General features: G+C 40.3%; 62 protein-coding genes (2 of these 62 running past the window's edge). 58 read left to right on the top strand and 4 right to left on the bottom strand.

Annotated features, from left to right (window positions below; translation table 11 throughout):
* From ACQKIC_RS14790 to fni, 10 genes are all read left to right on the top strand, one after another.
* Positions 1-558, top strand: the 3' portion of a protein-coding gene (locus tag ACQKIC_RS14790) for an asparaginase (RefSeq protein WP_402869211.1). Its footprint begins 408 nt before the window's first position; only the last 558 of its 966 coding nucleotides appear in the window; its start codon lies off the left edge, out of view; it ends in the stop codon at positions 556-558.
* 85 nt (positions 559-643) lie between these two features.
* Positions 644-1,330, top strand: a complete 687-nt coding sequence (prsW, locus tag ACQKIC_RS14785; protein ID WP_402986105.1) for a glutamic-type intramembrane protease PrsW — start codon at positions 644-646, stop codon at positions 1,328-1,330.
* Between the two features lie 121 nt (positions 1,331-1,451).
* The gene (gene sleB / locus ACQKIC_RS14780) at positions 1,452-2,306 is read left to right on the top strand and encodes a spore cortex-lytic enzyme (RefSeq protein ID WP_427591735.1); all 855 of its coding nucleotides are present in this window, start codon (positions 1,452-1,454) and stop codon (positions 2,304-2,306) included.
* Positions 2,307-2,320: 14 nt separating this feature from the next.
* Complete coding sequence (gene ypeB, locus ACQKIC_RS14775) at positions 2,321-3,676, top strand: germination protein YpeB (RefSeq protein WP_427591736.1); 1,356 nt, start codon at positions 2,321-2,323, stop codon at positions 3,674-3,676.
* A gap of 187 nt (positions 3,677-3,863) precedes the next feature.
* Positions 3,864-4,523 carry a flagellar brake protein gene (locus ACQKIC_RS14770; RefSeq protein WP_427591737.1) on the top strand — a complete coding sequence of 220 codons (660 nt, stop codon included), beginning with the start codon at positions 3,864-3,866 and terminating at the stop codon, positions 4,521-4,523.
* Positions 4,524-4,591: 68 nt separating this feature from the next.
* Positions 4,592-4,777 carry a YpfB family protein gene (locus tag ACQKIC_RS14765; RefSeq protein WP_402869200.1) on the top strand — a complete coding sequence of 62 codons (186 nt, stop codon included), beginning with the start codon at positions 4,592-4,594 and terminating at the stop codon, positions 4,775-4,777.
* Between the two features lie 193 nt (positions 4,778-4,970).
* Entirely contained in the window at positions 4,971-5,645 is a 675-nt protein-coding gene (gene cmk / locus ACQKIC_RS14760; RefSeq protein ID WP_402869198.1) for a (d)CMP kinase, read from the top strand.
* A 2-nt stretch (positions 5,646-5,647) separates the two neighbouring features.
* Complete coding sequence (locus ACQKIC_RS14755) at positions 5,648-6,229, top strand: lysophospholipid acyltransferase family protein (RefSeq protein ID WP_402869196.1); 582 nt, start codon at positions 5,648-5,650, stop codon at positions 6,227-6,229.
* A gap of 208 nt (positions 6,230-6,437) precedes the next feature.
* Positions 6,438-7,574, top strand: coding sequence for a 30S ribosomal protein S1 (gene rpsA, locus ACQKIC_RS14750; protein ID WP_402956678.1), 1,137 nt, complete (start codon positions 6,438-6,440; stop codon positions 7,572-7,574).
* Positions 7,575-7,594: 20 nt separating this feature from the next.
* Positions 7,595-8,641: a type 2 isopentenyl-diphosphate Delta-isomerase gene (gene fni, locus ACQKIC_RS14745; RefSeq protein WP_427591738.1), complete on the top strand. Its 1,047-nt coding sequence runs from the start codon at positions 7,595-7,597 to the stop codon at positions 8,639-8,641.
* 59 nt (positions 8,642-8,700) lie between these two features.
* Here fni and ACQKIC_RS14740 read toward each other — a convergent pair whose 3' ends face one another.
* On the bottom strand, positions 8,701-8,832 hold the full coding sequence (locus tag ACQKIC_RS14740) for a YpzI family protein (RefSeq protein WP_402869190.1): 132 nt from the start codon (positions 8,830-8,832) through the stop codon (positions 8,701-8,703).
* 115 nt (positions 8,833-8,947) lie between these two features.
* Here ACQKIC_RS14740 and ACQKIC_RS14735 point away from each other — a divergent pair, with 115 nt between their 5' ends.
* From ACQKIC_RS14735 to ACQKIC_RS14595, 29 genes are all read left to right on the top strand, one after another.
* Complete coding sequence (locus ACQKIC_RS14735) at positions 8,948-9,568, top strand: YphA family membrane protein (protein ID WP_427591739.1); 621 nt, start codon at positions 8,948-8,950, stop codon at positions 9,566-9,568.
* A 500-nt stretch (positions 9,569-10,068) separates the two neighbouring features.
* On the top strand, positions 10,069-11,379 hold the full coding sequence (gene der, locus ACQKIC_RS14730) for a ribosome biogenesis GTPase Der (RefSeq protein ID WP_402986090.1): 1,311 nt from the start codon (positions 10,069-10,071) through the stop codon (positions 11,377-11,379).
* A 16-nt stretch (positions 11,380-11,395) separates the two neighbouring features.
* Entirely contained in the window at positions 11,396-12,448 is a 1,053-nt protein-coding gene (locus ACQKIC_RS14725; RefSeq protein WP_402956684.1) for an NAD(P)H-dependent glycerol-3-phosphate dehydrogenase, read from the top strand.
* Between the two features lie 556 nt (positions 12,449-13,004).
* The gene (locus ACQKIC_RS14720; RefSeq protein WP_402869182.1) at positions 13,005-13,202 is read left to right on the top strand and encodes a DUF2768 domain-containing protein; all 198 of its coding nucleotides are present in this window, start codon (positions 13,005-13,007) and stop codon (positions 13,200-13,202) included.
* Between the two features lie 16 nt (positions 13,203-13,218).
* Complete coding sequence (locus ACQKIC_RS14715; RefSeq protein WP_402869181.1) at positions 13,219-13,941, top strand: hypothetical protein; 723 nt, start codon at positions 13,219-13,221, stop codon at positions 13,939-13,941.
* Positions 13,942-14,169: 228 nt separating this feature from the next.
* Positions 14,170-15,648 carry a stage IV sporulation protein A gene (gene spoIVA / locus ACQKIC_RS14710; RefSeq protein ID WP_402869179.1) on the top strand — a complete coding sequence of 493 codons (1,479 nt, stop codon included), beginning with the start codon at positions 14,170-14,172 and terminating at the stop codon, positions 15,646-15,648.
* Positions 15,649-16,149: 501 nt separating this feature from the next.
* On the top strand, positions 16,150-16,422 hold the full coding sequence (locus ACQKIC_RS14705) for an HU family DNA-binding protein (protein WP_318683240.1): 273 nt from the start codon (positions 16,150-16,152) through the stop codon (positions 16,420-16,422).
* Positions 16,423-16,708: 286 nt separating this feature from the next.
* Entirely contained in the window at positions 16,709-17,275 is a 567-nt protein-coding gene (gene folE / locus ACQKIC_RS14700; RefSeq protein WP_402869176.1) for a GTP cyclohydrolase I FolE, read from the top strand.
* Positions 17,276-17,296: 21 nt separating this feature from the next.
* Entirely contained in the window at positions 17,297-17,542 is a 246-nt protein-coding gene (gene mtrB, locus ACQKIC_RS14695; protein ID WP_402986084.1) for a trp RNA-binding attenuation protein MtrB, read from the top strand.
* 238 nt (positions 17,543-17,780) lie between these two features.
* Positions 17,781-18,605 (top strand): heptaprenyl diphosphate synthase component 1, encoded by an 825-nt coding sequence (locus ACQKIC_RS14690; RefSeq protein WP_402986081.1) that lies wholly within the window; start codon positions 17,781-17,783, stop codon positions 18,603-18,605.
* Between the two features lie 3 nt (positions 18,606-18,608).
* Entirely contained in the window at positions 18,609-19,325 is a 717-nt protein-coding gene (locus ACQKIC_RS14685) for a demethylmenaquinone methyltransferase (protein ID WP_402869172.1), read from the top strand.
* A 28-nt stretch (positions 19,326-19,353) separates the two neighbouring features.
* Positions 19,354-20,316: a heptaprenyl diphosphate synthase component II gene (gene hepT, locus ACQKIC_RS14680; protein ID WP_402956690.1), complete on the top strand. Its 963-nt coding sequence runs from the start codon at positions 19,354-19,356 to the stop codon at positions 20,314-20,316.
* Positions 20,317-20,412: 96 nt separating this feature from the next.
* Complete coding sequence (gene ndk / locus ACQKIC_RS14675) at positions 20,413-20,859, top strand: nucleoside-diphosphate kinase (RefSeq protein ID WP_402869169.1); 447 nt, start codon at positions 20,413-20,415, stop codon at positions 20,857-20,859.
* A gap of 182 nt (positions 20,860-21,041) precedes the next feature.
* Positions 21,042-21,815, top strand: coding sequence for a CheR family methyltransferase (locus tag ACQKIC_RS14670; RefSeq protein WP_427591740.1), 774 nt, complete (start codon positions 21,042-21,044; stop codon positions 21,813-21,815).
* Positions 21,816-22,102: 287 nt separating this feature from the next.
* On the top strand, positions 22,103-23,275 hold the full coding sequence (aroC, locus tag ACQKIC_RS14665) for a chorismate synthase (RefSeq protein WP_402869166.1): 1,173 nt from the start codon (positions 22,103-22,105) through the stop codon (positions 23,273-23,275).
* 2 nt (positions 23,276-23,277) lie between these two features.
* On the top strand, positions 23,278-24,357 hold the full coding sequence (gene aroB / locus ACQKIC_RS14660) for a 3-dehydroquinate synthase (protein WP_427591741.1): 1,080 nt from the start codon (positions 23,278-23,280) through the stop codon (positions 24,355-24,357).
* Positions 24,358-24,379: 22 nt separating this feature from the next.
* Entirely contained in the window at positions 24,380-24,772 is a 393-nt protein-coding gene (gene aroH / locus ACQKIC_RS14655; protein ID WP_402869162.1) for a chorismate mutase, read from the top strand.
* 49 nt (positions 24,773-24,821) lie between these two features.
* Positions 24,822-25,934 carry a histidinol-phosphate transaminase gene (gene hisC / locus ACQKIC_RS14650; protein WP_427591742.1) on the top strand — a complete coding sequence of 371 codons (1,113 nt, stop codon included), beginning with the start codon at positions 24,822-24,824 and terminating at the stop codon, positions 25,932-25,934.
* 42 nt (positions 25,935-25,976) lie between these two features.
* Entirely contained in the window at positions 25,977-27,080 is a 1,104-nt protein-coding gene (locus tag ACQKIC_RS14645; protein WP_427591743.1) for a prephenate dehydrogenase, read from the top strand.
* A 26-nt stretch (positions 27,081-27,106) separates the two neighbouring features.
* On the top strand, positions 27,107-28,393 hold the full coding sequence (gene aroA, locus ACQKIC_RS14640) for a 3-phosphoshikimate 1-carboxyvinyltransferase (RefSeq protein WP_427591744.1): 1,287 nt from the start codon (positions 27,107-27,109) through the stop codon (positions 28,391-28,393).
* Positions 28,394-28,765: 372 nt separating this feature from the next.
* Complete coding sequence (locus ACQKIC_RS14635; RefSeq protein ID WP_427591745.1) at positions 28,766-30,034, top strand: tetratricopeptide repeat protein; 1,269 nt, start codon at positions 28,766-28,768, stop codon at positions 30,032-30,034.
* Between the two features lie 29 nt (positions 30,035-30,063).
* Positions 30,064-30,615 (top strand): ReoY family proteolytic degradation factor, encoded by a 552-nt coding sequence (locus tag ACQKIC_RS14630; RefSeq protein ID WP_402869153.1) that lies wholly within the window; start codon positions 30,064-30,066, stop codon positions 30,613-30,615.
* A gap of 169 nt (positions 30,616-30,784) precedes the next feature.
* Positions 30,785-31,237 (top strand): YpiF family protein, encoded by a 453-nt coding sequence (locus ACQKIC_RS14625; RefSeq protein ID WP_402869151.1) that lies wholly within the window; start codon positions 30,785-30,787, stop codon positions 31,235-31,237.
* A gap of 169 nt (positions 31,238-31,406) precedes the next feature.
* Positions 31,407-31,913 carry a ubiquinol-cytochrome c reductase iron-sulfur subunit gene (locus ACQKIC_RS14620; protein WP_402869149.1) on the top strand — a complete coding sequence of 169 codons (507 nt, stop codon included), beginning with the start codon at positions 31,407-31,409 and terminating at the stop codon, positions 31,911-31,913.
* A 3-nt stretch (positions 31,914-31,916) separates the two neighbouring features.
* A complete protein-coding gene (qcrB, locus tag ACQKIC_RS14615) occupies positions 31,917-32,591 on the top strand; it encodes a menaquinol-cytochrome c reductase cytochrome b subunit (RefSeq protein ID WP_034307974.1) in 675 nt (224 codons plus the stop codon).
* Positions 32,592-32,645: 54 nt separating this feature from the next.
* Positions 32,646-33,413, top strand: a complete 768-nt coding sequence (locus ACQKIC_RS14610) for a menaquinol-cytochrome c reductase cytochrome b/c subunit (protein ID WP_402869148.1) — start codon at positions 32,646-32,648, stop codon at positions 33,411-33,413.
* Between the two features lie 155 nt (positions 33,414-33,568).
* The gene (locus ACQKIC_RS14605) at positions 33,569-34,165 is read left to right on the top strand and encodes a DUF1405 domain-containing protein (protein WP_427591746.1); all 597 of its coding nucleotides are present in this window, start codon (positions 33,569-33,571) and stop codon (positions 34,163-34,165) included.
* A gap of 114 nt (positions 34,166-34,279) precedes the next feature.
* Positions 34,280-35,065, top strand: a complete 786-nt coding sequence (gene ypjB / locus ACQKIC_RS14600) for a sporulation protein YpjB (RefSeq protein ID WP_427591747.1) — start codon at positions 34,280-34,282, stop codon at positions 35,063-35,065.
* A gap of 86 nt (positions 35,066-35,151) precedes the next feature.
* Positions 35,152-35,826: a zinc metallopeptidase gene (locus ACQKIC_RS14595; protein ID WP_402956706.1), complete on the top strand. Its 675-nt coding sequence runs from the start codon at positions 35,152-35,154 to the stop codon at positions 35,824-35,826.
* Positions 35,827-35,919: 93 nt separating this feature from the next.
* On the opposite strand, the gene ACQKIC_RS14590 is transcribed toward ACQKIC_RS14595, so the two are convergent.
* Positions 35,920-36,792, bottom strand: coding sequence for a YitT family protein (locus ACQKIC_RS14590; RefSeq protein ID WP_402869141.1), 873 nt, complete (start codon positions 36,790-36,792; stop codon positions 35,920-35,922).
* Positions 36,793-36,962: 170 nt separating this feature from the next.
* On the opposite strand from ACQKIC_RS14590, the gene ACQKIC_RS14585 reads away from it, so the two are divergent.
* The 18 genes from ACQKIC_RS14585 to ACQKIC_RS14500 all read left to right on the top strand — a co-directional run bounded on the left by ACQKIC_RS14585 (position 36,963) and on the right by ACQKIC_RS14500 (position 53,543).
* On the top strand, positions 36,963-37,316 hold the full coding sequence (locus ACQKIC_RS14585) for a nucleotide pyrophosphohydrolase (RefSeq protein WP_402956708.1): 354 nt from the start codon (positions 36,963-36,965) through the stop codon (positions 37,314-37,316).
* On the top strand, positions 37,309-38,109 hold the full coding sequence (dapB, locus tag ACQKIC_RS14580; protein ID WP_402869139.1) for a 4-hydroxy-tetrahydrodipicolinate reductase: 801 nt from the start codon (positions 37,309-37,311) through the stop codon (positions 38,107-38,109). Before ACQKIC_RS14585 ends, dapB begins: the two co-directional genes overlap by 8 nt.
* A gap of 18 nt (positions 38,110-38,127) precedes the next feature.
* Complete coding sequence (locus ACQKIC_RS14575; RefSeq protein WP_402869137.1) at positions 38,128-38,553, top strand: methylglyoxal synthase; 426 nt, start codon at positions 38,128-38,130, stop codon at positions 38,551-38,553.
* The gene (bshB1, locus tag ACQKIC_RS14570) at positions 38,537-39,250 is read left to right on the top strand and encodes a bacillithiol biosynthesis deacetylase BshB1 (protein ID WP_407407133.1); all 714 of its coding nucleotides are present in this window, start codon (positions 38,537-38,539) and stop codon (positions 39,248-39,250) included. The genes ACQKIC_RS14575 and bshB1 overlap by 17 nt, the downstream gene beginning before the upstream one ends.
* Before the next feature lie 4 nt (positions 39,251-39,254).
* On the top strand, positions 39,255-40,394 hold the full coding sequence (bshA, locus tag ACQKIC_RS14565) for an N-acetyl-alpha-D-glucosaminyl L-malate synthase BshA (protein WP_402956712.1): 1,140 nt from the start codon (positions 39,255-39,257) through the stop codon (positions 40,392-40,394).
* A gap of 16 nt (positions 40,395-40,410) precedes the next feature.
* Entirely contained in the window at positions 40,411-41,604 is a 1,194-nt protein-coding gene (locus ACQKIC_RS14560; RefSeq protein WP_427591748.1) for a CCA tRNA nucleotidyltransferase, read from the top strand.
* Entirely contained in the window at positions 41,589-42,569 is a 981-nt protein-coding gene (locus tag ACQKIC_RS14555; RefSeq protein ID WP_427591749.1) for a biotin--[acetyl-CoA-carboxylase] ligase, read from the top strand. Before ACQKIC_RS14560 ends, ACQKIC_RS14555 begins: the two co-directional genes overlap by 16 nt.
* A 359-nt stretch (positions 42,570-42,928) precedes the next feature.
* Positions 42,929-43,759 carry a 3-methyl-2-oxobutanoate hydroxymethyltransferase gene (panB, locus tag ACQKIC_RS14550; protein WP_427591789.1) on the top strand — a complete coding sequence of 277 codons (831 nt, stop codon included), beginning with the start codon at positions 42,929-42,931 and terminating at the stop codon, positions 43,757-43,759.
* Positions 43,756-44,601 (top strand): pantoate--beta-alanine ligase, encoded by an 846-nt coding sequence (gene panC, locus ACQKIC_RS14545; RefSeq protein WP_427591750.1) that lies wholly within the window; start codon positions 43,756-43,758, stop codon positions 44,599-44,601. The genes panB and panC overlap by 4 nt, the downstream gene beginning before the upstream one ends.
* A gap of 29 nt (positions 44,602-44,630) precedes the next feature.
* Positions 44,631-45,014, top strand: a complete 384-nt coding sequence (panD, locus tag ACQKIC_RS14540) for an aspartate 1-decarboxylase (RefSeq protein WP_402869126.1) — start codon at positions 44,631-44,633, stop codon at positions 45,012-45,014.
* Positions 45,015-45,194: 180 nt separating this feature from the next.
* A complete protein-coding gene (gene dinG / locus ACQKIC_RS14535; protein ID WP_427591751.1) occupies positions 45,195-47,975 on the top strand; it encodes an ATP-dependent DNA helicase DinG in 2,781 nt (926 codons plus the stop codon).
* 158 nt (positions 47,976-48,133) lie between these two features.
* On the top strand, positions 48,134-48,304 hold the full coding sequence (locus tag ACQKIC_RS14530) for a YpmA family protein (protein WP_214772022.1): 171 nt from the start codon (positions 48,134-48,136) through the stop codon (positions 48,302-48,304).
* A gap of 17 nt (positions 48,305-48,321) precedes the next feature.
* Positions 48,322-48,798 (top strand): DUF5590 domain-containing protein, encoded by a 477-nt coding sequence (locus ACQKIC_RS14525; protein WP_402869121.1) that lies wholly within the window; start codon positions 48,322-48,324, stop codon positions 48,796-48,798.
* Positions 48,799-48,817: 19 nt separating this feature from the next.
* The gene (locus tag ACQKIC_RS14520) at positions 48,818-50,002 is read left to right on the top strand and encodes a pyridoxal phosphate-dependent aminotransferase (protein ID WP_402869119.1); all 1,185 of its coding nucleotides are present in this window, start codon (positions 48,818-48,820) and stop codon (positions 50,000-50,002) included.
* Between the two features lie 210 nt (positions 50,003-50,212).
* Entirely contained in the window at positions 50,213-51,505 is a 1,293-nt protein-coding gene (gene asnS / locus ACQKIC_RS14515; RefSeq protein ID WP_402956726.1) for an asparagine--tRNA ligase, read from the top strand.
* Between the two features lie 127 nt (positions 51,506-51,632).
* Positions 51,633-52,328, top strand: a complete 696-nt coding sequence (locus ACQKIC_RS14510; protein ID WP_402869116.1) for a DnaD domain-containing protein — start codon at positions 51,633-51,635, stop codon at positions 52,326-52,328.
* Positions 52,329-52,350: 22 nt separating this feature from the next.
* Positions 52,351-53,007 (top strand): endonuclease III, encoded by a 657-nt coding sequence (nth, locus tag ACQKIC_RS14505; RefSeq protein WP_402869114.1) that lies wholly within the window; start codon positions 52,351-52,353, stop codon positions 53,005-53,007.
* Positions 53,004-53,543, top strand: a complete 540-nt coding sequence (locus tag ACQKIC_RS14500) for a YpoC family protein (RefSeq protein ID WP_427591752.1) — start codon at positions 53,004-53,006, stop codon at positions 53,541-53,543. The genes nth and ACQKIC_RS14500 overlap by 4 nt, the downstream gene beginning before the upstream one ends.
* A gap of 14 nt (positions 53,544-53,557) precedes the next feature.
* On the opposite strand, the gene ACQKIC_RS14495 is transcribed toward ACQKIC_RS14500, so the two are convergent.
* Both ACQKIC_RS14495 and recU read right to left on the bottom strand, forming a co-directional pair.
* On the bottom strand, positions 53,558-56,260 hold the full coding sequence (locus ACQKIC_RS14495; RefSeq protein ID WP_427591753.1) for a PBP1A family penicillin-binding protein: 2,703 nt from the start codon (positions 56,258-56,260) through the stop codon (positions 53,558-53,560).
* A gap of 29 nt (positions 56,261-56,289) precedes the next feature.
* Complete coding sequence (gene recU, locus ACQKIC_RS14490; protein WP_402869109.1) at positions 56,290-56,901, bottom strand: Holliday junction resolvase RecU; 612 nt, start codon at positions 56,899-56,901, stop codon at positions 56,290-56,292.
* Positions 56,902-57,054: 153 nt separating this feature from the next.
* Between recU and ACQKIC_RS14485 the strand changes: the two genes are divergently transcribed.
* Positions 57,055-57,671 carry the 5' portion of a DUF2515 family protein gene (locus tag ACQKIC_RS14485; RefSeq protein ID WP_427668669.1) on the top strand. Its footprint extends 322 nt past the window's final position, so the window shows 617 of its 939 coding nt (coding positions 1-617); the start codon lies at positions 57,055-57,057; its stop codon lies beyond the right edge, outside the window.

Genomic DNA, 57,671 nt, shown 5'->3' with positions numbered 1-57,671 from the left:
AGCCCTCTTCTTGAAAATGTAGGGGTAGTCGTAGTTTTTAACGAAAGGATATATTCGGCAAAGTATGTTAAGAAAGTACATGCTTCCAATTTACAAGGATTCGAATCCTATGGGTATGGGTACTTGGGGATTATTGATAACGAAGTCGTTAGCATCTATCAAAAACCATTATACAGGGAGAGTTTTGAGATTCAACGTAATATACCGAGAGTTGATATCATCAAATGCCACACCGGCGCCGATGGTATTTATATTAAGGCTTCTGTCGAACATGATGCCAAAGGAATCGTACTCGAGGGGGTTGGTAGAGGTCAAGTAACCCCGCACATGGTGCCTGCCATCCAAGATGCAATCGATAAAGGGGTTACCATCGTCATGACTACAGCTGCCGAGGAGGGGAAGGTGTACCCCGCATATGACTATGTAGGTAGTGCTGCAGACTTAAAGCATAGAGGAGTGATTCTAGGCGCGGATTATGACAGTAAAAAAGCGCGTATTAAATTAGCAATCATTCTGGCGAGTGAAGCAGCTATTGACGGAAAGCACTTTAAATATTGACCAAGTAAAAAAACAGGAAGACTAATTACAGGATTTTATTTTCTCCATTCCATGGTACGATTAAGGAAAAGAAAAGAGGTCGGCCATGCTGGTCATTTTGTCAGCGGCTATTGCGCCAGGGTTGGCGTTACTCAGCTACTTTTATTTGAAAGATCAATATGATACCGAACCCATTTCGGTGGTCATCAAAACTTTTCTATTCGGTGTATTCCTTGTTCTACCAATTATGTTTATACAATATGTGCTCGAAACGGAACACATTTTAGATACTAATCTCGCCAATGCATTTTTATGGGCAGCCTTGCTTGAAGAATTTTTTAAGTGGTTCATACTTATCTACGTCATTTATCAGCATATTGCCTTCGATGAACCATATGATGGGATCGTTTATGGGGCAGGGGTTTCCCTTGGCTTCGCAACAATGGAAAACATTTTGTACCTGCTAGCGAATGGTGTGGAGCATGCTTTCAGTAGAGCGATCCTGCCGGTATCGAGCCATGCCTTGTTCGGCGTAATCATGGGGTATTATTTGGGTAAAGCAAAATTTTCCGCTGATAATAATAGGTTGTACGTATTCCTGGCATTGATTATCCCGATTTTGTTACATGGCATCTATGATTATATTTTAATTTCCCAGAAGTTCTGGATACATTTAATCATGCCCTTTATGGTTTACCTATGGTGGCTGGGAATGAAAAAAGTGAAAAAAGCCCGTTTATTGTCAAAGTTTCATGCAGAAAAGATTTCTCAAAATCATTATCTAAGTAAATAATATTATTTCTTATTTCGGAGTGTTGGCATAATTTGCCCACTCCGTTTTTTATTGCCTTGGAATAAAAGCGCGGGTTAAGAAGAAAATAGAATAACGTTAATTCAAGTAAAGAGGAGTGTTTTTGATGAAAGGAATTTCGTCAACGTGGAAATGGCTCTTGCTACTTTCATGCATAACGATTTGTTTCGGAATTTTCCCGGAAACAAGAACAAATGCCTTTTCGAGTCAAGTTATTCAAAGGGGCGCTGTTGGCGATGATGTAATTGAATTACAGGCACGCTTACAAAACATTGGTTATTATCAAGGGAAAATCGATGGGGCATATGGCTGGGGAACTTATTGGGCACTACGTAATTTCCAAGAAGACTTCGGCCTGCCAATCGACGGTCTTGCAGGGTCAACGACAAAAAAGAAACTTTCAGATGCATCTAATTTCAATAAGGAATTTGTCCATGACCAGATCAATAAAGGAAATGAGTTTACCTATTACGGGGGAGTCGACATTGATAAGCAAGTAAAAGTTAAAGATAAAGAGAATGCCTCAACAAGTAAGGCGAATGACTCTACATCGGATAATAAGACTACAGGTACCGCTACATCTGCGAACCTTCCAGGAGGATATTCACAGAATGATATCCAACTGATGGCAAATGCCGTATATGGGGAATCCAGAGGCGAACCATATACAGGGCAGGTTGCAGTGGCCGCAGTGATCCTCAATAGGGTGGAGAGCGCTTCGTTCCCAAATACCGTTTCAGGCGTGATTTTTGAGCCTCGTGCGTTCACGGCAGTTGCGGATGGGCAAATTTGGTTGACTCCGAACGAAAGGGCGAAAGAAGCGGTCTTGGATGCGATTAACGGTTGGGACCCAAGCGGTAATGCGGAATATTATTTCAATCCTGAAACAGCAACAAGCAAGTGGATTTGGTCCAGACCACAAATTAAAAAAATCGGAAAGCATATTTTCTGTAAGTAAAGAGGTGATGAATTATGGTTAGGAATATAGTAATTGTCCTGCTTGTTTTAGTCGTTGGAGGAACTGCCTTTTGGGGATACCAAGAACATAAAGAAAAAAATGCTGTATTAATTAATGCCGAAAACACGTATCAGCGGGCCTTTCATGATTTAAGCTATCAGGTGGACCTATTACATGACAAAATTGGGAGTACGCTCGCCATGAATTCACAACATTCTTTAAGTCCAGCCCTTACCGACGTTTGGCGAATCACTTCTGAGGCACAGAGTGATGTTGGGCAGCTGCCACTGACCTTACTTCCTTTTAATAAGACAGAAGAACTTTTATCGAAAATCGCAGACTTCAGTTACCGAACGGCGGTTCGTGATTTGGAAAAGCAGCCGCTGAGCGATAAAGAATACGCGAATTTAAATTCTTTGTATACTCAAGCTGGAGATATTCAAGGTGAGTTAAGAAAAGTGCAATATCTTGTACTTAAAAATAATTTAAGATGGATGGATGTCGAGTTAGCGCTAGCGACGGGTAAAGAGAATAATGATAATACAATCATTGATGGGTTTAAAACGGTAGAGAAAAAAGTCGCAGGATATGGTGAAACGAATGAAATGAATCCAACATATATCTCTGCAGAGCAGAAGGACAAAAATTATCAAAATTTAAACGGGAAAGCATTGACGAAAAAAGAGGCTGTCACGGCCGCGCGAGCGTATTCAAATAATCAAAGTGAAAATGTAAAAGTAAATGTTGAAGAAAACGGAAAAGGCTCTGATTATGGATTTTATAGCATAAGTATCCTGGATAAGGAAAAGGATACCGAGGTGAATATGGATATGACCAAAAAGGGTGGTTATCCCATCTGGTATATCAATAATCGGGAGGTGCAAAAAACGAATATTGATTTAAATCAAGCTTACGGTAAAGCATCCGCTTTTCTTAAGAAACATGACTTTAGATCGCTTGAGTTGTTTGAAAGTGTGCAATATGGTCACATAGGTCTGTTTAATTTTGTATCTTCTGTCAATGGAATAAGGGTTTACCCAGACTCGGTCAAGGTAAAAGTGGCTTTGGACGATGGATCCATCATCGGATTTTCTGCAGAAGAATATTTAAAAGCAAATAAGATTAGGGATATTGGTGACGCCACAATTACAGAAAAAGAAGCGAAAGAAAAAATTAATCCGAACGTCAAAATCATGGAGCAGGGAAAGGCATTAATTATAAATGACATAGGTGAAGAGGTACTTTGTTACGAGTTTCTTGGAACGATTAAGGAAGATACCTACCGAATTTTCATTAATGCTGACAACGGCAGGGAAGAAAAGGTAGAAAAATTGAAAAATGCAGAACCTGTTTATGAAAAGTTAATCTAATATAACATCCACACTAATATCTAAAATAAATATAGGGAAAAGTGCCTAGGTACTTTTCCTTTTTCCATTTCCATGACATAATACAAATAAACTTTTTATGGATTATGTGGAATAAATTAAGGGGTTAATTTCATTAATTCCTTCAGTGGTGATCCTTTTTAAGAATAACGAAGGACGTGTAGACACAATGTTTAAAATAGGTGATATGCTGACGCTAGAGCAAAAATACTCTTCCCAAAAGGAAAAGTTTAAATGTATGGTCGTAGAAATGGAATCTGGTTGCGTTTACGTAGACTACCCCATAAATATCGAGACGGGAAAAGTTGTATTTCTAGTGGATGGAACTCAACTGAACATTTCCTTTACGGATGAGGAACAAGCCGTTTATATTTTTGATTCCGAGGTATTGGGCAAAGTGAAAGGGCAAATCCCGATGATTCAACTAATGGTACCCGAAGTAGAGACGTTTGTGAAAATTCAGAGGAGACAGTATGTCCGTCTTGATGTAACGGTGGATATCGCATTGCATCCCATACAGTATGAGTTTTCCCCATTCCGATCCCTGACCGAGGACATCAGTGCGGGTGGGGCTTCAATCAGGGTTTTAAAAGGGGTGGATATCGGATCTGTCTCAGAACTATATCTATGGATGGCCCTTACATTAAAGTCAGGGGAAATTCAATACTTGCGGTTGAAAAGTAAAGTGATAAGGGTGACGGAGAAGGACCATGGCAATAGGTTACTTCATATTCAATTTATAGACCCTCCAAGAAATGAGGTTCAAACATTGATGAGGTTCATTTTTGAAAAGCAAGTGGACTTGAAGAAAAAAGGTCTGTATATGTAATTGAGGTGAATGAGAAGTCGGATTTCTTTCCATACTGATTGTATTACCTAGTTTGGAAGGGACAGTTCATGAAAACAATTGAAAGGCTTTTAATTAAAGTGATAATCATCCAACTAATCTGTTTGCTTTTTTTTCAACTTCTTCTAAGTAAGGAAGATCGCATCTTTGAGCTGACAAAGCTTTCAAAGTATGAAGGGGTCAATACAAATAACTATACTAAAATTATTGAAACCTTTAATGGGACATCAAAATAAAAGCGCGGGATTCCCGCCTTTTTCTAGATGAACACGCCTTTAGCAAGGAATCTCGGATAAATACCGATAAGGTGTTTTAAACAGACGTGATTTTCAATTGACACGCCCTTTTATTAATCTTTTTCTCGCTAATTGTGATAAAATGAAGGGGTAGTAAACTATCATCATGATCGTAGGATTCTTGGGAGGATTTATGACAAAAAAATTATCAGTTGCAATCGATGGACCAGCTGCTGCTGGAAAAAGTACGGTTGCAAAAATTGTTGCAGAAAAGTTCAATTACATATATGTAGATACAGGTGCGATGTACCGGTCATTAACTTATAAAGCGTTGAATCACGGGGTTGCCCTGAATGATGAGAACGCTTTATTCAATATGTTGATCGATACCGATATATCTTTAAGACCGAGTGAAGCGGGACAATTGGTGTTTGTGGATAATGAGGATGTTACCGCTCAAATTAGAAACAATGAAGTGACCGGGTCTGTCTCAGAAGTGGCAAAGCACAGAAGCATTCGGGAAGAAATGGTTAGAAGGCAGCAAATGTTTGGTGAAAATGGCGGAGTGGTCATGGACGGCAGAGATATAGGTACCCATGTACTGCCGAATGCCGAGGTTAAGGTATTCCTAATTGCCTCTGTGGATGAAAGGGCTCAGCGAAGACATCAGGAAAATCTACTAAAAGGATTCCCTTCTGATATTGAGATCTTAAAAGAAGAAATTGCAACTAGGGACAAGCTCGACTCCGAGAGAGAAGTTTCCCCTTTGAAAAAGGCAGAGGATGCTGTCGAGATTGACACGACTTCGCTATCCATCCAAGAAGTGGCAGAAAGTATCATGTCATTGATAGAAGAAAGGAAAAGATGACCTTGGATTTTTATACTTTTGGTAAAAACGTCGTAAAAGGCGTTTTAATGCCTGCTTATAGGGTTAAAACGTTAGGGAAGGAAAATATACCTAAAGAGGGAGGGGTGCTGATTTGTGCCAATCACATTGATAATTTGGACCCGCCCGTCGTCGGAATGACGTCTCCAAGGGATATTCACTTCATGGCGAAGGAAGAGTTGTTTCATGCACCTATATTAAAGGGTATATTACCTAGGGTAAACGCTTTTCCCGTAAAGCGGGGAAATAGCGATCGGGAATCACTTAGAAAAGGGCTGAAGCTTTTAAAAGAAGGCAAAGTACTTGGGCTATTTCCTGAAGGTACCAGAAGCAAAACGGGTGAATTGCAAGAAGGATTGGCAGGAGCCGGTTTTTTCGCATTGCGATCCGAAGCTGTGATAATTCCTTGTGCGATAATTGGACCATATAAATTATTGCGCCCTCTAAAGGTCGTTTACGGCCCACCAATTGACTTTACAGAATATCGGGAGAAAAGGATTTCAGCTGATGAAGCGACCAAGATCGTTATGGCGCATATCGGAAAATTGATTTCTGAACATAAATAATCCTTTCCGCTTGACAATTCACTGATTTTGTTAGAATTTATAAATTAGGGGTAATATTCCTTTAAAGGAATAAAAAAGGTAATTTGACCTTTTTACCCTAAAAAGAGGCTGGTTTATCTTTATAAAAAGTGGTTTTATCCAATCACTTTAAATAAAATATATGGCCGATGAATTTGCTGATCAGTCATGGGTTAAGGAGGAGTTAGTAATGACAGAAGATATGAATCAAGTAGAAGTGAACAATTACAATGTTGGGGATCAAGTTAAAGCAACCGTTTCAAAGGTAGAAGAAAAACAGGTCATTGTCGATGTGGAAAACAGCAAGTCCGGTGGGATCATTCCTATCAGCGAGTTGTCAAGCCTGCATGTCGAAAAAGCATCTGATGCCGTTTCAGAAGGAGACATCTTAGAGCTTGAAGTTATCAAAGTGGAAGAAGAAGCTCTTATTCTATCAAAACGTAAAATTGATGCTCTTAAAGCGTGGGATGACCTAGAAGAAAGATTTGAAAATGGAGTCGTATTTGAAGCAGAAATCAAAGATGTTGTCAAAGGCGGACTTGTTGTAGATCTAGGCGTACGTGGTTTTGTTCCAGCTTCTTTAGTAGAAGACTACTTTGTTGAGGACTTTTCTGATTACAAAAACCGAACTTTAACATTCAAGATTGTCGAACTTGAGAAGGATAAGAACCGTTTGATTCTTTCCCATCGGGCAGTTGTACAGGAGCAAAAGGAAAAGCAGAAAGCTAGTGTTCTTGATGGAATTGAAAGTGGCCAAGTGATTGAGGGAACTGTACAAAGAATAACCGATTTCGGAGCTTTTGTTGATATTGGTGGCGTAGACGGACTTGTTCATATTTCTCAACTGTCTCACCAACATGTCGATAAAGCGTCAGATGTCGTGACTGAAGGCGATAAAGTACAGGTGAAAGTTCTTTCGATTGACCGTGATAACGAGAGAATTTCTTTATCCATAAAGGATACCCTTCCTGGTCCATGGGTGGATATCGCTGATAAAGCAGCAAAAGGATCGATACAAGAAGGTGTAGTTAAACGTCTTGTTTCCTTCGGTGCCTTTGTTGAAATCTTTCCCGGAGTGGAAGGATTGGTCCATATTTCACAGATATCTCACAAACATATAGCAACACCGCAGGAAGTCCTGCAAGAGGGTCAGTCGGTCAAAGTGAAGATTTTGGACGTCAATGAAGCGGATCAACGGTTATCATTAAGCATCAAAGAACTGGAAGATCCACAATCTAATTACTCGTCGGATTATGAAATTCCGGCTGAAACAAAAGGGTTCCAGCTTGGTGAAATGATTGGCGATCAATTAAAAAAACTAAAATAAGATAATAATTGGAGAGAGCCTTGGAGAGAGCACAACGAAAATTAGACCATATAAACATTGCATTGAAAACAGGCCAGCAACGTAAATCCGGGTTTGAAGATGTTTCGTTTGTTCACCAAAGCTTACCTGGGATTTCATTGGATAATGTGGATATTACGGCGGAAATTGGCGGACTTACATTAAGTTCGCCAATTTTCATAAATGCCATGACCGGCGGCGGTGGACTGGAAACTGAAAAAATCAATAGGGAACTGGCCATTGCTGCCAGGGAAACTGGAATGGCCATGGCAGTCGGTTCACAAATGGGAGCCATTAAAGATCCCAGTCAGGAAGCTTCATATAAAGTGGTAAGACAAGAGAATCCTAATGGAATCCTAATTGGAAATCTTGGTGGTGAAGCCACTGTTGAACAAGCAAAGCGAGCGAGCGATATGATTGAGGCTGATGCATTCCAGATTCATATCAATGCCATTCAAGAGTTGACCATGCCTGAAGGAGATAGGGATTTTGCAGGTATACTGTCTAGGATAGAAGAAATCAATAAAAATTTAGGAGTTCCACTCATAATAAAAGAAGTAGGGTTTGGCATGAGTAAGGAAACCGTAGAGCAATTGCATTCTGTTGGAGTTTCCATAATAGATGTGGGCGGTTTCGGTGGAACGAATTTTGCTAGGATTGAAAATGAAAGACGCTCCAAAATACTCGGATATTTTAATGAATGGGGTATTCCCACTGCTGCTTCCATAGTAGAAGCGGTAAATGTTTCACCCGCATTGTCAGTCGTGGGTTCAGGCGGTATTCAGAATCCTTTAGAGATTGCTAAAAGCTTAGCTTTAGGAGCAAGAGGAATAGGGATAGCTGGCCATTTCTTGAAGGTGCACAAAGAAAGCGGTTTAGAGCAGCTAATTAGGAAAATAAATTACATACATGACGATTTTAAGATTATTATGACGGCACTTGGTGCTATTAATATTTCCGAGCTTAGAAAGGCAAAGGTCGTGATCTCCGGTGATACCTATCACTGGTTGACTCAAAGAGGGATAGACTGCACTTCCTATGCAAAATGACAATAAAAGAAGCACCATCTATTGTTATCATGACAATAGAGGTGCTCTTTTTTTAGTGGTCAATGGTTTCTATTTCTTGCATCTTCAGGACTTTCCAGCTTGGTTGCCCCTTTTTTATCGAGGGACTGGTCCCGATCCGATTCCAAACGTTTGCTTTCCCTTAATTTCTTTTCTTGGCGGTCTTTGCCCACGAGATTACACCTCCTTTATTGTCAGGCATGCATTTAGTAACTTATCAAAAAAATCGCCATGTTTATTCTTACCATAAATAACCCATAATGTTTCTTAAAAAGGGGAGAAGCTATTATGGATGGAATATTTTTTTATTGGGTTTCATGGATAGTGTGGGTATGTGTCATGTTTTTTATTCCTAAAACCGTTGCCTATCGATTCGATTTCCTTTTCCATCTGTTAGCTATCATGGTCCTTGTGGGATATACCCTTGAGGTATCCTCCTTTACTATGCATATTAGTGGGCTATATCTTTTTCTTATTCTGTGTGTATACATAAGAAAGCGATCTCCCTTGAAAACAATAGAGCTTGTTATAGGAAGTTTGATTGTCACTCTGGCCTATGCAAGTTTTCAGTTGTTCTCTTTACTAGATCCCATTTGGCTATTTATCAAGGCGCCCTATCTTCTTTGCATTTTCCTGAATTATTTGATTCTCTTACTGTTTAAAGACTGGAAATCGCGCATGTCGGTACTGTTGTTAGGAATGACGCTGGGCGATCTTGTGTATTCAGGCCTCCTTCATTTCCATTCGATGACTTACGTGGCGCTATCTTATGCATGGCATGATAATGTAGTCATGGTATTGACGGCCAATGCTCTTTGGCGATTGCTCGAGGTCTTATGTGGATATATTTTTGCATCATCACAAGCAAGGGTATTGTCGGAGGAAAGGAAGGAGAACTTTACCCAATAGATAGGATAAAAATTTGTTTAATATAATACTTTTCATAAGGAGTTTTTGCGGGGAATATTGTAGGAGAATGGGCTTTTATGCATACAATCATTGTTGATTAGTGAGAAATTTGGTACTATAGGATAGTTAGAGGTCTGTAGATAAATCGTAAAGTGCTCTAATTATATTAAATGGAAGCTGTTGCCGAAGGTGTTTTTTGGCTGTCTTCATTTTTTCTTGGCTGTTTTTAATCATGTTTAGCAAGCAGCGGATTTGCCATATGTTCTCTTAGGAACAAGGGGATAGGCGGACTCATGCCTGTATATACTTGATACGTTTAACTTGCCAACAGTATAGGTATTTTCTTGTACTGATGGAAGTTTCCTTTATATGATGATCCATACAGCCTTTTCCTTAAAAAGGAATTAATGAAAATCACAGTGCAGATGAAATATTAAAAGAATGCATTCATGAATTTCGTGACTTTGACAGAGATATAGTAGCAGAAAGGGTGAATAGCAATGCCAAAACCGGTAATTGCGATAGTTGGTCGGCCAAACGTTGGTAAATCAACAATCTTTAATAGAATAGTGGGAGAACGTGTTTCAATCGTTGAGGACGTTCCAGGAGTAACAAGAGACAGGATTTATAGTTCAGGTGAATGGTTAACTCATGACTTTAATATCATTGATACAGGTGGAATCGACATCGGTGATGAGCCATTCCTGGAACAAATTCGTTCGCAGGCTGAAATCGCCATTGATGAAGCAGATGTTATCATCTTCATGACGAATGGACGTGAAGGTGTAACTCCAGCAGATGAAGAGGTTGCTAAAATCCTCTATAGATCGAAAAAGCCAGTCGTTCTTGCTGTCAATAAAGTGGACAACCCAGAAATGAGAGATCAAATTTATGATTTCTATGCTCTAGGTTTTGGCGAACCATTCCCAATTTCAGGTTCACATGGACTGGGGCTTGGTGATCTGTTGGATGAAGCCGCTAAACATTTCCCTAAATACGGTGGCCAGGATTATGCTGACGACGTAATCAAATTCAGTCTGATCGGACGCCCAAATGTCGGTAAATCATCCCTAGTGAATGCTTTATTGGGGGAAGAACGTGTTATCGTAAGTGATATCGAAGGTACGACACGTGATGCAATTGATTCACCGTACAAATTCAATGGCAAAGAGTATGTCATCATTGATACGGCAGGTATGAGGAAAAAAGGGAAAGTGTATGAAAGCACAGAGAAATATAGTGTTCTTCGTGCTTTAAGAGCAATTGAACGCTCTGATGTTGTTCTTGTCGTTCTGAATGCGGAGGAAGGCATCCGCGAACAGGACAAGAAAATTGCTGGATATGCTGATGAAGCGGGTAGAGCGGTTATCATCGTGGTCAATAAATGGGATGCCATCGAGAAAGACGAAAAGACGATGAAGGAATTTGAAGAAAAAATCCGGGATAATTTCCAATTCCTTGATTACGCTCCGATTATTTATCTATCTGCCCTAACTAAGAAACGCACGCATACATTGTTGCCGGTCATTGATCGAGCTAGCGAAAACCATGCTATACGCGTTCAAACAAATATCCTGAATGAAGTGGTTATGGATGCAGTGGCCATGAATCCAACACCTACACATAATGGTAACCGTTTGAAAATTTACTATGCGACACAAGTGGCAATCAAGCCGCCTACTTTCGTTGTATTCGTTAATGATCCAGAGTTAATGCATTTCTCATATGAGAGATTTTTAGAAAATCGTATTCGGGATGCCTTTGGATTCGAAGGAACGCCGATACGGATTTTTGGACGCCAAAGAAAATAGAAAGGCGGTATGTACAATGGTGAATGAAAAAGAAAGCATCGCTGTTATTGGTGCCGGTAGCTGGGGAACCGCTCTAGCCATGGTGTTAGCCGATAACCAGCATGAAGTGAGATTATGGGGACATAACCCGAAGCAGATTGATGAAATAAATGTAGAGCATACCAATAATAAATATTTGCCAGGCATTGAGCTGCCATTGGGGATTAAGGGCTATTCCTCTATGGAACAGGCTTTAAGTGGCATTGAAATCGTTATTTTGGCTGTTCCGACTAAAGCCTATCGTGAAGTGCTTGGGCAAATTGAAGCGGTTCACGATATTCCGTTAACGATTGTACATGTGAGTAAAGGTATCGAGCCAGATTCTCTACTTCGCATTTCCGAGATGATTGAAGAAGTCTCTTCGCCGGAATGGCTCAAAGATATAGTGGTCCTTTCTGGGCCAAGCCATGCTGAAGAGGTAAGTAAGCGCCATCCAACAACGGTTGCCGTATCATCTAAAAATATGAAAGCCGCAGAAAAGGTTCAGGACCTTTTTATCAATCATTCTTTCCGTGTCTATACGAACCCGGATTTGGTTGGTGTTGAAATCGGAGGAGCCTTGAAGAACATCATAGCTTTGGCTGCCGGAATAACGGATGGTTTGGGTTATGGGGATAATGCAAAGGCTGCCTTGATTACGCGTGGACTGGCGGAAATTTCTCGACTAGGAGTTGCAATGGGTGCCAATCCCCTTACATTTTCAGGTTTAGCTGGCATCGGCGATTTGATTGTGACATGTACAAGCGTGCACTCTCGGAACTGGAGAGCCGGAAATTTGCTTGGTAAAGGGCAAAACCTAGAAGAAGTATTAGAGAATATGGGTATGGTCGTTGAAGGCGTCAGAACGACTAAAGCAGCCTATCAGCTAGCTCATAAGTATGATGTGAACATGCCAATCACTGAAGCCCTATATCGTGTGTTATTTAATGGGGAAGAAGTGAAGAAGGCTGTTGATCTCTTGATGAACCGTTCAAAAACCAATGAAATGGAAGAACTTTTTAACATATTGGATAATAGACAGGAAAAATAATTCCATGGACTGTAAATCTGTTAAAAGAATTTCATTAAAATGGGCATTTGAGGATGCGAGTTACAAGGTATCAGCATACAATGCAACGAAAGTAAACTAGTAATTTGACCTCGGCACGGGGGATTTAGTCAAATGGCAGAAGATATCTTATTATCTTCTGCTTTTTTTTATGGAGAAATATCCTTCATATGTTCAAGTTTTTCCCCTGTCAGCAGTAAATGTTAACCAAGGGAACTCATCATCACTCGAATCGTGACTCCACAAGAGGGTTTTGGAAGTGTGGAAGTGCCATTGTTTCTATTGGGCTATGAAACAATTCAAAACCATGTGTTGGCCTCTTTTCGGCTAAGTGAATGACTATAGCATCCTTTATGAAAAAAGTTGTTGCTGGGCTGTTATTTTGTCAAACTGGTTATTCTTTTCTTAACTTTTTAAACATTATTTTTAAACGAAAAAGCCAATTGAGCAATAATTTAAACAGTTTGGACAACGATTTAATACCTTTAACGTAATTTGGTATGTTATAATAATTTCTGGAAAAAGGAGTGAAGATGATATGACACCAGCTCTGCAAAAAATGTGGATATCCTTTATAGCGATGGGCTTTATGGTTATCTCTATCCTACTTATTTATGGAAGTCGTTATAAACTAAAAGGAATCTGGAAAGGCTTAACAGCAATTATTGCATACATACTTATGCTTCTAGCCGGCTTGATCATCCTTATCGTTGTTCTGAGCGGCCCAACCACTTAATAGGTGAGGAGATATGATGAGAAATTCTTTCAAAATATTATGTTTATTATGCATCTCTGGATTATTGACAGGCTGTTTGTATCCTCAGAAGCAAAAAGTTCAAAATCAATTACCATATAAAGAACAAATTCAATCCGTTCAAAGCGCTGTTGATCAATTTAAGGAAGACGAAGGCGGGATTCTTCCCATTGTGACGAAAGAAGCGGACACTCCGATTTATCAAAAGTATGTAATCAAGTTCACGAAAATCTCACCAAGGTATATGGCGGAACCGCCTGATAATGCTTATGAATCGGGAGGGGTTTTTCAATATGTCTTAGTGAACGTAGAGAACGATCCGACGGTGAAACTTTTGGATGTCCGGATGGCCCAGAAAATTCAAGATATTTCTTTACGGTTGCAGGCATATCAGCAAAGTAACGGGTATCCCCCTTATAAAGAGAGGATATCGGAAAATGTCTTTACGCTTGATTATAAAAAGATGGGTCTAAAAGAAGCACCAACTGTTACGAGCCCCTACTCACAAAAGGACCTTTATTTAGTGGTGGATGGGGATGGAAATCTTTATGTTGATTACACACCGGATTTATATGATGTACTGCAGCAGCATGATGGAAAAATCAAGACGGGAGAAGATATTCGGGAACTTCTTGTGGATAGTTCGGAATTCGTTCCAGCTTATTCACTGCCATATACCATCGATGAAAAAAGTAAAAGCCCAATATTTCTCACAAAATAGTCATAACCCTTCTTCTACAAAATATATTGTAGGGGAAGGGTTATTTCTTTATCTTCATTATTATCTTACTTTTAAAATAAAACCCTTATATAAAATCTGTTGGTGGAGGAGTATGGGTACGGGAATAATCGGAATAAATTTTTCGGACAACATCATAGACATATAGTGTCCTAAACATGAGTAAATGGATAATCGTGATCCCAAAACGCTAATTCGGGAGGGGATACCTTGGAAAAGGTAGATATTTTTAAAGATATTGCTGAAAGAACCGGTGGAGACATATATTTAGGTGTAGTTGGAGCTGTCAGGACAGGGAAATCCACATTTATAAAAAAATTTATGGAGCTTGTTGTCATTCCGAATATACCGTCAGAAGCAGACCGAGCAAGAGCTCAAGATGAACTGCCGCAAAGTGCAGCGGGAAGAACAATCATGACGACTGAACCTAAGTTCGTGCCTAACCAGGCAGCCTCCATTCAGGTAGCGGAAGGTCTAGAAGTGAATATTCGATTAGTCGATTGTGTAGGGTATACAATACCTGGGGCCAAAGGGTATGAAGATGAAAATGGGCCCCGTATGATTCATACTCCATGGTACGAAGAACCGATCCCTTTCAATGAAGCAGCAGAAATTGGTACACGGAAGGTAATCCAAGATCACTCGACTTTAGGGATTGTGGTTACAACAGACGGGACAATTGGTGAAATTCCCCGCAGTGATTATTTAGAGGCCGAGGAAAGGGTCATCGAAGAATTGAAAGAGGTTGGAAAGCCGTTTATTATAGTCATTAATTCCGTGCAACCCCATCATCCAAATACGGTGGCACTGAGGGATTCTTTACAGGAAAAGTACGATATCCCTGTATTGGCGATGAGTGTGGAAGGGATGCGCGAATCGGATGTATACAGTGTGCTTCGTGAAGCTCTCTATGAGTTTCCGGTTCTTGAAGTCAACGTCAACCTTCCGAGTTGGGTAATGGTCCTCCGAGAAGACCATTGGTTAAGGGAAAGCTATCAGGAAGCGGTCAAAGAGACTGTAAAAGACATCAAACGTCTAAGGGATGTTGACCGGGTAGTCGGGCATTTCAATGAGTTTGAATTTATTGACCATGCTGCACTCGCGGGGATAGAAATGGGGCAGGGTGTGGCTGAAATCGACTTATATGCCCCAGATGAACTCTACGACGATATCCTGAAGGAAATTGTCGGTGTCGAGATACGTGGCAAGGATCACCTCCTATCCCTTATGCAGGACTTTGCATATGCCAAGGCCGAATACGATCAAGTAGCAGATGCTTTAAGGATGGTTAAGCAAACCGGGTATGGTGTAGCGGCTCCATCTTTGAACGATATGAGCTTGGATGAGCCGGAAATCATTCGTCAGGGAGCCAGGTTCGGGGTCAGGTTAAAGGCGGTTGCCCCATCTATTCATATGATAAAGGTAGATGTCGAATCAGAGTTTTCACCGATCATTGGTACGGAGAAGCAAAGTGAAGAATTAGTCAGGTATTTAATGCAGGATTTCGAAGATAATCCACTCTCCATTTGGAATTCCGATATCTTTGGCCGAAGCCTAAGCTCATATGTTAGAGAAGGAATTCAGGTGAAACTAGCCATGATGCCAGATAATGCTCGGTATAAGTTGAAGGAGACGCTTGAAAGAATCATCAATGAAGGTAGTGGTGGTTTAATAGCGATCATTTTATAAGGAACCATATTATTAAATGGGACCAATTCCGTTCGTCGGATTGGTCTTTTTATTGTTAGGATTACATCAGTCCTTATAAGGGTAAAAAGAATCTGATCGATACGATTTTTTAGTAAGTTTTTAATGGAATCTCTAAAAACCCTAGTGTTATGCGATTTTCAGTGGGATTAGGAGTTTACTTTCTATAAAAAAGGGAAATGATGATTAGTGGGAGACAAAATTTATAAATTATACAATTTTTTATGAAAAGATTCCCATTATTTTTTGAATTCCCTTGCTAAGCGAATAGGATTTGTGATAATCTACATACAGAAAACGCGTTATAACAGCGGTTTCAACCTATTTTTAACTTAGCTGATGTGTCCTTTTGAAAAATTATTCAAGATAGGTTACACATGGTTAGCAGTAGGAAAAGTTCCCATTGAATTAAATATCAAATCACTATTATCGTGTTGTAATAATGATTTTTTATAAAGATCCTTTTGGGAGGAGGTGAATGGCATGAACAAAACAGAATTAATTAATGAAGTTGTTACAGCAACTGAAATTTCTAAGAAAGACGCTACAAAAGCTGTTGATGCTGTTTTTGATACAATCTTAGAAGCTCTAAAATCTGGAGATAAAGTACAATTGATCGGTTTTGGTAACTTTGAAGTTCGTGAACGTGCGGCTCGTAAAGGTCGTAACCCACAAACTGGTGACGAAATCGAAATTGCAGCTAGTAAAGTGCCAGCTTTCAAACCTGGTAAAGCACTGAAAGATGCAGTGAAGTAATTTTACCATTACATACGGGTGCTTAACCGACAAAAAGGGCCGCGTGCATACGCGGTCTTTTTTTGCTTCTTAATTTCTATCTATGCTATTATAAAAGGCAGTGAATACTGAAGAAAAGATAATATAATAATAAGTATCAATGAATGCAATGAATGGTACATGAATTATTTATTGATCTTTATACTGGGTTAAAAAGCTTTTTGGTGAAAGAACATTAAATGCCAGGCGTTTTGTCTTGTGTTTTTTTCTAATACATATTAGTTCAATTTAAATAGGGGGTAAGGGAATGGCAAATGTCGACCATGCAAAAATAGAAGAAGCGGTGAAGATGCTTCTTGAGGCAGTTGGGGAAGATCCTGGGAGAGAAGGGTTACTAGATACTCCAGCGCGCGTGGCTAGAATGTATGAAGAAATATTTTCAGGGCTGAATCAGGATCCAAAAGAATATTTCGATACGGTTTTTGGTGAAGATCATGAAGAGCTCGTTCTTGTGAAGGATATTCCTTTTTACTCGGTTTGTGAGCATCATTTAGTGCCTTTTTACGGGAAAGCCCATGTCGCTTACATCCCTAAAAACGGAAAAGTGACAGGCTTGAGTAAGTTAGCCAGAGCTGTCGAGGCGGTTTCAAAACGACCACAATTGCAAGAACGCATAACATCGACCGTCGCAAATGCGATTATGGAGAAGCTGGAGCCACATGGTGTGATGGTTGTAGTAGAGGCTGAACATATGTGTATGACCATGCGGGGCGTGAAAAAACCAGGGTCTAAAACAGTGACCTCAGCGGTTAGAGGGTCTTTTGCAAAGGACCATCGTACTCGGGCCGAAGTATTGGCATTCATTAAAGACTAAGGATATAGGGGGAGAATAGAAATGGACGAAAAATTCTCAAGTGATTTTGTAGTCATTAAAGCCATTGAAGATAGCGTAAACGTGATTGGGTTGACAAGAGGGACCGATACCAAGTTTCATCATTCTGAGAAGCTTGACTCAGGGGAAGTGATGATAGCTCAATTCACGGAGCATACATCGGCCATAAAAATAAGAGGACATGCAAAGATTTACACTCCCTACGGTGAAATGGAAAGTGAGTCAAAAAAGAATTCAACCGTTAAGTAAATGATTCTCACCTAAAAGGTTATTCCTCACCTATTTCACACATTTATTTAAGAAAACTTCTGCATCCAGTTGGTTAGAAAGAATAAAAGATACTCCTTCCCATTCAGGGATGTATCATTTTATAAACGTTGTTCATTTCAACTGATTGTTTTTATGGTATAATAATGTGTATTTTACACAGATAAGAAACGAATATGTATGAAAAAATTATCTTTCGGGGATGCAAAGGTGATCTCAATTGTTAAACATAACGAATGACTTAAGACAATTAAAACAAACGATAGAAACAAAGGCTCAACATCCTTATTTACTTAAATATATCCAAAAGCCATTAGTTGATGAAAATAAATTAATATTACTTTGGGGCTTGTTTAATGATCTGGACGTTTTAAACGAAGAGCGGAATCAATACATTGAATCGACCATGCTCGTTCAAATTGCTCTTGATACCCATGAAATCGTCTCTAATTCATTCGATGGGCCGGAAACGCCTCAGGTTTTGAAAAATCGGCAATTACAAGTCCTTGCAGGTGATTACTACAGCGGCCTGTATTATCAGGGGCTAGCGAGTATCGGAAACATTGAGATGATCCGCGTACTTTCAAGTGCGATAAAGAAAATCAACGATAATAAAATTATTCTTTATCAAAAATGCATAAGCGATCTTCCTACACTTCTAAATACTCTAAAGGCAATCGAATCCTCGCTTGTTTATAAAATGGCCGAATATTATAAACGACCTGATTGGATGGAGATTTCGGAAGACCTGCTTCTTTTAAATCGACTGCAGACTGAAAAGACAAACTATTTGCTTACTGGCCAATCGATTGTCTTTGATAACATGAGAAATATCATCGATGAAGGTAAGCGTAATGACGTCCATTCATCAGAAAAAGAAGAACGAGTAAAGATTGAAATAGATAGATGTCTAAGAGATGTAAGTAAAGCTGTAGAACTTTCCTCTCGGAATGTAACAAAAAAAAATGAAGAAATCTTACAAAGAGTGAGCGAGATACTTAAGCAAACAAAGAATCAAGCGAATTCATGTGTGAAAGAAGGTTGAGCCATGGAACAGTCTAAAGAGCAAAAAGTTCATCATGTTTTTGAAAAGATATACGGAAATTATGACAAGATGAATTCCCTCATCAGCTTTAAGCAGCATCTAAAATGGCGAAAGGCGACCATGGATATCATGAAAGTCCCAAAGGGCGCCCATGCACTCGATGTATGCTGTGGAACGGCGGATTGGACCATTGCGCTCGCTAATGAAGTCGGACCGGAAGGAAAAGTAATAGGGTTGGATTTCAGTAAGAACATGCTGAAAATTGGCGAACAAAAAGTCAAAGATCTTAAATTGGATCATGTTTCTCTTATGCATGGTAATGCAATGGAACTCCCTTTTGATGATAATAGCTTTGATTACGTAACGATTGGCTTTGGCCTTCGGAATGTGCCAGATTACATGCAAGTCCTTAAAGAATTAAACCGAGTGGTAAAGCCTGGGGGAATGGTCGTTTGTCTCGATACTTCGCAGCCAACGATGCTAGGTTTTAAACAGGGCTATTATTTTTATTTTCGTTTTATCATGCCGGTTTTCGGCAAGTTGTTCGCTAAAAGCTATAATGAATATTCTTGGCTTCAGGAATCTGCACGCGATTTCCCGGGTATGAAAAAACTTGAAAGTATGTTTAAGCAGGCAGGCATGGAAAAAGTGAGTTATAAAGCGCATTTTGGTGGCGTTGCTGCAACACATTTCGGATATAAGCCTTTAAATAAAGCATAAAAGCAATGGACAAAGCTGGGTGGAATTTATGAAATATAGAATGATGTATTCCTTCTTGAATACAGATTTGCAATTAATTGAAAAAGAATTAGAAGCGGCAATTATAGCGGATTCCACGGTTTTGCGGGAAGCTTCACTACATTTACTGCAATCAGGTGGAAAACGTATTCGCCCGGTATTCGTCCTTTTAGGGGCGAAGTTTGGCGATTATGATATCCATGTAGTCAAGCATGTTGCAGCGACATTGGAACTGATACACACGGCTTCACTCGTACATGATGATGTTGTAGATGATGCGGATTTACGCAGAGGGTCTGCCACTATTAAATCGAAATGGGACAATCGTGTTGCCATGTATACCGGCGACTTCATTTTTGCAAGAGCACTGGAAATGATGGCAGTGATTGAGACCCCGCTTGCACATAAGATTCTCGCGGATACCATGGTCGAATTGTGCCTCGGGGAAATAGAGCAAATTAAGGATAAATACAATTTCAATCAAAACTGGCGAATTTATCTTCGAAGGATAAAGAGAAAAACAGCGTTACTCATAGCTTCAAGCTGCCAGCTCGGGGCGATTGCTGCCGGTGTTGATGAAAAAATCCATCAAAAGTTATTTAGATTTGGTTATTATGTTGGCATGTCTTATCAAATAACAGATGATATCCTGGACTTCACTGCATCTGAAGAAGAATTGGGTAAGCCGGCAGGCAGTGATTTGATACAGGGAAACATCACCTTACCCGTTTTGATTGCAATGGAAGACCCAATGCTTAAAAAGCTAATCGAAACGGTTAGGGAAGATATGTCCAAAGAAGATTTATCGAAAATCATTACAGCTATCAAGTCTTCAGGTGCCATTGAACAAGCGGCTAAGATAAGTGACCTTTATTTAGAAAAGGCTTTCTCGGAATTGAAAGGACTTCCCGCCATAAAGGCGAGGAAGACATTATCTGACATAGCAAAAAACATCGGAAAAAGGAAGTTTTAAAGCTTGCAGTTGCGCAACTGGACAAACCATGGTAGTATTCTAAAAGGATTGCCTTATAAAGGCAAATAACTATGATACATATTAGGAGTGACAATTATGGAAAAAACATTTTTAATGGTAAAGCCTGACGGCGTTCAACGTAATTTAATCGGTGAAATCGTTTCTCGTTTCGAAAAGAAAGGCTTCCTATTAGCTGGAGCAAAATTAATGGTTATCTCTCAGGAATTAGCTGAGCAACATTACGGAGAGCACAAAGAACGTCCTTTCTTCGGTGAATTAGTGGACTTCATCACTTCAGGCCCTGTTTTCGCAATGGTTTGGGAAGGTGAAAACGTAATTGCAACTGCTCGTCAAATGATGGGTGCTACTAATCCTAAAGATGCTGCAGCAGCTACAATTCGTGGCGACTTCGCAGTTACTGTAGGCAAAAACATCATTCACGGATCAGACTCAGCTGAAAGCGCTGCACGTGAAATTGGTTTATTCTTCAAAGAAGAAGAACTAGTTGAGTATTCTAAAATCGCTAACGAATGGGTTTACTAATTAGGTAGGTAAGAATATAAAAGCGGGTTCTGTCGAATGATTCGACAGACCCGCTTTTTTTGTATCTTTGCAGTTATTGAAATTAAAGGCGTAAAGCGGCATTATTATTTAAAGAATCCCAAGCCCACTCCGATATAAAGAGAAGAACGACATAAATCAATAAGTTCGGGGGAGTCACAGCAATGCCTCAAGAATATGAAGAGTTTATTCGCAATATTAAAGTGTTGACAGGCATTGATTTGTCATTGTACAAGGAAGGGCAAATGAAACGTCGTCTCACCTCTCTGTATGAGAAAAGAGGGTATCGATCATTCCGGGAATATTTTAAAGACATTCAGTCCAATTCTAAAGTATTAAATGAGTTTTTAGACAGAATGACGATTAATGTTTCGGAATTTTATCGGAATGCGAAGAGATGGGAAGTTTTAGAGAAAAGAGTCCTGCCTTCCCTCTTAGCCAGCAAAAAAAAATTAAAAATATGGAGTGCTGCCTGTTCAACCGGTGAAGAGCCATATACAATTGCGATGATTTTATCGAATCTTGTTCCATTAAGCCAAATTGAAATATTGGCAACGGATTTAGATGAAAACGTAATTGCCCGGGCGAAAATAGGGGTGTATCCTGAGCGTTCTTTGAATGAAGTGCCAGATGATATAAAGAACAAGCACTTTAAAAAAGAAGATGATTTTTATCGTGTTGAAGATGAAATTAAGCGAACAGTCACCTTTAAGAAACATAATCTACTTGCAGATCGATTTGAACAGGGTTTTGACTTAGTCGTCTGTCGAAATGTCTTGATTTATTTTACTGAAGACGCAAAATGTCTTTTATATGATAAATTCAGTGCATCTTTGAAAAGTGGTGGTGTTTTTTTTGTGGGGAGTACAGAACAGATTTTTAATCCGGGAAAATATGAATTTGAAACCATAGACACATTCTTTTATAAGAAAAAGTAAATAGATTTACAGTATAGAGGGCTGAATGGAACATTCAGTTCTCTTTTCTATGCACGTTATTGGACTAAAGGGCCATTTTTGGTAAGCTGAGAGAGAAGATGGGGGTGAAATGTTAGCTTGGGAAAGATTAAACTATATCGAAATTGTTTGAGAACATGTAAAATAATAAAAGAAAAGTGTTGAAATATAAAGAAATATTGATTTTGCTTTAACTGTATTCCCACTTTTCATAAAATTGTGTTATATTGATACATAAATCCTTTAAAGTGCTAAAAGGGGGCAGGAAAATGAGATATTTAACAGCGGGAGAATCACATGGTCCGCAGCTAACTACTATTATTGAAGGTTTACCAGCGGGTATGCCAATTACAAATGAGGATATTAACAAAGATTTGGGTCGCCGGCAAAAAGGGCATGGCCGAGGAAGAAGAATGCAGATTGAAAAGGATCAAGCCTTCATATCTTCTGGAATCAGACATGGTTACACGTTGGGATCACCGATCGCATTGGTAGTCGAGAATGACGATTGGAAGCATTGGACCAAGATCATGGGAAGTGAAGGTCTATCAGAGGAAGAAGCTGAAGAGATCAAACGCAAAATTACGCGTCCACGTCCAGGTCATGCAGACTTGAATGGTGGCATTAAATACGGTCATCGTGATTTACGGAACGTTTTGGAGCGCTCATCGGCCCGCGAAACGACCGTGCGTGTGGCAGCAGGTGCAGTAGCTAAAAAATTACTGGCTTTGTTAGGAATTGAAGTGGCATCACATGTACTTGAAATCGGTGGTATAAAGGCTGATCCTCCTCAATATGAGTCGATTCAGCAGTTACAGCATGTGACGGAAGAATCTTCAGTCAGATGTTTTGATAAGAATGTCGAGCAACAAATGAAGGATGCCATTGATGATGCTAAACAAAAGGGAGATTCAATCGGCGGCGTTGTGGAAGTCATTGTTGAAGGAATGCCAGTGGGCGTTGGAAGCTATGTTCATTATGACCGTAAACTCGATGCTAAGCTTGCAGCGGCAATTATGAGCATTAACGCTTTTAAAGGTGTCGAGATAGGTATAGGATTCGAAGCGGCTCATCGATTCGGTAGTGATGTTCATGATGAGATAGCTTGGGACAAGGATAAGGGCTACTATCGGAAAACGAATCGCCTGGGTGGTTTTGAAGGCGGGATGACGACTGGTATGCCGATTGTTGTACGTGGTGTCATGAAGCCAATTCCGACATTATATAAACCGTTGAAAAGCGTTGATATCGATACTAAGGAAGTATTTGAAGCAAGTGTGGAGCGCTCTGATAGCTGTGCTGTGCCAGCTGCAGCCGTGGTTGCCGAGGCAGTAGTGGCCTGGGAACTTGCGACGGCAATCGTGGAACAATTTCCTTCAGACCGCTTTGATCGATTGGAAGAATACATAAATTCTTATCGGGAAGAAGTAAAGGAGTTTTAACGATGGAATCCATACAAATTAAAACGGCTTCCAAGCAATACCCGGTTGTAATAGGCAAGAATGCGATTCATGAATTATCCGATTTCATTTCCAATGAATATAGTCATGTAAGCAAGATTTTAATCATTACGGATGAAGAAGTAGCAGAATTGCATTTACAAACAGTCAAAAGCGCTTTAATTAAGACGGGAAAACCGGTGTTGCACCATGTTGTTCCGGAAGGGGAGCATGCTAAGACATTTGACGTATTTTACGAGTGCCAAAGCTACGCCTTATCCCAACGACTTAATCGGAAGTCAATGATTATTGCTCTTGGCGGTGGTGCAGTCGGCGACCTAGCTGGATTTGTTGCGGCCACTTTTATGAGGGGAATCCCGTTTATCCAGATCCCGACGACTTTACTTGCGCATGATAGTGCTGTTGGTGGCAAGGTTGCCATCAACCATCCACTAGGAAAAAATATGGTTGGTGCCTTTCACCAGCCTGAAGCGGTCTTTTATGACCTTGAATTTTTACATACGCTTCCATTACAAGAGTTACGTTCGGGTTTTGCCGAAGTAATTAAGCATTCCTTGATTGCTGATGAAGACTTTTACCGATGGTTAAGGTTGAATATTGTGGATCTCACCAATGTAACGGATGAACAATTTCTAATCATGATTACAAAAGGGATAAGCATAAAAGCATCCATCGTAGAAAAGGACGAAAAAGAAACGGGTATCCGTGCCTATTTAAATTTTGGTCATACACTTGGTCATGCTATTGAAGGCTCTATGGGATATGGTAACTTTACTCATGGCGAATCCATTTTAATAGGAATGGTCTACGCCCTGAAATTAAGTCAGAAGAAACAGGATCTGGATTTTAACCTTAACGAGTTCATACAATGGGTTTCCTCTTTAGGTTATCAAACAACTATACCTCAGCAGCTTGAAAAAGAAGTATTGCTCCATTTGATGAAAACTGATAAAAAGTCCGTCCATGGCGGTGCCACATTTGTCTTGCTAAAACAATTGGGTTCTCCTGTGTTAATGGATCTGGAAGATTCGCTACTGTTAGAAGAAATGACTGATTTAATGTGATTGAAGAATGGGGGAATCGTGTGTGATTAGAGGAATAAGGGGCGCAACAACCGTAGAAAATGACACAGAATCAGAAGTGATTTCTGCTGTTGAACTACTGTTGGAAGAAATTATTCGAAAAAACGATATTGAACCTGAAATGGTTGCCTCCGTATTTTTTTCTGCAACGGATGATATACGCTCCGTCTTCCCTGCCAAAGCCCTCAGGAAATTTGAAGGGTGGACATATGTACCGGTCACTTGTATGCAAGAAATTCCTGTGATAAATTCTTTGCCTTCCTGTATAAGAGTGATGCTTCATGTAGAGACGACGAAATCGCAGAGAGATATTGAGCATGTATATCAAGCGGGTGCCACTGTTTTGAGGCCGGATTTAACTAAAAAATTAGAATTCAAGAAAAAAGATATGGTATAATATTTGTACACTTTGTTGCTTTAAAGTAGTAAAAATAGGGGTGAATGATATGAAATGGAATGAAGCGGTCCTTTCCTTGAAATCTTATCAACCGGGAAAATCAACCGATGAAGTGAAGAAAATGTATGGTCTTGAAAAAATAGTGAAACTTGCTTCAAATGAAAATCCGTTTGGGTGTTCCGAAAAAGTTAAAGATAGCATAAAAAATGCAAGCCATTCTTTCGCTATTTACCCTGACGGATATGCAACCTCGCTTAGAGAGGCCGTTGCTATACATACAGGTGTTAAAGAGACACAACTTATTTTTGGGAATGGATCAGATGAGAATATTCAAATAATATCAAGGAGTTTGCTTGGAGCGGGAAAAAACACCGTTATGGCTACGGGGACTTTTTCACAGTATCGACATAATGCCACCCTTGAAGGGGCGGAAATTAGAGAAGTGCCGCACATTGACGGAGCTCATGACCTAGAAGGTATGCTTAATGCTATTGATGAAAACACATCTGTTGTTTGGATCTGTACACCTAATAATCCGACAGGGAAATACATTCCCGAACCTGATTTAATTGCATTCCTTGAAAAGGTTCCGGAAGATGTACTTGTTGTTTTAGATGAAGCCTATAGTGAATATGCAGTGGCTGAGGATTATCCGAGAACCAATCAATGGATCAATAAATATAAGAATCTGATCATACTTCGAACATTTTCAAAAATATACGGTCTTGCCAGCTTTAGAGTTGGATACGGATTGGCTGATGAAGACATTATCCAGAAGCTTGATCCATCGCGTGAACCATTCAATGTGAATACATTCGGACAAAAGATTGCCGTCGTGGCATTAGAGGACCAGGCCTTCATAGAAAAATGTAGGACGGAAAACCAAAAAGGTCTACAACAGTATTATGAGTTTTGTGAATCGGAAAATCTCTCATATTATCCATCTCAGGGTAATTTTATTTTCATTCATTTCAATCATGACGCTGATGCAGTATTTCAGTTTTTATTGGAGCGGGGATATATCGCAAGATCAGGTAAGTCATTCGGTTTCCCAAATAGCGTCCGTGTGACGATTGGGTCGACGGAGGAAAATGAAGGAATGATCCGTGCTATTAAATCATTCTTGACTGAAGTAAGTTTGCCTTCTAATTCAATACATTAATTTCATCTAGGTTAGAGGACTAAAGGAGCGGGGGAGAGAAGAGTGAAAGGAAAGGTTTTCGTAATTGGCCTCGGACTAATTGGTGGATCGTTGGCCATGGCTATCCGCCATGCTCATCCTGACGCTGTAATTGTTGGTTATGATTTAAACGAAAAGAATTTACAACTAGCCACCTTATTAGGAATCATTGATGATTCCGTATCTTCTCTTGAAGCTGGCGCCTGTGGTGCCGATTTAATCTTAATGGCGGTCCCCGTCAATGAAACGGTCCGGACTTTAGCGGAATTAGCTCATCTGGACTTAAAAAGGGATGTCATCATATCGGATGCTGCAAGTACGAAAACAACCGTTGTGAATGCGGCCAGCAGCTTGATCAATAGAGGTTACACCTTCATAGGGGGCCATCCAATGGCTGGTTCCCACAAGAGTGGAGCGGGGGCAGCCAAATTGCACTTATTTGAGCACGCGTTCTATTTACTTACTCCAGAGGAACATGTCGAGGAAGAAAGAATAGAGCAGTTAAAACAATGGTTAAGTGGCACAAGAGCTAATTTTTTGGTAGTCTCACCTGATACCCACGACAGAATTACAGGAGTGATCAGTCATTTTCCACATATCATCGCCTCAGGCCTTGTCAGACAGGCGGAAGCATACAGTCAGGAGAATGAGCTGATTTCAAGGCTTGCTGCAGGAGGCTTTCGTGATATTACTAGAATAGCTTCCAGTAATCCCGAAATGTGGCGTGATATTTTATTACATAACCGTGAAGTGCTATTAGTGTTGATGAATGATTGGTTAAGGGAAATGGAATATATCAAAGAACTTGTAGCCAATGAAGATAGCGAAGAAATTTTTCGTTTCTTTACTGATGCCAAGGTATATAGGGATGACTTACCGAGCAATATGAAAGGTGCCATTCCGGCGTTTTATGATTTATATGTTGATATACCAGATTACTCAGGGGTCATTTCAGAGATTACTGGTTATTTGGCACAGGAAGGAATCAGTATAACGAATATACGAATCATCGAAACAAGGGAAGAAATATATGGCGTACTAGTAATCAGCTTCCAGACAGAGGAAGACCGTATTAAAGCTGCTGATTGTGTGGCGAGGCATACTGATTATGAAACGATTCTGGCATAAAATAATACATGGTGAAGGATGGTTGTATGAAGACAAAAAGGTTGCCAACGAACATTCAATCTTTGCGTGGAACGATCGCTGTACCGGGGGATAAGTCTATCTCCCATCGATCTATTATGTTTGGAGCGCTAGCTGAAGGGGTTACGGAGGTTACTAATTTTTTACCTGGTGCGGATTGCTTAAGTACAATCTCCTGTTTCAAGCAGCTTGGCGTGAGCATAGAACAAGAGGGTCAGCTAGTCCGTATAGAGGGGAAAGGATTCAATGGGTTGACTGAGCCTCGTGAAGTCCTGGATGTCGGAAATTCTGGAACTACGATTCGATTGATGCTAGGTATCTTGGCTGGACAAGACTTTTCTGCAGTCCTCGCTGGTGATTCCTCCATCGCTAAACGGCCGATGATAAGAGTGGTGAATCCCCTCCGTGAGATGGGAGCGCTCATAGACGGACGTAAAGACGGCGAATACACTCCCCTTTCCATAAGGGGAGGGCAATTACAAGGGGTTCGCTATCAATTGCCTGTAGCTAGTGCCCAGGTCAAATCTGCCATTATCCTTGCGGGGCTACAAGCTGAAGGAGAAACGATCATCGTGGAGCCGGAAGCGACACGAGACCATACTGAACGGATGATCCAACAATTTGGTGGAAAAATTGAAAAAGACGGTCAAACGATTAAAGTAAGTGGCAATCAGTTGTTCAAAGGAACTACAATACATGTGCCTGGCGATATTTCTTCGGCTGCATTCTTTATGGTAGCTGCAGCGATTACAAAAAATAGTGAAGTTGTTTTGAAAAACGTAGGCCTTAATCCCACAAGAACAGGCATTATTGAAGTGATGAAGGCAATGGGAGCGGATATAACGGTCGATTTACATTCTGGAGAAGGTGAACCCGCAGGAGACGTTACTGTACGGAGTTCCCAATTAAAAGGGACGACGATCAGTGGTGATTTGATTCCTCGTTTAATTGACGAGATTCCGGTCATTGCTCTCCTAGCCACTCAAGCGGAAGGTATTACCACAATCAAGGATGCTAGTGAGTTAAAGGTAAAAGAGACGAACCGGATAGACACGGTGGCCAATGAGCTTAAAATCCTGGGAGCGGATATAACGCCGACTGCAGATGGATTGATTATTAGTGGGCGTAAATCCCTTCAGGGAGGGACGGTCACGAGCCATGGAGATCACCGCATTGGAATGATGCTTGCAATAGCGGCATTAATTACTAATGGGGATGTTCAACTGGAAGACCCAGGAGCCATTGATGTTTCGTATCCGGAATTTTTTGACCATTTAACATACTTGATTAAGTGAATTGAAAAAAGTTTGCAGATATTTTGGTGCTGCAAACTTTTTTTATTTTTTTGTTTTTTGCTCCTATCCCTTTGTAAGCGTTGTCAAAATAACGTTTTATGAAATATAACGGTGGAGACTGATGATAAAGGTCCGATTAATCAAAAAGGAGATTCTCCTTTCCATGGAGAATTAGATAGTAACCTTTTTTTATGAAGAATGGGGGGAACTACATCAATGGAATTACCGGGCTGCAGTATGGTAAACTAAATATTACTGTTTTTACTAAACATCTTCACGATTCGTTTCATCCTTTTTATGATAGGAAAGTTGACGTTTTGCGTGATGTTGTTTGTCTAGAGACTAAGTTTATGCAAAAGGAAGGAAGCAGCTATGAATATAGTAGAACAAGTTATTCAGTATTTAAAAAAAGGGGAATTAACAGAAGCTCTTAAACATATAAATCGAATTAAATCATCAGAGTCGGCAGAGGACATCTTATTGTTGGCTGAGGAAATGTTCCAACTTGGGTTTGTCGAGGAAGCTAAGGATCTTTTTGAGCATCTACTGGCACTGTATCCAGACGAGGGCGAGTTGATTGTTTCTTTAGCAGAAATCCTTATCGATATGGATCAAGAAGATGAAGCCATGCTGATGCTTGAAAAAGTCAGCCCGGAAGATGAGGTCTATCCAAGTGCCCTATTACTAGAAGCAGACCTTTATCAATTACAGGGGATGAGCGAGGTCAGTGAAAGGAAATTGTTGCAGGCTAAGGAATTATTGCCGGATGAGATCATCATTGATTTTGCACTAGCTGAACTATTTTATCATCAAGGAAGAGACCAGGATGCCATTGCAAATTACATAAAGGTATTAGAACGGGAACATGAAATTGCAGGGGTGAACGTCAATCAGCGTCTTGCGGAAGCGTTGAGCAGTTCGGGGAAATTCGAGGAGGCCCTTCCTTATTTCGAGAAGGCCTTAGATGGTAGCGTCGAAATCAATACGCTATTTGAATACGCCTTTACTGCCTTCCAAGCTGGTCTATATGAAACTGCCGTGCGCAAGTTTATCGAACTGAAGGAAATAGACCATGAGTACCATTCCCTCTACCTATACTTAGCAAAAAGCTATGAACATCTAGAGGATCTTGATAAGGCTTTGAAAACAGTCAAGGAAGGCATCAAGGCAGATGAGTTCAATAAGGAACTATATTTCTTCGGTGGTAAAATCGCCTTGAAAAGCGGTTTGGAGGATGAAGCGGAAAACCTATTCAAAGAGGCTTTGGCAATCGATCCCGGCTACTTAGAAGCTGCCCTTACCCTACTGAAGCTCTATATGCATAATGAAAGGTATGAAGATATTTTAGAATGCATTGGTGAGGTAAGGAGATATGGCGAGGATGATCCACAGTTTGAATGGATAGCTGCTGTATGTTATCAAAAAACAGAGCAATATAAAGAGTCATTAACCAGCTATGGTAAAGCATATAATTCTTTCAGAGACAATCCGGATTTTCTGGAGGATTACGGTTTCTTTTTAATTGAAGAAGGAGACAGCGATACTGCTAGAGAAGTATTTAACAAGCTGCTCGTAATAAATCCGGCAAATGATGAATATGCGATGATTTTGGAACGTTTAGGTGAAAGTTCAGGGCTATAAAAAAAATAGTAAGACAGAGGAGGGAATTCATGGTGGCTACCCCTGTTTCTGTAAATGAGAAAAAGGATTTTATTCGGTGGTTTTTAAATCATTATCAACTTAAAAGAAGAGAATGTGTTTGGATTTTAAATTATCTAATGAGTCACGACCAATTAATGAAAAAGGTCCATTTTGTAGAGAATGCACAATATTGTCCCCGTGGTCTTATCATGTCTACCCATTGTGTGGAGGAAGTGCCTTTCAGATTTTATAAATCAAATATCATGACAACCGATGCAGAGAAATCTTTTCATGATATTCGATTGAATCGGGATGAGGATATCTATATCCAGCTAAATTTTAAATCAGCTTATTCGTCTTATCAATACGCCGCAGTATTGGAAAATAACCCGTTCATGCCAAAATCAACAGCCGCTAATGAAAAAGATCAGCTACTTGCTGAGCAGTTTTTAGAGAAGAGTATGCTTCATTTCGAGAGAGACCGAATACTCAAGGCAATCGATGAAGCGTTGGATAAACATGATGAACAAGCTTTTAAGGATTTAACGGAACAACTCAATCAACTAAAAGTACTGGGATAAATTGCAAAGACCTTTCCTGAAGCAGGAAAGGTTTTTTATTTTTATTTTTTTAAAAAATATGGTTAAAAACTACATTTTTATGAATACTAGGGGTATATGGTAAAGATATTACGATAAATGGTACAATGAAAAGGAGTTGATTCGATAAAGTGGGAGTGGAGTAAAGAATATGAAGTGGTCAGCAAAAGAATTGGATATGTATATCCATGCAAAAGAGTTTGTGGATACGGCACTAATACCATTGGTTCCCCTCTCTTTTGGAGAACAAATGAAACAGTCCGGTTCGAATAACGAATTCATTACTATTTTGAGTATGGAAATCGAAAAGCAAATGAAGGGCAGAATGCTTTTAATGCCAACATTTCACTACCTAAGTGATGAGGAGGACAAGCTTTCCATTCTAAAGCGTTGGTCTGAAAAACTGGAAGCAAACAACTTTAAGCATGTATTTTTCCTTACATCGGATATCGAGTGGAAAAAGAATGAATTGGAATTGGAGCATCATTTGGTTTGGATTCCTGCCATCCCGCTTGAAAATTTAGAAAATGCCCAAGCTAGGGCTATGATTAGCCAACAAGTCAATCAAATTCTAGACATATTTACTCATTACTGGAAAAGCTAATAAAATAAGGGTTTTTTTCATTTTTTGACACATAGTTGCCACCTTTTGGGTTTTACAAATATTGACCTTGGGAAATTATTGATATATCATGGAAATGTCCTAGTTTTATAGTGTTGCTATTTAGTGGTCCAATGGGCTCTCAATATAGTAATAGAGGGGGGGAAAACGCATGAGCAAACATAATGTTTCACGACGTCAATTCCTTAATTACACACTTACTGGCGTTGGTGGATTTATGGCGGCCGGTATGTTGATGCCTATGGTTAGGTTTGCAATTGATCCAGTACTATCAGCTGATAAAGGCGGGGATTACATTGCAACTAAGCAGAAGGTAAGCGAACTGACTACAGAACCAGTCCGAGTTGATTTTAGCTTTAAGCAGGTCGACGGGTGGTATGAGTCTGAAGAAACAAACACAGCTTGGGTTTATAAAACGGATGATGGGAAGTTAGTTGCACTATCTCCAATTTGTAAGCATTTAGGTTGTACGGTAGCGTGGAATACGGATAAATCTAATCCAAACCAGTTCTTCTGTCCTTGTCATTATGGCAGGTACACGAAAGATGGCATGAACGTGAAAGGGACACCACCGATTTCACCTTTGGATGTCTTTGACACGAAAGAAAAAGACGGAATTCTTTATTTAGGTCAACTAAAACCGCACGGGGAGGCGTAAACATTGCTAACAAAGTTATATGACTGGGTGGACGAGCGTTTAGACATTACGCCGTTATGGCGGGATATTGCTGACCATGAGGTTCCGGAACATGTTAACCCTGCGCATCATTTTTCTGCATTCGTATATTGTTTTGGTGGGTTAACTTTCTTTATCACGGTCATTCAAATTTTGTCAGGTATGTTCTTGACGATGTATTATGTACCCGATATCAAGAATGCTTGGGAATCGGTTTATTATTTACAAAACGAAGTGGCCTTCGGTCAAATTGTCCGTGGCATGCATCACTGGGGAGCAAGTCTAGTTATCGTTATGATGTTCTTACATACTCTTCGTGTCTTCTTCCAGGGAGCTTACAAAAAACCGCGCGAATTGAACTGGATGGTTGGCGTATTAATCTTCTTTATTATGCTGGCATTGGGTTTAACAGGATACTTATTACCATGGGATATGAAAGCGCTATTTGCAACAAAAGTTACACTGACCATTGTCGAATCGGTACCTTTAATGGGACCGGCACTTAAGACATTGATAGCAGGAGACCCAACAATCGTTGGTGCACAGACATTGACTCGATTCTTCGCGATTCATGTATTCTTCCTTCCTGCGGCATTATTTGCATTATTGGCGGCTCATTTCTTAATGATTCGTAAGCAAGGTATTTCAGGTCCACTATAAAAGAATATGGAACAAGAATCATAAAAACCTTTTCATAAAGGAGGGGATCATTCAATGCATCGTGGGAAAGGTATGAAATTCGTAGGCGACTCGCGTATTTCTGCGAACCGTAAACCGAATATTCCGAAAGATTATTCTGAATATCCTGGGAAAACTGAAGCATTTTGGCCGAATTTCCTTTTAAAGGAATGGATGGTCGGAGCAGTATTTTTAGTTGGCTATTTATGCTTGACAGTTGCACATCCGTCCCCATTGGAAAGGATAGCCGATCCGACAGATACAGCGTACATTCCGCTGCCTGACTGGTATTTTCTATTCCTTTACCAATTACTTAAGTATACCTATGCTTCAGGTCCGTACAATGCAATTGGAGCCATGGTTATACCAGGTTTAGCTTTTGGAGCATTGCTTCTGGCACCGTTTTTAGATCGCGGTCCTGAGCGTAGTCCAGCTAAACGCCCATTTGCTGTAGGGTTTATGTTATTAGCTATTGCTGGAGTGTTTTATTTAACATGGGAATCGGCGGCCCATCACGATTGGGAAGCTTCTAAAAAGCAGGGGGCCATCGTAGAAGGTGCTGACATCGATAAAGATAGCGATGGTTATAAGCTTATGGATTCAAGCGGATGTATAAGCTGTCATGGAGCAGAATTGACAGGTGGGGCAGGAGCACCTAGCTTGATTGACACCGGTTTAACTCCAGAAGAAGTTTCTAAAATTGCTGTCAAAGGTCAAGGGGCGATGCCAGCTGGTATGTTCAAAGGTTCTGATGAAGAATTGAAGACATTAGCTGAATTCGTTTCTGGTTTATCAGCAAAATAAATGAATTCAGGTAGCATTATTTCGCTACTGTTGAATAAAATGGCTGACAACTCCGTTGTCAGTCATTTTTATTGAATGGCAATTTAAAAGAAAAACTTGGATTTGGAGGATAGAATCTGTAATATGAATATATAGAGAATGCGAGGGAAAAGTGGATGAATGTGATTTATAGTTGGTTTGCGCATCGGCAAGTACTTGTTTTTTTGTTAATAGTGAATGTATTCGGAACGGCATATGGATATTATTGGTATGGTTATCAATTAGCTGAAACACCTGCTATCTTTTTACCATTTGTACCTGATAGCCCAACGGCTTCTTTGTTTTTTTCACTTGTATTAGTAGGATTTCTACTCAAGAAAAACTTTGGTTTCATGGAAGCCTTGGCAATCATGACTTTATTCAAATATGGTATTTGGGCCGTTGTGATGAACGTACTCACTTTATTGACGACCGGCACATTGCCAATAGAAGGCTATATGTTAATGGCATCCCATTTAGGGATGGCAATTCAGGGGATATTATACGCACCATTTTACAGAATAAAACCTTGGCATTTAATTGTGGCCGGAATCTGGACCATACATAATGATATAATCGATTACGTTTTTAAGATGATGCCCAGCTATCGTGATTTATTTGAGTATATGGATATGATCGGTTATTTCACGTTTTGGCTCAGTATATTGTCCATTTTCGTTGCTTGGTATTTCGGATACAGAAAAGGGAGATTTACGCTTTCTTTCATAAAGTAAAAATGACCTTGTTCATAATTAAATGGGCAAGGTTATTTTTTTATCATGAACATGGTCTACTCATGTTTTTTTGCTCATATCGTTTTAGTAGAGATATGAGGAGGGACGAGTATCATGTTGAAAAAATTCATCTTAACCACTGCCCTTTTATTTTCCGTCTTGAATTTCCCTGTTTATGCACAATCCTCTTCAAATTTGGAGAAGTTGGACAACATTTCGGATAAAGCTCTCGAAATGGCCAAGTTGAAGCGATATGATGATTCAGAAAAGATGCTGACATTTTTTTCTGATCAGTTTATAAAAAAGACTGCAATAGAGCAAATTCTTGATATGGACGAACTTCGAATCATTACCGTTGCTCATAATGAAGCATTGATGACGATAAAGGATAGTAGTAAGGGAGATTCCGAAAAGATTAATTCCGTCACTAAGTTTAGACTTGTAATGGATGCAGTTAAGTCTACGCATCAACCCCTCTGGACTGAAATGGAAGATCAAATGATGAATTCTTTTAGACAAACGAAAGACGCGGCAACCAATCAAGATGCCATCACTTTTAATGATCAATTGAACTTATTCCTCTCGCAATATGAAATGATTTATCCCAGTTTAAAAGTGGACGTTTCCAGGGAAACAATTCAACAGTTGGATACCCGAATTCAGTATATGGATCAATATCGTCCTGAAGTGATTAGGAAAGGTGGAAATCAAAAAGAAATGGAAGACCTGCAGGATGAATTGACGGCTGTCTTTGAGGAAATGGGAGAAGACGATTCAGACCCCTCCTTATGGTGGGTGATCATTTCAACGGGCAGTATAATAATTATGACGCTATCCTATGTAGGTTGGAGAAAATATAAGGGAGATCGTGAAAAGCCAACCAAGGAACGTAATGATTGAAAGGCGCTACCCTGAAGAACACTATATTTGACATGACCGTCCCGTATCCATAGAATAAAAGTAATTATAGTTCTTAGGAGGAAACCATGTATTTCATTTATTTGGCGATTATCATCTTAATCCCGATTTATGCACAAATGAAAGTGAAGAGTACGTATAAAAAGTACTCTCAAGTGCCTGCTTCATCAGGTATGAATGGTGCAGAGACTGCTAGGGCCATTCTCGACCAAAATGGTCTCTACAATGTAAGAGTCGAAGAAACACCAGGCATGCTATCCGATCATTACGATCCAAGAGATAAGACAGTACGCTTATCCACAGATAACTATCATGGACATTCAGTTGCTGGTGTAGCTGTTGCAGCCCATGAAGTTGGACATGCGATACAAGATAAGGAAGCTTATGCATTCTTGCGGATTCGTCATGCGTTAGTCCCAGTCGCAAACTTTGGTTCGAATATTTCCTGGATTTTAATTTTAGTCGGTATGTTTGCGAACATACCAGCTTTATTATTAGCGGGTATCGTATTCATGGCTGCAGCTGTATTATTTCAGGTAGTCACTCTGCCAGTTGAGTTTAATGCTTCCTCACGGGCAATGGATCAACTTGTTTCCGTTGGAGTCATCCGAAATGATGAAGAGAGAGAAACGAAAAAAGTGTTAAGTGCTGCCGCGATGACCTATGTAGCTGCTGCTCTTGTAGCTGTACTCGAATTAGTTCGCCTTCTGCTTATGTACACAGGTATGAGGGAAGAAGATTAAGAAAAGGCATGATTTCATATTGAAATCATGCCTTTTTCAATCTCTACATTCACGTACGAACTACAGGGATATTTCAAGGATCATCCGAAAGCGTTATCGTATTATTGGATTTTTGTTTTCATCTAACGTAAAACCTTCTCCTAGAACGTCATGTACTTCACTGACAGACACAAAAGCATGGGGGTCGACTGACGTTATAGCACTTTTTAATCGGACAAGTTCATTTTTGGCAACGACACAATATAGAATTTCACGATTGTTTTTTGTGAATGAACCATAGCCTTTCAAGACGGTTACCCCCCGATCCATGTCATGCATGATCCTTTCAGCAATTTCTTCATTTTTCTCACTGATAATCATGGCTCCTCTTGCAGCGTAGGCACCTTCTTGCATAAAGTCGATGACGCGCGCCCCTATGAATACGGCTACGAGGGTATACATCGCTTCTCGATAATCCAAATAAGTTAAAATGGAAAGACCAATGACGACCGCATCGAATATAAACATGGTACGCCCCATCCCCATCCCTAAATAACGATGAGCAAATTGGGCAATAATATCAACTCCGCCCGTCGTTCCGCCATACCGGAATATGATGCCCAGGCCAACACCGACAAAGACCCCTGCAAACAAGGCAACCAGCATTAAATCTTGGCCAAGATTTATTTCAAACTGATACCTTTCAAAAATCCAAAGCCAAGCCGATAAACCGACAGTGCCAACGATTGTATAAAAAAAAGAAGTTCGGCCCAAGTATTTCCAACCAACGAAGAAAAGGGGAATATTTAATATCAAATTGGAATATGACGGATTTAAACCAATGAGTTGATATATAATCAAGGTAAGACCAGTGAACCCGCCTTCTGCCAAGTTATTTTGCATATTGAAATGGACAAGGCCGAATGCAAAAATTCCAGCTCCAATTAGGATGAACAGGATGTTTTTCACTTTTAAACCGTTTAGCATGTCTAGAGACCCCCAAAACATATGTATTCAAGTAATTTACTTATTATAACCAATTAACCATTTGTGAGCAATTAATTACGGTGGGCGTATCGGTTGTCATCTCTTGCACTTTTAGCTAACATGGAGTAGAAATAAATATTTGTAATCGAATATCAAGAATGGGTGACAAAATGGAACAGAAAACGATTCAACAAATGCAAGCTGAGGTCGATCAATACATAGGACAATTTAAAGAAGGATATTTTAGCCCATTGGCCATGCTTGCACGCATGTCAGAGGAGCTCGGTGAACTTGCAAGAGAAGTCAATCATTACTATGGCGAAAAACCTAAAAAATTGACTGAAAAAGAAAATACAGTTGAAGAGGAATTGGGGGATATGTTGTTCGTAATGATCTGTTTTGCTAATTCCCTTGGCATTGATCTACAAAAATCGCATGATATGGTCATGCATAAATTTACAACCCGGGATAAAGACAGATGGACAAAAAAAGATGAGAACGTAGGGGGAATGAAGGATGAGTGAAGTGAGAGTGATTGTTGCGGGGCCGCGTGGCAGAATGGGAAATGAAGCGGTGAAATTGGTACATCGCACAGATGGATTTCAATTAGCCGCTGTTATAGATCGTAAGTTTAATGGAGAGAACTTATCTACTATCGAGGGGTTCAATGGCATTGAAGCACCAGTGTATTCAGATATTAATGAATGCTTTTCCAAGGTGGAAGCAGATGTATTGATTGATTTAACAACACCGGAAGTTGGGATGTACCATACAGAAACAGCCTTGAACCATGGTATTCGCCCTGTTGTAGGTACGACAGGTTTTTCTAAATCGGATTTAGAGAAACTGGATTCTTTGACTAAGGAAAAAGGCATTGGGTGTATCATCGCACCCAATTTTGCGATTGGCGCAATCTTGATGATGAAGTTTTCACAAATGGCAGCCAAATACTTTCCGGATGTTGAAATTATTGAAATGCATCATGATCAAAAATTGGATGCACCTTCCGGAACTGCCTCAAAAACGGCAGATATGATAGCGGCAGTCCGCGAAACAAAAGAACAAGGGCATCCAAACGAGAAAGAGACGATTCAAGGGGCTCGAGGAGCCAAGATCGATGGCATGCATATCCACAGTGTACGCCTTCCAGGACTTGTTGCCCATCAACAGGTACTATTCGGGAGCGATGGGGAACTCTTGACGGTACGCCATGATTCATTTAACCGTGCATCATTCATGACAGGAGTAAAGCTTGCTGTGGAAACAGTCATGAAACTCGATGTACTTGTTTATGGCTTGGAAAATATTATCGAGTAGGGATTAAGGAGGCGTATGATGAAGATTGCTTTAATTGCTCATGATAAGAAAAAGGAAGATATCATTCAATTCGTAATGGCCTATAAAGATGTGTTTCAACAACATGAACTATTTGCGACTGGTACAACGGGGCAAAGGATTATAGATGAAGTATCTTTGCCAATCCATCGTTTCCATTCTGGACCACTTGGAGGAGACCAAGAAATCGGGGCGATGATAGCTAGAGGGGAAATGGATATGGTGCTATTCTTTCGTGATCCTTTAACTTCCCAACCCCATGAACCGGATGTATCAGCACTTATCCGCCTATCTGATGTCTATGAAATCCCGCTGGCAACGAATATGGGAACAGCGGAGGTCCTTATTCAAGGACTTAAACATGGATATATGGACTGGCTCAAACTTAGAGAAAAACAAGGTGAGATAAATGACAAACAAAAATAATATAGATATCCTGGCATTCGGGGCCCACGCAGACGATGTAGAAATCGGGATGGGGGGCACGATAGCTAAATATGCACAGCAAGGTAAAAAAATTGTTATTTGTGATTTGACCAAGGCTGAAATGTCATCCAATGGGACTGTCCCATTAAGGATTAAGGAAGCATCAAAGGCGGCGGAAATCCTCGGGGTCGATAGAATCTCCCTAGACCTTCCTGACCGTGGGCTTTATATGAAAGAAGAATACATACAGAAAGTAATAGCGGTTATCCGACAGTATAAGCCCAAACTTGTCTTTGCACCTTTTCTTGAAGATCGCCATCCTGACCATGGAAACTGTGCAAAGTTAGTTGAAGAAGCAGTTTTTTCTGCTGGTGTGAGAAAATATATGGAGAATGCTGGATTGGAAGCACACCGTGTCAAAAATATGTATTATTACATGATAAATGGTTTTCATAAGCCTGATTTTGTCATTGACATTTCCTCTACGATATCAAAGAAACTTGACAGCCTTAGAGCTTACGAAAGTCAGTTTGAGCAGAAGGATACCACAGTGGATACTCCGCTTGTTAACGGTTATATCGAAACAGTCGAAGCACGTGAGCGGATGTTCGGTAAAGAAGTGGGTGTAGATTATGCGGAAGGGTTCATGTCAAAAAAACCATTTTTGGTCGAAATCGATTTGTTAGGGGAAAATTAATCATATGAAATTAAAAATCGGAATTACCTGCTACCCGACTGTAGGTGGGTCAGGTGTCGTGGCTACCGAGTTGGGCAAAATGTTTGCGGAAAAGGGGCATGAAATTCATTTTATTTCTTCAAGTCTCCCGTTTCGGTTAAATAAGATGTACCATAATATTTATTATCATCAAGTGGAAGTGAATTCGTATTCCGTTTTTCAATATCCTCCTTATGATTTGGCACTTGCAAGCAAGATAGCCGAGGTTGTTAAACGGGAAGAACTTGATATTTTACATGTTCATTATGCGATACCTCACGCGGTTTGTGCAATTCTGGCTAAGCAGATGTCAGGTAATAAAGTGAAAATCGTCACAACGCTTCATGGAACGGACATCACGGTATTGGGTCATGACCCATCATTATCTAATTTAATCAAATTCGGTATAGAAAATTCGGATGTCGTCACAGGCGTCTCTCATTCACTCGTCAAGCAAACACATGAGTTGATTGCTCCGGATAAGGAAATTCAAACCATTTATAACTTTATTGATGAACGCGATTATCATAAAACCGACTCAGGATATTTACGGGACGAATACGGATTTGAGAAGAATGAAAAAGTCATCATCCACGTTTCTAATTTCCGGACGGTTAAACGGGTACAAGATGTGGTCCGTGCCTTCTATTTAACGCAAAAAAAGGTGCCAGCCAAGCTTTTACTTGTCGGGGATGGACCTGAAGTGACTACTGTATTGAAGTTGGCGGAAGATCTGGGCATCAGCGATAAGGTTCTATTCTTGGGCAAGCAGGATAACCTGGCAGAATTATATTCAATCAGTGATTTAATTTTATTGTTGTCCCAAAAAGAAAGCTTTGGGCTTGTACTGTTAGAAGCGATGGCTTGTGGAGTTCCTTGCATCGGAACGAATGTCGGCGGGATACCTGAAGTCATTGTTGACGGAGAAACGGGTTACATATGTGAATTAGGAGACGTCGAAATGATCTCTCAAAAAGCGATCAAACTATTAAGTGATCCCACCTTACATGAACAGTTCTCAAAAGCTGCTTTGGATCGTGCCAATACTGAGTTCCACTCAGATACGATCATGAAAGAATATGAAGAAATCTATATGCAGGTGCTTGGGACCAATTCATTGGAGTAGTGAGGAGGAGACATAGTTGGATCGGTTATTTATAGAAGCGGTACCCATTCTTGAAAGAATTGAAGAAGCGGGGTTCGAAGCTTATTTTGTTGGTGGATCGGTCAGGGACTATATTCTCGGCAGGCCCATTAATGACGTGGATATCGCAACCTCCGCTACACCTTTGGAAGTTAAAGGGATATTCCCAAAAACGGCGGATGTGGGAATCGAACATGGAACTGTATTAGTGATACTGGAGTCAGGGACATATGAAATTACTACTTTTCGAACAGAGAGTGGATACACGGATTATCGTAGGCCTGATTCAGTAAAATTCGTCCGTTCTTTGACTGAGGATCTACAAAGAAGAGATTTTACGATAAATGCAATCGCTATGGACAAATCCGGGGTCATCTTCGACCCATACAAGGGCCAACTTGACCTTTTTCAAAAAAAGATAACGACTGTTGGTAACCCACATGATCGTTTTGCCGAAGATGGTCTTAGGATGATGCGAGCATTGAGGTTCGTCAGTCAGCTGAATTTTCAACTTGATGAAGAAACATTCCAATCCTTAAAGGAGAACGGGCCTATTTTACGGGAGATTGCCGTTGAAAGAATTCTTGTAGAATTTGAAAAGCTATTAGCCGGCGACAATCGGATAAAGGCACTAAGTCTTTTACTGGATAGTGGATTATATCAGTTTCTTCCCCAATTTGCTGGTCAAAAGGAAAAATTGGAAAAGGTATTGCTTCTCCCCATTCATCAATTGACAGTGCCTGAGTTATGGGCGGTCGTCCTCATCCAGGCAGATATGGAGGATATTGAGAAAGTTTTGAGAGCATGGAAGCTTCCTTTAAAATCGATCAGGAATATCCAACGTATTATACAATTAGTTGAAAAGGAACCTGGATTTGAAGATTCCACTTTTGATGTATTCCAGGCAGGTCATTTCGAATCCGTTCAGGCAGCCAAAGTTAAGGCAATTCTCGAAGGCAGAAATGTATTGGACGCAGAAAATTCCATGTCTATCATGTACGAAAACCTTCTTCTAAAGAGTATGTCTGACCTTGATGTCACTGGAGAGGACTTATTGTCATGGCATAAAGAAAAACCGGGTCCTTGGGTTAGAAAATACTTGGAACTGATTTTGGCAGCTGTATTGAATTCGGAAATAAAAAATGAAAAAGCTGAAATTAAGGAGTGGCTTATGACATGCAATCTGATTTAAGGACTAAACTGATGCAAGCCCTCTCTAAAGCGAATGGAACATTTATTTCAGGACAGGAAATTGCTGAGTATATTGGCTGTTCCCGTACCGCCGTTTGGAAACATATAGAGGATTTGCGCGGTGAAGGATATATGGTTGAAGCAGTCCGGAAGAAAGGGTACCGCATTGTATCGGCTCCAGAAAAAGTATCGAAAAGTGAAATTCAATTCGGGCTGGAGACGAAAGCCCTTGGAAAGATGATCCATTATCAGGAATCCGTTGAATCGACACAAAAAATTGCCCACCAGCTGGCTAACGAAGGGGCGGAGGAAGGCACCCTTGTGATAGCCGAGGAACAAGTTTCAGGAAAAGGAAGGCTCATGAGATCTTGGCATTCTCCAAAATTCAGCGGAATTTGGATGAGTCTGATCTTACGTCCAAAAATCCCTCTTCATCAGGCGCCGCAGTTAACCTTGTTGGCTGCAGTTGCTGTAGCACAGGCAATCGAGGATGTTACAGAACTTCAACCTCAGATCAAATGGCCAAATGACCTACTTATTAATCGTAAAAAAGTTACGGGAATCTTAACGGAAATGCAGGCTGAGTCGGATAGGATACATTCCGTCATCATCGGGATCGGAATGAATATCAACCAACAAAAAGAAGACTTTCCAGAGGACCTTCAGGAGAAAGCTTCTTCTCTTTCAATAGAAAGTGGAGTGAAGATTTCAAGGGCCAAGGTCATCCAAAGAGTCCTGCTTCGTCTAGAAGATCTGTATACACTTTATTTACAAGAAGGTTTCATGCCAATTAAGCTCCTGTGGGAGAGTTATGCAATCAGTTTAGGGCAAATTCTTAAAGCAAGTACCGTTAATGATACAATTGTGGGCAAGGCACTTGGAATCACGGATGCTGGCGTTCTTCTTCTCGAAGATGATCAAGGGACCATCCATTCTATTTATTCTGCAGATATAGAAATTCAGTAGATTTTTGTAGAATATAAGAAAAATAAATAGAATAATCGAATGTGGCTTGATATAATTCAAGTGGGCAGTATCGTGATAGAACTGCACCCCAATAACACAAAAATATTTGAAAATCTGCCTTGATCCAAATGATTGGACGGGGACGGAGGGATGAAACTTCTAAAGATACCAAAGAGATCGACTAAAAGGAAAGTACTTTGAACGTTGATGATAAAGGCCATCTGTTTGGCCATTTTTATCATCACGAACTAGGGACTCTATTTAGTCGGTCTTTTTTGTACAGCGAATGTCTAGACACCAGTTTTTAAAACACTGATGTTTTCATCTCCTCTAATAAAGGAGGAAACGTAATGAAGTTGATGTCCGGTGATTTTTTGAAAATGAAACAAAAAGGTGAAAAAATTGTCATGCTGACCGCCTATGATTATCCATCGGCAAAGTTAGCCGAGCAATCAGGGGTTGATATGATTTTGGTCGGGGATTCGTTAGGTATGGTGGTTCTAGGTTACGACTCCACCATTCCAGTGACTGTTGAAGACATGATTCACCATACAAAAGCGGTGAAACGAGGGGCTACTGATACATTTGTCGTAACGGATATGCCTTTCATGAGCTATCATCTATCTTTGGATGAAACGCTCAAGAATGCAGCTCGCATTATGCAGGAAGGCCATGCCGATGCTGTAAAGGTTGAAGGGGCGGACGATGTGGTCGAAAAGATTTCTGCTTTGACGAAGGCAGGAATTCCGGTAGTCGCACACCTAGGATTGACACCCCAATCTGTAGGCGTGCTCGGAGGATATAAGGTTCAAGGAAAAGATGCCGAAGCTGCCCAAAAGCTAATGGAAGATGCAAGGAAATGCGAAGCGGCTGGGGCTCTGGCCATTGTTTTTGAGTGTGTACCTTATCAAGTGGGAGAGCGTATTACTAAAGACCTTACAATCCCGACGATTGGAATTGGAGCTGGAGCCGAAACGGATGGACAAGTATTGGTTTTCCATGATCTCATTACGTATGGGGTTGAACGGGTTGCAAAATTTGTCAAGGTATATGGAAATGCCAATGAATTAATTGGAAACTCAATTGAAAGTTATGTGAAAGAAGTAAAATCAAGCGATTTTCCGACGAGAGATCATTCTTTTACGATGAAGGAAGAACAACTTCATGCGCTTTACGGAGGAGAAAAATGAAAACTTTTACATCAGCAATAGAATTGCAGAAAGTACTCCGTCATGACAGAAACAATAAAAAAAGTGTAGGCTATGTTGCAACCATGGGATACTTACACGAAGGGCATGCCTCCCTTATAGAAAATGCCCGCAGAGAGAATGATATCGTAGTTTTAAGTATTTTCGTCAACCCGTTGCAGTTTGGACCCAATGAGGATTTTGCGTCTTATCCCCGTGATTTGGACCGGGATGAAAATCTGGCAGTCAATGCGGGCGTCGATTATCTTTTCTATCCGACCGTGGATGAAATGTATGGTGAAAATCCATCAGTCAAAGTCGTTGTTCAAAACCGCACCGATTGTTTATGTGGTAGAAAGCGACCCGGCCATTTTGATGGCGTAGCAACTGTCGTGACGAAGTTTTTTAATATCATCCTCCCTGATAGGGCGTATTTCGGGATGAAGGATGCCCAGCAGGTCGCAATAATCGACGGGTTGATACAGGACCTCAATTTCCCCATTGAGCTAGTGGCCGTTGATATAGTACGTGAGGAAGATGGTTTGGCAAGGAGCTCACGGAATGTCTTCCTGCTTGAGGATGAGCGTCATGAAGCAAAAGAACTGTACCAAAGTTTATTGAAGGCGAAAGATGCCATTATTTCTGGGGAAAGAAACCCTCAAAAGGTGATAGCTCTCGTCGAGGAGCATATCGAAGCCCGGACAAAAGGCAAAATTGACTATGTTGAAATTTATCAATATCCGGAACTGAAGCTACTTGATGTCCTGAATGGAAATATTATCATTGCTGTGGCCGTTAAGTTCAGACATGCAAGACTCATTGATAATATTATAGTAACGCTATAAAACGAATTCGAATAGTAGGGGGAACGATCATGTTTCGGACAATGATGAATGGGAAAATCCATCGGGCAAGGGTGACTGAAGCCAATTTGAATTATGTGGGAAGCATCACGATAGATGAAGATATTATTGATGCAGTGGGCATCGTGCCCAATGAGAAAGTGGCGATTGTCAACAATAATAATGGTGCTCGACTGGAAACATATGTGATAGCGGGAGAACGTGGAAGTGGGGTTGTCTGCTTAAATGGAGCAGCAGCAAGATTAGTCCAGCCTGATGATATTGTCATTATCATTTCTTATGTGATGGTGGCTGAAGAAAGGGTGAGTGATCACCAACCTAAAGTGGCAATCATGAATGAAAGGAACCAAATCATTGAATTGATTTCACACGAACCTGCAGCGACAATCTTGTAAGCAAAGAGGGCGGCTCAACATCTATATGTTGAGCATGCCCCTTTTTTATGCAACCAGACTCCTGAACCTATGTCCATCTGGCAATCGGAGTGTTTCCTTTATTCTGTGTAGTATGGTATAAAAAAGGTATAAAGAATTCCATCAGCTAGTGGAGAAAGTGAAGTTTGAGGTGTACAATTCATGACACAACGATATGTAGTGGTTGACTTAGAAACAACAGGGAATTCACCCAAAAAAGGGGATAGGATCATTCAGTTTGCTGGTGTGGTCATTGAAAATGATCAGATTGTTGATACCTATTCAACATTCATCCATCCTGGGCAGGAAATATCCCTTTTCATTGAAGAATTGACAGGGATAAGTAATGAGACCGTAAAGGATGCGCCAGATTTTGAAGATGTCGCGGAAAAAATTGCCCATCTTATAGAAGGGGCTTGCTTTGTTGCCCATAATGTATTATTTGATTTATCTTTTCTACAGGAAGAATTGGTAAGGTGCGGATTTGAGCCCTTTTATGGTTCTACGCTTGATACGGTAGAATTGGCGAAAATCATGAAACCGACTTCCGATGGATATAAATTGCATCAGCTGGCCAAAGAGGAAAATTTAGACCATTCGAGGCCACATCAAGCGGATAGCGATGCATATGCTACCGCTTTACTATTGTTAGAATTGAAAAAAAAGCTGTTGGACCTACCATTGATGACACTTAAGCAATTATACCGGCTATCTTTTTCCTTACAGAGCGAGGTTTCCGAATTAATAGATGCTTGCATTGCGAGCAAACTTACAAAAGCCGAGGTCCGTTTACCAGGTATTACGACATTTAGAGGACTGGCATTTAAAAAAGTAACCGATGATAGTGAGCATATTGAACAAGAAACAGAATTCCCACTCGATGACGAGGGGAAAATAGCCATGCTTCAAAATGCATACCCCGCTTTTGAAGCAAGAGATGGACAGCTTAGCATGATGAACTTAATTCATGATTCCTTCGAATCCCGACAGCATGCGATAATTGAAGCTGGCACGGGAATTGGAAAATCATTGGGTTATTTACTGCCGGCCGTATATTTTGCCAAGAAACATCATGAACCTGTCGTCGTTTCGACATATACTCTTCAGTTGCAGGATCAGCTCCTTCAAAATGAAGTACCTAAACTGAAGAAGATCCTTCCTTTTTCCTTTCAAGCCGTTTTGCTAAAAGGAAGAAGCAATTACCTGAGCCTGGCAAAGTTTGAGCGGGCATTGCGAGAAAAAGAAGATAATTATGAAACTGCTTTAACGAAAATGCAGATATTGGTCTGGTTGACGGAAACGGCAACAGGGGATAAAGATGAATTGAATCTTACTAGTGGTGGACAATTGTTTTGGAACAGGCTTCAAAGTGATGGTCTTACATATGTAGGTTTGAAAAAACCCTGGATTGAACTGGACTTCTTTGAACGGGCCAAGAAAACAGCCGCAAAAGCAGATATTATCATTACAAACCATTCCTTTTTAATGAGTGACCTCCTTACAGAAGACGCCCTTATTCCCAAAGAAGGGTATTTAGTCTTGGATGAGGCCCATCACTTGGAACAGGCGGCTTCCACACAACTTGGTAGGAGGCTCCATTATATTTCAGTAAAGACCATGCTAAACAGGCTAGGGACCTTCGATCAAAAGCAGTTATTTTATAGACTTGAAAAATTGCTTTCGAACAATGGATGGTCGGATGGCAGTCCAACCTATACATTTGATCAAAAGCTAAGTGACTTTTCATATGAATTCGATCAACTTTTTTATTTCTTGTCCAATCAAGCAGAAAAACTCTCACGGTCTATAGGTCCGAAGCGAATTGCCTTTAAAATAGAAGACCCTTCCTGGAAACAGGCGATACTTATAGCGGAACGGTTAGTGGATCTATCAGGTTCAATGATCATGGAACTTGAGAGGCGATTGCATCGTTTAATGGATAATGAATCATCTTTAGGGAAAAATGCCTTGTTTTACCTGAATGATATCGAAGTGTTGCTTGGACATCTTCAGGATACAAGAGATTCCTTGCATGAATGTTTCATTAAGCCTCATGAAGAAAATATTTATTGGCTTGATTATACAAAAGCGGCGCCACAGCACGGTGTTACGTTGACGGTTCAACCGATATCAGGAAGCAAATGGTTGTGGGACTCTTACTTTGGACGTCAGAAGAGTGTAGTCATGACATCTGCTACGTTAGCCGTGAAACATTCCTTCCAGTATTTCAAGGCACAGCTTGGTTTGGAAAAAGAATTGATACAGACGGCCATCTACCCTTCACCATTCCCTTATAAGGACTTGGTAAAAGTGTTGGTGCCGAATGATATCCCCGATATAAACTGTTTAACAGTGGATGAGTTTTCCGAGAATGCAGCTAACCATATAATTGTTGCTGCCCAGGCTGCCAAGGGCAGGATGATGGTTTTATTTACTTCACATGAGATGTTGCGTGCCACATATTATGCCATAAAAGATTCCGAGGTCTTGGATGATTTCACTTTGTTTGCACAGGGGATTTCTGGTGGAAGCAGGATGAGGTTGTTAAGGAATTTCCAAAATTTCGAGAAAGCAGTGCTCTTCGGGACGACGAGCCTATGGGAAGGTGTCGATATACCAGGAGAAGATCTATCATGTCTGGTCATTGTCAGGCTTCCTTTTTCACCTCCCGATGAGCCGGTTACGGCTGCAAAATGTCAGCTACTCGAAAAACAGGGGAAGAACGCCTTTTCGGCATATTCCTTACCTGAAGCACTGTTAAGGTTCCGTCAGGGATTCGGTAGGTTAATCCGTACGCCAGAGGATCGGGGTTTGCTGATCGTATTGGATCGACGTGTTATCACGGCTAAATATGGGCATGAGTTTAAAAAATCGATTCCCCCTATCGATTGGAAAAATGTCTCCATCAGAGAAATGGCGGATTTGATAGAAGAGTGGATTTAATGACTCTTCTATTCTTTTCCTATTATAGGTGGAATTTTGCGAAATAATGAAGAAAAATAACCTATGAACTGGTATAATGTGAAAGGTAGTTATGCCTTCAAATTCCATACATACCAGTGGTTGTTGACAATTTTTAGTTAAAATGGAGGAGCATTTTCATGGAGAGCAAAATTGAAGTGATCTCGACAGTCAGGCTGCAAAATTCACCTGATTTGTATAAGATTGTGGATTCTTTGAATCGAACGTTGAAAAAGGACGATTTGATGTTCGGGCTGGCATTGGATTCACAAGATCAAGAAAAAGCGATATTTACTATTTATCGTACATAGAAAGAGGGAAAGCGGCTTTGAAAAAATGGTTGGTTATTGCTTCTATCCTAGTCCTTTGTTTTATCGGTTTTGTCAGCGGAGCATACATTAAAGCATTACAGCATAAAAAAGAAGCTGGTAATGAGGCTTTTGAAAAGGCAAAGAAAGCAGGCGGAATTGATACCAAGGATGAGTTTTACCTTTATAATGGTCAAACCTCATATTCTGTTATCATTGGCAAGACGAAAAATGGAAGTAAAAAAATCGTCTGGATTCCTGAGGACGAGAAGAAAAAAATAGTTGTGAGGAATTTTAAAGACGGTAAGACAAAAAAAGAAATTTTAAACATAGTGAATGATAAGCTAAAACCTGAAGAAATCATATCTGTTAAGCTTGGTATGGAAAAGGATGTTCCCCTTTGGGAGGTAACATATCTCGACGATTCTGAACGGTATAATTATGATTATTACGATTTCAAAACAGGGGAATGGCTTAAGTATTATCGAAGTATATAGAATGGAGGATTTTACTACTATGAAATTAGCTAATCGGGTTCAGTCATTAACACCCTCAACAACACTGGCAATCACAGCAAAAGCAAAAGAACTCAAAGCACAAGGTCTTGATATTATTGGCTTAGGGGCCGGCGAACCTGACTACAATACTCCTCAACATATTATCGATGCAGCCATGCAATCCATGAATGAAGGACAAACCAAATACACGCCTTCTGCTGGGCTTCCAAAACTGAAAGCCGCGATTGCAGCAAAGTTAAAACGTGATCAAGGCCTAGAGTATAAGCCTTCTGAAATTATTGTCGGATCTGGTGCAAAACATGCGCTTTATACATTGTTCCAAGCGATTTTGGATGAAGAAGATGAAGTAATTGTTCCTATACCATATTGGGTAAGCTACCCAGAGCAGATTAAGCTTGCTGGCGGAAAACCCGTGTATGTTGTTGGCTCTGAAGAAAACCAGTATAAGATCACAAAGGAACAACTCGAAGAATCCATCACTGATAAAACGAAAGCGGTCATCATTAACTCTCCAAGCAACCCGACTGGCATGCTCTATTCTAAAGATGAGTTAGAAGCCATCGGTAAAGTTTGCCTAGATCATGATATTTTAATCATCTCGGACGAAATCTATGAAAAATTGGTATATGGAACTGCAAAACATATATCGATTGCAGAAATTTCTCCTGAATTGAAAAAGCAAACGATCATCATCAACGGGGTTTCTAAATCACATTCCATGACAGGATGGAGAATTGGTTATGCAGCAGGTGATGAGGCCGTCATTAAGGCCATGACAAACCTAGCTAGCCATAGTACATCCAATCCTACTACCACGGCTCAATATGGCGCAATTGCTGCATATGATGGCCCACAGGAACCGGTAGAGGAAATGCGTCAAGCATTTGAAAGTAGATTGGATACGATTTATGGAAAATTAGTAGATATACCGGGAGTAAGCTGCATTAAACCGCAGGGGGCATTTTATTTGTTCCCGAATGTGAAACGTGCAATTGAATTAACAGGGTTCAGCAATGTCGAAGAGTTTACTACCGCATTATTAGAAGAAGCTCAAGTGGCCGTCATCCCAGGTTCAGGATTCGGGGCTCCGGATAACATCAGATTATCCTACGCAACCTCTTTGGACCTACTTGAAGCAGCCGTTGAAAGAATTCATACATTCGTTAAAGCGAAAATGGCGTAGTATTTGAAAAGCCTACAGGTCCCCTATTTTGTTTAGGGGATTTGTAGGCTTTTTTATATCTTCCCTATTTTTTATATGGATAAAAGATTATGAGCAGTAAAGTAGACATTTATAGTAGATTAGCTGAATAATTTGCTTGTAATGAGCCCTATAGGTATAATAAATAGAGTAAATTTCTTAGTAGTTAAGTTATATTTGGAGGGAAATTCGGTGAAAATTACAATAAAAGATGCTAGCAAATTTGTCGATCAAGAAGTGACAATTGGAGGCTGGCTTGCTAATAAGCGTTCTAGTGGTAAAATTGCTTTCCTTCAAATCCGCGATGGCTCTGGTTTCATCCAAGGGGTAGTCGTGAAGGCTGATGTAGGAGAAGACCTTTTCTCTACTGCAAAGTCGGTATCACAAGAATCTTCCATGTATGTTACGGGAGTCATTCAGAAGGATGAGCGTTCACCTTTTGGTTATGAGCTACAGGTGAACAATATTGAAATCATTCATGATTCAGTTGATTACCCAATCACTCCGAAAGCTCATGGACCAGAATTCTTAATGGATAATCGTCATCTATGGCTTCGTTCGAAGCGTCAACATGCGGTTATGAAAATCCGTAATGAAATCATTCGTGCTACATATGAATTCTTCAATGATGAAGGTTTTGTCAAAGTGGACCCGCCGATTTTAACTGGTAGCGCACCAGAGGGAACGAGTGAGTTGTTTGCGACAAAATATTTTGATGAGGATGCCTATCTATCACAAAGCGGTCAGCTTTATATGGAAGCTGCAGCCATGGCATTAGGAAAAGTATTTTCTTTCGGTCCGACTTTCCGGGCAGAGAAATCTAAGACCAGAAGGCATTTAATCGAATTTTGGATGATTGAACCGGAAATGGCTTTCGTGGAATTCAAAGAAAACCTAGAAGTCCAGGAACAATTTGTCACAGCCGTCATTCAGTCTGTTCTGAAGAATTGTCAGCTAGAATTGAATACACTTGGCCGTGACACGACAAAGCTTGAACAAATCAAGGCTCCGTTCCCGCGGATCACTTACGATGAAGCTATCAAGTTCCTTCACGAACAAGGGTTTGAAGATATTCAATGGGGAGACGATTTCGGCTCTCCACATGAAACGGCAATTGCTGAAAGCTATGATAAGCCGGTCTTCATTACACACTATCCTACTAAAATTAAACCGTTCTATATGCAACCAGATCCAAACCGGGAAGAAGTCGTCTTATGTGCCGACTTGATCGCACCAGAGGGATATGGTGAGATAATCGGTGGATCGGAAAGAATCCATGATCAGGAGCTTCTTGAACAGCGCATTGCTGAACATGGTTTGAGTGAAGATGCTTATAAATGGTATATGGAATTAAGGAAATATGGATCTGTCCCACATTCTGGATTTGGCCTTGGCTTAGAACGGACAGTGGCATGGATTAGCGGTGTTGAACATGTCCGTGAAACTATTCCTTTCCCACGTCTTTTAAATCGCTTATATCCTTGATTTGTAAAAAAAACGGTTATTTAGCCATACTGGGCGAATAACCGTTTTTTTCTATTAATTCTGTTAAAATTATAAGCTTATTCGTATCACATTTTTCATGTTATACTAATTTAGAGGTGTCCAAAACATGAATAAAGAACATTTATATGCTTGGTTTAAGGAAGGAACGATAACGATTCCATCCTTTTTGTTGACTCACTATAAGACAATGGGGTTGAATGAGCAAGAGATGGTTCTACTACTCCAATTGCAGAATTTTATCGATGGAGATAATCCATTTCCAGCGCCGTCTCAACTTTCCGACCGAATGACATTACAGGAATCCGAATGCCTATTTTTAATACAACGTTTAGTTCAAAGAGGATTCGTCCAGATGGTCGTTGAAAATAATCAGGAAATTGGTCAGGAAAAGTATTCGCTCGATCCACTATATGAGAAAATGATGGACTGTTTCTTGAAGTCTTTGAAACAGGCTGAATCTGCCGAGGTACAGAAGGCAGGGGAGAGCCTGTATACAATATTTGAACAGGAGTTCGGGCGTCCATTATCTCCTTTTGAATGTGAAACCCTGGCAATGTGGATGGAGGATGACCATCAACCAGATATCATCAAAGCGGCTTTAAGGGAGGCTGTCATTTCAGGGAAATTGAATTTCCGTTATATAGACCGAATTTTATTCGAGTGGAAAAAGAATGGGATTAAAACCTTGGAACAAGCAAGGGAACAAGGACAAAAATTTAGAGTCCATCAAAAAAGGGACCGTAAAATAGAACCGACACAACCACTGAAAGATGTACCCTTTTATAATTGGCTCGAACAGTAATGTGAATTAAAGGAGAACAAACATGCTGAATAAGGCTCAAATTCGTTACTGTCTGGATACGATGGGCGAGATGTTTCCTGATGCCCATTGTGAGCTGAATCACTCCAATCCATTTGAATTGGTGATTGCTGTTGCTCTTTCGGCTCAATGTACAGATGTTTTGGTTAATAAAGTGACTCAAAATTTATTTCAAAAATATAAAACGCCTGAAGATTATCTTAGTGTACCGATTGAAGAATTGGAAAATGATATTCGTTCAATCGGTCTGTACCGTAATAAAGCAAAGAACATTCAAAAGTTGTCTAGAATGCTGATAGACGAATATGATAGAAGAGTTCCTAGGGACCGTGATGAGCTTACCAAGTTACCGGGTGTCGGTCGGAAAACGGCCAATGTGGTCGTCTCAGTGGCTTTTGGCGTGCCGGCGATAGCGGTGGATACCCATGTAGAGCGTGTGTCCAAACGGCTGGGTATATGCCGCTGGAAAGACAATGTCCTTGAGGTGGAAAAAACCTTAATGACCAAAGTGCCAATGGATGAATGGTCCGTTACACATCATAGACTCATTTTCTTTGGTCGCTATCATTGTAAAGCCCAGTCTCCAAAATGTGAAACCTGTCCGCTTCTTGATTTGTGTCGTGAAGGGAAAAAGCGGCTAAAAAGGATAGAAGCCAAATGACTGATTTAAATTCATTAAACGTACCGGCCGAATTGGACGATCCATTTTTCTTCCCTAATGAAATAGAACCTTTAAAAAAGGAAGACTACCAAGAGTGGAGAAATCCCAGTGAAGTTGAAGTGTTTTCATATGAGCTGCTTTTTTACATGGGGGAAGAAGTTTATTCACCTTGGAAGAGTGGGGATATGCATATACCTGAACTGTTTGAAAAATGGAGGCTCATTAAAAAGGATTGCGAATTGTTTTTTTCGAATAGAAAAGCGGGACTGGCTTTAGAGCCTATGAAAGAAGGAATTGGATTATTCTTTTCGGCAGTCTATTGGATGAATGAAATACCCGTGAAGCTAAATGCATGGAAGAAACAGATAGAAGCCTGTCCGGTTAAACCGATAAACTTGGTTGAAAGATTATCTTTCATCATGGAAAGACCGGCGTTTTACCATTCATTCAGACAGCTTAGTGAATTATTCATCGAATTGGAAAAGCTCTTTGTAAGAAACAAGCTAAGAAAAGCGAAAAAAGGTCTAAGCGGTTAAGCTTAGACCTTTTTTTAATTGCCATTTTCTTTATCTTTATCTTTGTTTTTATTTTTGTCTTTTTCTGGGTCAGGAGCGGGAGCGGGCTCAGGAGTATCCGCGGGTTTATCCTCATCAACTTTTCCTGGATCCTCATCTTCGACATCCTCATCGTCTTTGGTGGCATCATCATTGCCATTACCATTCCCGTTTCCATTGTTCCCGTTGTTATCTGTGTTGCCCTGGTCTGGGTTTTTATCTTTCTCTTCGTCTTCATTACCCTCGTCTTCAGTAGGAGTATCTTGTTCCAGATCCTCATCTTCGGCTGGCTCTTCAATATCTTCCTCTTCCTCAGGCTCTTCTTCAATAACGCTAGGAATCTCTACTGTAGCACCAGCAGGGTCGCTTCGTTGATTATCAACGATGGCTACGACAGAAAAAGTATATTTACTTCCCAGTGTAGGGTTTGGAATGGTTAAACTAGTATCCTTCGATTTTTTGAGAACACTTTTTGAGCCGCCGTCAACAGACATTTGGACTTCAAATTGTGGATCTCCATCACTATACGACCATGAAAGCTGTATTTCGTTGCTTTCCTGATTATAAGACGCACTGACACTAGGTGTATCTATTTTCTCATATTCTGTGGTAACTTGTGTTGGCTCGTGGCCCTTAACATAGTATTCATAACTGATTCTATCACTTGGAGTGTATTGGTTGGCTTTCACTACAGGATTCGATCCTTTAATGACACCAACTTTTGCAACACTGCTCGGCTGTTCAAAGTCTTTCGTTGTTTTTGATTGGGCCATGTGTTCCATCAAATTCTTAAAGATGTATTTTGGTATTCTTTGAGATGAATCGCCTAGGTATTCCATCTTTTTGCCTGCACTATTATCATAACCCGCCCATATGGCAACGGTATAGTTAGTCGTGTAACCAGCCATCCAGCTGTCCTTTACCCCTGAAGCAGGTATGTTGTTTGCTGCACGTTGTTCGGGCGTGAAGTTAGTGGATCCAGTCTTACCAGCGACTGGAAGCCCAGGTATGTTGGCCAATCTACCTGTTCCGTAACTTTCTGTCATGACGCTTTTCAGCATATCCGTGACGATGAAAGCCGTGGAATCTTTCATGACAGGTTTTGTTTCTGTTTTGTTCTTGATGGTTGTTTTATCACGTAATACAATTTTCTTGACGGTATGTGGTTCGTTATAAATCCCACCATTACCAAAGGCCCCATATGCTCCGGCAAGTTCTAGAGTTGAAACATCTGTGCCACCGCCAATTGAAGCGGATTCGTTGATTTCCTTATCTTTATCAAAAGGAACGCCAAGGTCAATTGCAAAATCACGTGCTCGTTCTTTCCCGACTTCTTGGAACGCTTTCAAGGCCGGTATGTTCAATGATCTCGCGAGAGCTTCTCGAATAGGAACCGTTCCATAATGAGTACCTGATGCATTTTTGAGGGGAGTTCCATCAAAGTAGGTATACTCCTCATCTTTAATAGGTTGATAGGTTGACCAGTTTAAATATTCGACAGCTGGACCATAATCTAAGATAGGTTTGATTGTCGACCCTGGTGAACGCTTAGCATCTGTTGCATAGTTCCACCCGCGTTTGACGTTCGTGTTCCTGCCACCGCCAACGGCTTTAATTTCGCCTGTTTGCGTATCAAGCAAAGTAACACCGGCTTGTAGATCTTCACTTGGATAACTAACGATATCATTACTATTCAACATTTTATAAACGTATTCTTGGGCGTCTTTATCAATGGTCGTTTGGATTTCCAGACCATCTGTAAACACATTATAGTCACCCATATTTCCGACTTCTTCTATTACCAAATCTATGAAGGCATCATAAGCAGTCGTATCGATTTGGTTTTTATCGACCTCTTGAAGTCCGGCTGTTATTTTAACGTTTTGTGCCTTTTTCATTTCCTGTTCGCTAATGTATCCATGTTTATTCATGAGATGAAGTACAATATCGCGACGTTCTTTTGCCCGTTCTGGATATTTATATGGATCATAGCGACTTGGGCTTTGCGGTAACCCGACAAGCATGGCCACTTCGTTAAGGTCCAATTTATCCAAGTCTTTCCCGTAATATGTTTGCGAAGCCGTCAGAATCCCGTTTGCACGATTGGCAAAGAAAATTTTGTTCACATACATTTCCAGTATTTCTTGTTTTGTATATTTTCTTTCTAGCTGTATGGCCAGCCACATTTCTTGGACTTTCCTTTTAATCGTTTTATCAGGTGTTAAATAAGAGCGTTTGATAACCTGTTGGGTTAAAGTACTAGCACCTTCTGAACCAAAGCCATTTTTGACATTGGCGAGGACTGCGCTGCCTAAACGAAGGAAGTCAACCCCATGGTGGGAATAAAAACGGGAATCTTCTGTTGCCAGGAATGCGTCTTCGACTAGTTCAGGTATATCTTCATAATTGACAAAGTCACGATTCTCAGTGCCGACCTCTCCAAGTAATTTACCTTCTTCATCAAGGATCTTCGAGGTAACGGGGTCTTTTAAAAGGCTTTCGTCGAGCTTGGGAGCATCACTGATAAAGTAAGCTAATGTAGCTCCTCCAGCAACTAAACAAATAATTCCAATTGTAACGAGAATGAGAAAAACTCGCTTAAGCATGTTCGTGGGTTTTTTCGGCCCTTTTTTTGGTGCCTTCTTCTGTGCCTGACCCTGCTTTCTACGTTCTTCTCTTGTATTATATTTTTCAGCCATTACAGCTAACCTGCCTTTCTAGAAAAAAACTAAAAATTTTCTGCGATAAGTAAATCTACTACTTTAATATAGTCAATTCTCGGTTGAAAGCCAAGCGCAATCTTCTTTGAACTGGTCTTGACCTCTTCAAGGGTAATGGATTTGCGTCCACCGTCTTTCATCCGATTCCAATACAACACCAGTTGTTCGGAGCTCATTAAGTATATACTATCCGTCGCAGAAAAGCGGATAATAACAAATGCAATTCCATCATGCTGAACGATTTGCTTCATATGTTCAACTTGGTGTTCGTGAAAATTCTTGAGAGGGAAAGAGTTCCTATTTTTTGTTTCCTTGGCCTCAAAATCAATATATCTACCTTTATAGACCCCATTGTAATCCGTGGTCGATGCTTGCTTGAAGTAAGCTTCTTTAATAACGGCAGCACTTCTTTTAGGATAGTGGACATCCACAATTTGTACGGGTGTCGGCTTTTTATGTATGACAGCAATCCCGTGCGCTAAATAATACTGATTGGTTTCATTCAAATCATCCTCTAATGTTTTTCCACGATTACTGTAACTGAACTTCTTTAGTGGACTTTTCCTTTCTTTCATGGGCTGCGGTACGAACTTTCGTCCGTTGGGATAATTGAATGCCACTTTTACCCCTCCTTTTTTTTCACCTATCTATATTAGCAAAAAAAGAATCCAAAATGTGAATAAAAAGAATTGTTTCTTAGAACGATAGGATTTAACAATTGAAAAATGTCATAATTCCTGGAAGTGGTGGTTCTTATGTATCAGATTACAAGCATGGAAAAGCAATTGTTATCTATTATAAAAGGTCAAACTGCTAAATGGAACAAAGATAATATATCCAGAACCCAAGCTTATGAAAAATTCTTCCTGCTTCATCCTGAAATAAAATGGTCCTTTCTAGCAGGGATGGTTTCCCGTAATGCAGGTTGGAATATGTGTGATCTTAAAGGGGTCTGGTATTCGCAATTATTAGGTTCTAAATATAAACGTCAGTTATTCCTTGCTTACGAAGAAGCGAATTGGCGGATTTTTGAGGATGCCTATCCGCAGTTACTCATCTATCATTATTCGACGAAATTTAAGCGCCCTTTGTTTCACTTATGTCCATATTTTTTTATTACTGATTTCATCATAAATGAGTGGTACTCTTTTTGGGAGGATGGAAATCAGGAAAGATTAATCACCGCCCTTATTATAAATGAACAGAATATCATTGAACCCATCATAAAAAAGCGATCTCTCGTATTTCATTCCATCTTATTTTTTCTACAGGATTGTATGCATTTTAGCACCGTATTATTTCCCACATGTAAAGGGGTGTTATATGGCGCATCCGTTTCTCATTTTCGGAATCTAGATGAAAGAATCGAATTGGGGAAAAGATTGGCTGA

Source organism: Peribacillus sp. NPDC046944, assembly GCF_050272735.1.
In the GTDB taxonomy this organism is placed as follows: domain Bacteria; phylum Bacillota; class Bacilli; order Bacillales; family DSM-1321; genus Peribacillus.
This window is presented reverse-complemented; position numbering and strand designations above follow the sequence as displayed.

Excerpts from the sequence above, each read along its gene's own strand:
- folE (WP_402869176.1), top strand. The coding sequence starts at position 16,709 with ATGGCAAATGTCGACCATGCAAAAATAGAAGAAGCGGTGAAGATGCTT.
- ACQKIC_RS14595 (WP_402956706.1), top strand. The coding sequence starts at position 35,152 with ATGTATTTCATTTATTTGGCGATTATCATCTTAATCCCGATTTATGCA.
- ACQKIC_RS14520 (WP_402869119.1), top strand. The coding sequence starts at position 48,818 with ATGAAATTAGCTAATCGGGTTCAGTCATTAACACCCTCAACAACACTG.
- aroB (WP_427591741.1), top strand. The coding sequence starts at position 23,278 with ATGGAATCCATACAAATTAAAACGGCTTCCAAGCAATACCCGGTTGTA.
- ACQKIC_RS14725 (WP_402956684.1), top strand. The coding sequence starts at position 11,396 with ATGGTGAATGAAAAAGAAAGCATCGCTGTTATTGGTGCCGGTAGCTGG.
- aroC (WP_402869166.1), top strand. The coding sequence starts at position 22,103 with ATGAGATATTTAACAGCGGGAGAATCACATGGTCCGCAGCTAACTACT.
- bshA (WP_402956712.1), top strand. The coding sequence starts at position 39,255 with ATGAAATTAAAAATCGGAATTACCTGCTACCCGACTGTAGGTGGGTCA.
- cmk (WP_402869198.1), top strand. The coding sequence starts at position 4,971 with ATGACAAAAAAATTATCAGTTGCAATCGATGGACCAGCTGCTGCTGGA.
- ypjB (WP_427591747.1), top strand. The coding sequence starts at position 34,280 with ATGTTGAAAAAATTCATCTTAACCACTGCCCTTTTATTTTCCGTCTTG.
- ACQKIC_RS14575 (WP_402869137.1), top strand. The coding sequence starts at position 38,128 with ATGAAGATTGCTTTAATTGCTCATGATAAGAAAAAGGAAGATATCATT.
- dinG (WP_427591751.1), top strand. The coding sequence starts at position 45,195 with ATGACACAACGATATGTAGTGGTTGACTTAGAAACAACAGGGAATTCA.
- ACQKIC_RS14530 (WP_214772022.1), top strand. The coding sequence starts at position 48,134 with ATGGAGAGCAAAATTGAAGTGATCTCGACAGTCAGGCTGCAAAATTCA.
- ACQKIC_RS14735 (WP_427591739.1), top strand. The coding sequence starts at position 8,948 with ATGGATGGAATATTTTTTTATTGGGTTTCATGGATAGTGTGGGTATGT.
- ACQKIC_RS14585 (WP_402956708.1), top strand. The coding sequence starts at position 36,963 with ATGGAACAGAAAACGATTCAACAAATGCAAGCTGAGGTCGATCAATAC.
- ACQKIC_RS14630 (WP_402869153.1), top strand. The coding sequence starts at position 30,064 with ATGGTGGCTACCCCTGTTTCTGTAAATGAGAAAAAGGATTTTATTCGG.
- panC (WP_427591750.1), top strand. The coding sequence starts at position 43,756 with ATGAAAACTTTTACATCAGCAATAGAATTGCAGAAAGTACTCCGTCAT.
- ACQKIC_RS14770 (WP_427591737.1), top strand. The coding sequence starts at position 3,864 with ATGTTTAAAATAGGTGATATGCTGACGCTAGAGCAAAAATACTCTTCC.
- panD (WP_402869126.1), top strand. The coding sequence starts at position 44,631 with ATGTTTCGGACAATGATGAATGGGAAAATCCATCGGGCAAGGGTGACT.
- ACQKIC_RS14510 (WP_402869116.1), top strand. The coding sequence starts at position 51,633 with ATGAATAAAGAACATTTATATGCTTGGTTTAAGGAAGGAACGATAACG.
- ACQKIC_RS14715 (WP_402869181.1), top strand. The coding sequence starts at position 13,219 with ATGAGAAATTCTTTCAAAATATTATGTTTATTATGCATCTCTGGATTA.
- ACQKIC_RS14605 (WP_427591746.1), top strand. The coding sequence starts at position 33,569 with ATGAATGTGATTTATAGTTGGTTTGCGCATCGGCAAGTACTTGTTTTT.
- ACQKIC_RS14495 (WP_427591753.1), bottom strand. The coding sequence starts at position 56,260 with ATGGCTGAAAAATATAATACAAGAGAAGAACGTAGAAAGCAGGGTCAG.
- ACQKIC_RS14610 (WP_402869148.1), top strand. The coding sequence starts at position 32,646 with ATGCATCGTGGGAAAGGTATGAAATTCGTAGGCGACTCGCGTATTTCT.
- ACQKIC_RS14670 (WP_427591740.1), top strand. The coding sequence starts at position 21,042 with ATGCCTCAAGAATATGAAGAGTTTATTCGCAATATTAAAGTGTTGACA.
- ACQKIC_RS14705 (WP_318683240.1), top strand. The coding sequence starts at position 16,150 with ATGAACAAAACAGAATTAATTAATGAAGTTGTTACAGCAACTGAAATT.
- hisC (WP_427591742.1), top strand. The coding sequence starts at position 24,822 with ATGAAATGGAATGAAGCGGTCCTTTCCTTGAAATCTTATCAACCGGGA.
- hepT (WP_402956690.1), top strand. The coding sequence starts at position 19,354 with ATGAAATATAGAATGATGTATTCCTTCTTGAATACAGATTTGCAATTA.
- aroA (WP_427591744.1), top strand. The coding sequence starts at position 27,107 with ATGAAGACAAAAAGGTTGCCAACGAACATTCAATCTTTGCGTGGAACG.
- ACQKIC_RS14500 (WP_427591752.1), top strand. The coding sequence starts at position 53,004 with ATGACTGATTTAAATTCATTAAACGTACCGGCCGAATTGGACGATCCA.
- ACQKIC_RS14720 (WP_402869182.1), top strand. The coding sequence starts at position 13,005 with ATGACACCAGCTCTGCAAAAAATGTGGATATCCTTTATAGCGATGGGC.
- ACQKIC_RS14590 (WP_402869141.1), bottom strand. The coding sequence starts at position 36,792 with ATGCTAAACGGTTTAAAAGTGAAAAACATCCTGTTCATCCTAATTGGA.
- ACQKIC_RS14625 (WP_402869151.1), top strand. The coding sequence starts at position 30,785 with ATGAAGTGGTCAGCAAAAGAATTGGATATGTATATCCATGCAAAAGAG.
- ACQKIC_RS14765 (WP_402869200.1), top strand. The coding sequence starts at position 4,592 with ATGAAAACAATTGAAAGGCTTTTAATTAAAGTGATAATCATCCAACTA.
- dapB (WP_402869139.1), top strand. The coding sequence starts at position 37,309 with ATGAGTGAAGTGAGAGTGATTGTTGCGGGGCCGCGTGGCAGAATGGGA.
- prsW (WP_402986105.1), top strand. The coding sequence starts at position 644 with ATGCTGGTCATTTTGTCAGCGGCTATTGCGCCAGGGTTGGCGTTACTC.
- ndk (WP_402869169.1), top strand. The coding sequence starts at position 20,413 with ATGGAAAAAACATTTTTAATGGTAAAGCCTGACGGCGTTCAACGTAAT.
- rpsA (WP_402956678.1), top strand. The coding sequence starts at position 6,438 with ATGACAGAAGATATGAATCAAGTAGAAGTGAACAATTACAATGTTGGG.
- nth (WP_402869114.1), top strand. The coding sequence starts at position 52,351 with ATGCTGAATAAGGCTCAAATTCGTTACTGTCTGGATACGATGGGCGAG.
- ypeB (WP_427591736.1), top strand. The coding sequence starts at position 2,321 with ATGGTTAGGAATATAGTAATTGTCCTGCTTGTTTTAGTCGTTGGAGGA.
- ACQKIC_RS14620 (WP_402869149.1), top strand. The coding sequence starts at position 31,407 with ATGAGCAAACATAATGTTTCACGACGTCAATTCCTTAATTACACACTT.
- ACQKIC_RS14555 (WP_427591749.1), top strand. The coding sequence starts at position 41,589 with ATGCAATCTGATTTAAGGACTAAACTGATGCAAGCCCTCTCTAAAGCG.
- mtrB (WP_402986084.1), top strand. The coding sequence starts at position 17,297 with ATGGACGAAAAATTCTCAAGTGATTTTGTAGTCATTAAAGCCATTGAA.
- der (WP_402986090.1), top strand. The coding sequence starts at position 10,069 with ATGCCAAAACCGGTAATTGCGATAGTTGGTCGGCCAAACGTTGGTAAA.
- ACQKIC_RS14685 (WP_402869172.1), top strand. The coding sequence starts at position 18,609 with ATGGAACAGTCTAAAGAGCAAAAAGTTCATCATGTTTTTGAAAAGATA.
- ACQKIC_RS14635 (WP_427591745.1), top strand. The coding sequence starts at position 28,766 with ATGAATATAGTAGAACAAGTTATTCAGTATTTAAAAAAAGGGGAATTA.
- panB (WP_427591789.1), top strand. The coding sequence starts at position 42,929 with ATGTCCGGTGATTTTTTGAAAATGAAACAAAAAGGTGAAAAAATTGTC.
- bshB1 (WP_407407133.1), top strand. The coding sequence starts at position 38,537 with ATGACAAACAAAAATAATATAGATATCCTGGCATTCGGGGCCCACGCA.